This window comes from Methylobacterium sp. Gmos1 (genome assembly GCF_053764715.1).
This window is the reverse complement of sequence record NZ_JBSNCC010000004.1, coordinates 109,330-162,783: the sequence shown is the minus strand read 5'-3', so window position 1 is coordinate 162,783 and position 53,454 is coordinate 109,330. Positions and strand designations below refer to the sequence as shown.

Genomic DNA, 53,454 nt, shown 5'->3' with positions numbered 1-53,454 from the left:
GCTGTTCTCGCGGATGACGAGGCGGCGGTACTCGGGCGAGCCGACCCGCACCCGGCGGCCCTGGATCGTCACGTACTCGACCCGGCCGGCCCGCACGCCGCGGTTCTCGCGCTGCTCGACCACGACGAGGCGGCGGTACTCGGGCGAGCCGTAGAGCACGCGCTGGCCGGCGATCGTCACGTAGCGGCGGCCGCCGACGGTGGTGATCCGGTCCTCACGCGCCTCGCTGCGGAAGCCTGCGCGGCCCTCGCGGCGCTCGAACCGGTCGGCCCGGTCGTCGCGGCGGTCCATCCGGCGGTCGCCGTCGCGGCGCTCGTCCATCGCCCGGCGGGAATCCCGGTCGCCGCCGCGCTCGCCGGCGCGGCTGTTCTCGGCGCGGTCGCGGTCCTTGCGGTCGGCCCGGTCCGCCCGGTCGGTGTCGCCCTTGTTCATGCCGTCGCGGCCGGCGGATTGATTGGTGGTCGGGCGGCCCTGCTCGGCGCGGGCCTGGCCCATCTCGCCCTTGCCGGCGTCGGCCTTGCCCATCTCGCCCCGGCCCGTCTCGCCGCGGGCCTGCTGGCCGGCGCCCATCTGGCCGCCCTGCCCGGCCCTCGCGCCCGACTGGCTCATCTCGCCGCCGCGGCCCGGCGCGCCGCCGGCGCCCGGGGTTCCGGCCGTCTGCGCGTAAGCCGAAGTGCTGAGCAGCAGCGCGGCCAGTCCAACTGTCAATCTGTTCATGGTCGGTTGCCTCCCTGCGCGCCGGGATTGGTGCGGCGGCGCTCCGAAGATGCTTCAAAACGCCGACTTCAACATATCGTTCCGGACTATTCGCGGGTCGTCTGGCGTATCGTGTTACCCAACGGTCGAGCTTCCGGACGAAGACTTGCCGTCACATCGGGCGCGCGCGGGCGGACTGCGCCTTTCCCCCGGCCGGGACCGCCTGCGCGCGTCCGGGCACGGAACTGTTTCCGCAGCGCCAACGTTGCTGGCACCGTAGCCGTTTCGTGCCCCGCCTCGGCGTCGCGGGGCCGGCGGCATCGCGACGAAGGGATGAGCGCGCGGGATGGTGGCGGAGCCGATGACGACGCAGCCGGGGCGGGATTGGCTCGACCTCTCCAGTCCGCCGCCGCCGGAGCATCCGGAGGCCCCTGCTCCCTCCCGCCTCACCGCCGTCCGAAGCGGGTTCTCCGCGGGCTCGCTCCTCGAGCGCTTCGGGGATCGCGTGGCGCTGGTCCGCACCGGCGCCGCCCAGGCCGGGAGCGCCGCCGCCGGGCATCTCCAGCCGGTGCTCGCCGCCGCGGCCGCACCGCTGCGTCGGGCCGCACCCGTCTGGCAGGACGCGACGGAGCGCGTCGGCGCCCACCCTCTCGCGTCCCGCGCGGCCGGCGCCGCGCGGCGGGTCGGGGCGCTGCCCTGGGGGCGCGTGCTGCTGCTCGCGGGCCTGGGGACTCTCGGCGCCGCCTCTCTGTTCGTCCTGTGGTGCGCCGCGACGCTGCCCCCGTTGAGCGGCACCCAGCCTTCGCCCCGCACTCTCACGGTGCAGGCGGAGGACGGCACCTCGATCGCGCGCCGCACCGTCGAGCGGGGGCGGGCGCTCCGCCTCGACGCGGTGTCCCCGGCCATGGCCCAGGCCTTCCTCGCCGCGCAGGATCCGTGGTTCGAGGACGGCTACCGGCTCGACGCGGCGGGCGTCGCCGCGGTGATCGGGCGCGCCTTTCGCGACACGATCAGCGACGGACCCCGCTCCGGCGGCCCGCGCCTGACCCAGCGCCTGGTTCGCCGCGACGTGATCGGGGCTCGGCCGGGCGAGACGCGCAGCCTCGCCGACCGGGCGCGCGAGGCGATCCTGGTGCTGTGGCTCTCGGCTCGCGAGTCCAACGGGCAGATCCTCGCCCGCGCCCTCGACCTCGCCCATTTCGGCCCCGGCCTCACCGGGGTCGACGCGGCGGCCCGGACCCTGTTCGGCAAGGACGCGAACGCCCTCGGCACCGCCGAGGCGGCCTACCTCGCGGGCCTGAGCCTCGCCCCCGACCTCCAGCCCGACCGGGACGTGACGACCGCCCGGGCGCTCGGCCGCACCGTGCTCGACGGCATGGTGATGCGCGGCACGCTCTCTGCGACCGAGGCCGCTGAGGCCGCGCGGGCGCTCGACGGCCTCAGCCCCGCCGGCGCCACGCCGGTGACCCGCAGCGGCTTTCCCGACCTCGTCCTCGCCGAGGCCGCGGGCCGCCTCGGTCCGGGTGCGCCGCACGAGGCGGTCGTGCGCACCACCCTCGACCGCGACCTCCAGGCGATGGCCGAGGCGGCCGCCGAGCGCCGCCTCGATGCCGCCGGTCGCGCCGGCGCCCGGGCCGGCCTCCTGGTGCTGGGCCCCGACGGCGGCGTGCAGGCGGTGGTCGCCGGCGGCGTCCCGCTCCGCGACACGCCGGAGGCCCGGCGCGCGGCGAGCGCCAGCCTGCGCCATCTCGGGCGCGACGGCCGCCCGGTCTACGACCGCCTCGTCGCTGGGCCGATGCCGGCGGCGGAGCGGCGCACGGCGCTGCTCGCGCTGCTTGCCGGCCTGACCCGCCCGCCGGCGGGCGCCGACGATCCGGCGAGCCGGGATGGGCTGTTCGTCGGCCCGGTCGGAGACCTCCTGGTCGGAACCTACCTGTCCGGTACGGCGACCGAGAACGGGGCCGGCGACGGGCCGGAGGCCTTCTTCCAGGATTTCTCGGCCCAGGTCGCGAAGGCCCGCCCGACACCGCAGGCCGCCGAGGCGCGCGAGGGCGCCCGCGAGACCGGCAGCACCACCCGCCCCGCGTCCCGTCCGGCCTGGCAGAATCCCGGCGAGCGCCCGGCCGCGAGTGCCATGTTACGCGGCGTACCGCGGGTGATCGACACCGGCCGCCTGCGCCTCGACGGGCAGAGCGTGCGCCTCGCCGGCGTCGAGGGGCAGGGCGGCGCACCCGCCCGCGAGTTCCGCCAGTACCTGCGCCGGCGCGAGGTGACGTGCCAGCCGGCCGGCGCCGCCGATCTCTACCGCTGCCGCGCCGGCGAGCAGGACCTGTCCGAGGTGGTGCTGTACAACGGCGGCGGGCGCGCCGCGCCGGGAGCGTCGCCGGAGCTGCAGGCGGCGGAGGCGAGCGCGAAGGCGCGCAAGGCCGGGCTGTGGCAGTAGAAGCAGGGTGAGGACGGCCACGCGACGTCCGCCCGGATCGTCGCAACATTGACGAAGCCCGGGATCCCCGCGCCCGCACCTCGCGGCGATCCGGGGGTCTCCCCGAGGGGCGGTGATTGCTGCGGCCGCATCGTCGGCGACAGGCCCGCTCCTCACCCCGCACGCGATGCCGCACCCGCGTCCTTCCCGGGACCCCGCCGCCCGCACGAACGTTTGGTGAGCGATCGCGTCGCGGCCCAAGGGCTGTGCCGGCGCTGGGCGCGCTCTCGCGCCGTCACCTCGTTTTCGGGCCGGGAGGCACCATGGACAAGTCCGATTCCGCGCCGCGGCCGACGCGCCGGAGCGTTCTGGAGAGCGGCGTCGCCGCCGCGGCGGTGCTCGGCTTTGCCGGACCGCTCCGGGCCGCGACCCCGCCGGCGCAGGCGCCCCAGGCCCTCGCCGCCGAGCCGGCGACGCCGCGGATGCCGGTGACCCTCCAGGTCAACGGCCAGGCCCGGCCGCTCGAGGTCGATCCGCGCACCACGCTCCTCGATGCGCTTCGCGAGCGCATCGGGCTCACCGGCTCCAAGAAGGGCTGCGACCACGGCCAATGCGGCGCCTGCACGGTGCTGGTCAACGGACGCCGGATCAATTCCTGCCTGACGCTCGCGGTGATGCACGAGGGCGACGAGATCCAGACCATCGAGGGCCTCGCCGAGGGCGACCAGCTGCACCCGCTCCAGGCCGCCTTCGTCAAGCATGACGGCTTCCAGTGCGGCTACTGCACGCCGGGCCAGATCTGCTCGGCCGCCGGGATGCTGAACGAGGCCAAGGCCGGCTGGCCCTCGACCGTGACGCAGGACCTGACCGCCACGGTCGCCCTGACCGACGCGGAGATCCGCGAGCGGATGAGCGGCAACATCTGCCGCTGCTCGGCCTACCCGAACATCGTCGCGGCGATCCGCGACGCCGGTGGCGCGGCCACGCGGCTCTGAGGGGGATCCCATGAAGGCTTTCACCTACGAGCGCCCCGCCAGCGTGGCGGACGCCGCCAAGGCCGTGGCCGGCCAGCCCAATGCCCGCTTCATCGCCGGGGGCACCAACCTCCTCGACCTGATGAAGCTCCAGATCGAGACGCCGACCCACCTCGTCGACGTCAACCGCCTGCCGCTCGACAGGATCGAGGCGACGTCCGAGGGCGGGTTGCGCATCGGAGCGATGGTGCGCAATTCCGATCTCGCCGCCGACGAGCGGGTGCGGCGCGACTACGGCGTGCTCTCGCGCGCGCTGCTCGCCGGCGCCTCGGGCCAGCTGCGCAACAAGGCGACGACCGCCGGCAACCTGTTGCAGCGCACCCGCTGCCCGTACTTCTACGACACCGCGATGCCGTGCAACAAACGCCAGCCCGGCTCCGGCTGCTCGGCGATCGGGGGGTTCAACCGCATCCTGGCGGTGGTCGGCACCTCCGAGCACTGCATCGCCACCCACCCCTCCGACATGGCGGTCGCCATGCGGGCCCTCGACGCCACGGTCGAGACGGTGACGCCGGAGGGGGCGGAGCGAAAGATTCCGATATCCGACTTGCACCGCCTGCCCGGCGACACGCCGCAGATCGAGACGAACCTCAAGCCCGGCGAGATCATCACCGCCGTGACCCTGCCGGCGCCGGTGCGTGGCCGCCACGTCTACCGCAAGGTGCGCGACCGCGCGTCCTACGCCTTCGCCCTCGTCTCGGTGGCGGCGGTGATCGAGGCCGACGGCAGCGCGATCCGCTCGGCCCGCCTCGCCTTCGGCGGCCTCGCCCACAAGCCCTGGCGGGTGGCGGACGCGGAAGCGGCCCTGGTGCGCGAGGGCGTGGCCGCCGCCGGCGAGGCGGCGCTCAAGGGCGCCCGCGGCTACGGCGCCAACGACTTCAAGATCCCGCTCGCCAAGCGCACCCTCGCGGCCGCGGTCGCGGAAGCGATGCGCGCCTGATCGCCGGACTCGGGAGAACAGCCATGGACATGAGCCAGCCGATCGGCGTCACGCCCCTCGACACCCACGCGAACGGCCCGGTGGGCCAGCCGATCGACCGCGTCGATGGCCCGCTGAAGGTCACCGGCCACGCGACTTATGCCTACGAGAGCCGGGAGATGACAAATCCCGGCTACGGCTTCGTCGTCACCGCGACGATCGCCAAGGGCCGCATCCGCGACATCGACACCGCGGCGGCCGAGCGGATGCCGGGCGTGGTCCACGTGCTGACCCACCGCAACGTGCCGCCGCAGGGCGAGAAGAAGGAGCAGGTCGCTCCCCTTCTCACCGGCACCGACATCAAGCACTGGGGCCAGCCGGTCGCCCTGGTGGTGGCCGAGAGCTTCGAGGAGGCCCGCGCCGCGGCGGCCGCCGTGCGCGTCGCTTACGACCAGGAGAAGGGATCCTACGTGCTCGCCGACGCGCTCGGCGAGGCGAAGAAGCCCGAGAAGGCCAAGACCCCGCCGGATTCGAGCCTCGGCGACTTCGATGCCGGCTTCGCCTCGGCGGCAGTCAAGCTCGACGCGCGCTACACCACCCCGGTGCAGAGCCACGCGATGATGGAGCCGCACGCCACCATCGCCGCCTGGGAGGGTGACAAAGTCACGCTGATCACCGCCAACCAGATGCCGAACCGCGGCCAGGACGCCCTCGCCTCGGTGTTCCGGCTGCCGAAGGACAACGTGCGCCTCATCAGCCGCTTCATCGGCGGCGGCTTCGGCGGCAAGCTCCAGCCGCAGGCGGACGCGATCCTGGCGGCGCTCGCCTCGAAGAACCTGAACGGCCGGCCGGTGAAGATCGCGCTCACCCGCCAGCAGGTCTTCCACGTCACGACCCGGCGCTCGGACACGGTGCAGCGCATCCGCCTCGGCGCCGACCGCGACGGCAAGCTGACGGCGATCGCGCACGAATCCTGGTCCGACACCACGCCGGGCGACAGCTTCTTCGAGACCTCGGCCAACGTCACCCGCTCGCTCTACGCCGCACCGAACCGCCTGACGGCGCACCGGCTGGCCTCGCTCGACCTGCCGCTCGCCTCCTCGATGCGGGCGCCCGGCGAGGCGGTCGGCATGCTGGCCTTCGAATGCGCCATGGACGAACTCGCCGAGGCGCTGAACCTCGATCCGATCGAGCTGCGCATCCGCAACGAGCCGACCCAGGATCCCGAGAAGCACGTGCCCTTCTCGACCCGCCAGCTCGTGCCCTGCCTCAAGGAAGGCGCGCGCCGCTTCGGCTGGGACCGGCGCAATCCCAAGGCCGGCGCGACCCGGGACGGGCAGTGGATGGTGGGCCACGGCGTCTCGGCGGCGGCCCGCCTCAACCCGCTCCAGCCGGCCAAGGCGCGGGTGCGCCTCGACCCCGACGGCACGCTCACCGCCCGGATGGCGATGACCGACATCGGTACCGGCACCTACACCATCCTGAGCCAGATCGCCGCCGAGATGCTCGGCGTGACGATCTCGCAGGTGAAGATGATCCTCGGCGACACCGCCGATCCGATGTCGTCGGGGTCCGGCGGGTCGTTCGGGGCGGCCTCCTCGGGCTCGGCGCTCTACATGGCCTGCGAGGCGCTGCGCTCGCAGCTTCTGGCGAAGGCCGACCTCAATCGTGAGAACGCCGTCTTCGGCGACGGCCGGATCACCTCGGGCAACCGCTCGGTGGCCTTGCGCGACCTGATCGGCTCCGGCCTGGAGGCCGAGGGCGAGATCAAGCCGGGCGAGAACGAGAAGAAGTTCTCGCAATACTCCTACGGCGCGCATTTCGCCGAAGTCGGCGTCGATTCTGACACCGGCGAGATCCGGTTGCGGCGGATGCTCGGCGTGTTCACCGGCGGGCGCATCCTCAACCCGAAGACCGCGCGCTCGCAGGCGATCGGCGGAATGGTGTTCGGCGTCGGCGCGGCCCTGATGGAGGCGATCGAGGTCGATCCCCGCTACGGCAGCTTCGTCAACCACGACCTCGCCGAGTACCACGTGCCGGTCCACGCCGACCTGCCGGAGATCGACGCGGTCTTCCTCCCTGAGCTCGACGACAAGGCGAATCCGCTGAAGAGCAAGGGCCTGGGCGAGCTCGGCATCTGCGGTGCGGGGGCGGCGGTGGCGAACGCGGTCTACAACGCGACGGGCATCCGGATCCGGGACTATCCGCTGACCCTCGACAAGATCCTGGAGGGGTTCACGGCACGGGAGACCGGGCAGCGGCGGGCGTGAAGGGTCTCGCAAAAGCCCGATGTGCTTCGGGTAAACCGAGGTGACGCACTCCACGTCATCCCGGGGCTCGCCGAGAGGCGAGAACCCGGGATCCATAACCGCTGATGGTGCCGAACAAGGCGATCGACGTTCCGCTTTGTCTTGGAATGTCGGCGGCTATGGATCCCGGGTTCCGCTGCGCGGCCCCGGGATGACGCTGCTGGTGTCAGAACTGCCAGCGGGAATCGACCATCTTCGGGTTCGCACCTACGACCGGAAGATCCGCGTGTACTGCGTCTCGTGCCGGAACGAGCCGAGGTCGAGCCGCACCGTCGCGGTCCCGGCCTCGTCGAGGGGTACGCCCCGCACGGCCTCGGCCAGGGCCGCCGCCCGGGGCATCAGCGCGGCCACCACCCGCGTGCCGGCGGTCTGGCCGACGGGAGCGAGGCGCAAGCTCGCCGAGACGAGGTTCTGGAGGAAGGCCGCCAGGTAGGCCGCCAGCATCGTCCCGCGGTCGAGCCCGTGGGCGCCCGCCGCCGCGCCGACCGCGACCGGGTAGGCCACCGGCCCGTCGAGACGGGCCCCGAGTTCCGCGAGGCGCGGCGTATCCCAGGCGGCGCGGGTCGCGTCGAGGAACGAGCGCCCCTGCTGGCTGGTCTCCAGGTGCAATTCTCGCGACGGGCTGAGCGCCAGGGCGAGATCGTTGACGGCGACGAGGGCCTGCGCGTCGCCCGCCGCCGCGGCCTCGTGCGCGTGCGCGGCCAGGATCGCGTCGCTGCGGCCGGCACCGTGCTCCAGCACGTCGGCGAGCCAGTCCCGCAGGGAGGCTTCGTCGCGCACGTCGCCGGCCTCCACCGCCCATTCGAGACCGTGCGAGTAGGCATAGGCCCCGACCGGATAGCCGGGCGAGAGCCAGGCGAGCAGCACCAGGGCGTCCGGGACCCGCTCGGCCAAGGGAACGTCAACCATGGGAATGGTCGTGCGGGTGGTGATGCCCGTGACCGTGGTCGTGCGAATGCTCGTGCGCGTGCCCGCCCGCATAGGCCCCGCCCTCGGGCCGGAACGGCCGCTCGACCGGGATCGCGGTGCCGCCCAGGCCCTCGACCATCGCGGCGAGCACGTGGTCGTAGGCGATCCAGAGCGCGTCGGTGCCGATCTCGGCCGGGATGTGCCGGTTGCCGATGTGCCAGATCAGCCGCTTGAGGGCGTGGTCGGTGGGGGCGCGGATCTCGAGCAGCCGCTCGGGCGCCGCCTCGACCCAGACCAGGCGGCCGTCCTCGAGGCGCAACGCGTCGCCGTCGTCGAGCACCGCCGGTTCGGGCAGGTCGAGCAGGAAGGCGAGGCCGCCGACGCCCCGCATCGCCATGCGGCGCCGGTGCCGGTCGCCGGAATCGAGCACGATGCGGTCGACGATCTCGCCGGGGCCGAGGGCGTCGCGGCGGATGACGCGGGTGGCGCGGATCATCGCGCCGCCTCCCGCCGCCACCAGCCGGCCCCGCGGACCGCGTCGTCGCCGTGGGGGTCCGGCAGGAAGCCGGGCGTCAGGATCTCCTCCTCCGTGAACGGGCAGGACTCCGAAAAGCTGTCGTCGAACAGGGCACTCTCCAGCACGGCGCGGGTCTTGGCCTCGGGATAGACCTCCGCCACGAGCCAGGGAAGCTCCGGCCGCAGGCTCGGGCTGTCGTCGAGGCGGGAGGCGACGATCCGGCGCTGCCGGTCGATCGTGATCGCCCAGCCCTCGCAGCGCAGGTCGACCTCGGCGGCCCAGCGCAGGAGGCCGGTCAGGATCACCCCGAGGCGGTCGCGGATCTCCCGCCGCTCCCGCTCGCCGAGATCGCGGACGATCTCGGCGATGTGGGCGTGATCGATCGCCTCGACCTCGCCGGCGGCAAGCAGGTGGGCCTGCTCCTCGGCCCAGGCGCTCAGGTCGGTCGAGAACAGGTCGCGCCGGTCTCTCTCGCTCACGGCTCGAACTCCGGATCGAGGATCTGGTCGAGCGTGAGGGGCAGGACCGGCGGGAAGAGGCGCGGATCGATCCGGGTCTCGCTGGCGGCATCCCGCAAAGCGTCCCGATAGGTTTCGTCGAGGATCGCCGCGGGAAAGGTGCGCAGGCTCGGGTTGCGGACGATCAGGCGCGCGATCGCCATGCGCTGCGCTTTCAGGGTGTGACGCCAGCTCGGTGTCGCCCGCTGTGGCTGCACCTGGAACTTCAGCAGATGAACGAGAAGCACGCGCAGGTGGGATTCGAGCGCCGTGCGCTGGCTGCGGCCCACGCTCTCCACCTCATCGAGCAGGTTGACGACATCGAGACGTGCGATGTCGCGGCTCGCGAGGGCGGCGGCCTGATCGCGGGTCCAGCGATGGAAATCCGTGTCGTAGGCGGCGCTGATATCCGGCGCCCGCTCGGCGAGCCTAGGCATGACACACGCTCCTGCCCCTCCAGGATAGCCTGGATCGGAGAACGACGCGCCATGATCGTGCGGGCGGTGCAGGTCCGGTCCGCACCATCTCAGACGACATCCGGCTCCTCCGGTCCCGGATAGAACCGCTCGTCGAGGATCTGCGCCAGCGTGTACGGGCAGTCCGGCGGAAAGCTCCGCTCCGGCAGCCCGGTCTCGTCGGCCGTCCGCACCCGGGCGAGGCGATAGGCCTTGCCCAGAACCTCCGCCGGCCAGGCGCGCAGGCTCGGACTCATCGTCACGAGGTCGTCCAGGCTCACGCGCTGCTCGACGATCGTCGCCCGCCAGCGGTACATCCTCTGCTGCGGCTGATGCTCCCACTTCAGCAGGTGGTGCAGCAGGACGGTGAGGCGGCTGCGGATCTCGGATTTCTGCGAGCCGCCCAAGTCGGCGATCTCCTCGGCCAGGGCCTCGCGGTCGAGGGCCGACCAGCGGCCGGCCCGGATCAGCGCGGCCTGCGCTTGCGTCCAGAGGAAGTAGTCGGTCTCGTGCGAGACGTGCATCTCTGGCAGGACGCCGGCATCCGGCGCCCGCCCGGCGAGCTTGGGCATGGAGTCGCTCCTGCTCCCCACACTCCCTCAGAACAGGAAGTAGCGCTGCGCCATCGGCAGCACCTCGGCGGGCTCGCAGACCAGCAATTCGCCGTCGGCGCGCACGTCGTAGGTCTCGGGGTCGACCTCGATCACCGGGGTGGCGTCGTTGTGGATCATGCTCTTCTTCGAGATGCCGCCGCGCACGTTCTCGACCGCGACCATCTCCTTCATCACCCCGAGTTTTTCGCGAAGCCCCGCCTCGATCGCGGCCTTCGACACGAAGGTCAGCGCCGTCGAGGCCGGCACCCGCCCGAAGGCGCCGAACATCGGGCGGTAATGCACCGGCTGCGGCGTCGGGATCGAGGCGTTGGGATCGCCCATCGGGGCTGCCGCGATGGCGCCGCCCTTGATGATGAGGTCGGGCTTCACCCCGAAGAAGGCCGGCGACCACAGCACGAGATCGGCGAGCTTGCCGACCTCGACCGAGCCGATATGGCGCGAGATGCCGTGGGCGATCGCCGGGTTGATCGTGTACTTGGCGACGTAGCGCTTGGCCCGCGCGTTGTCGTTGCCCGACGCATCGCCCGGGAGCGCGCCGCGCTGACGCTTCATCTTGTCGGCGGTCTGCCAGGTGCGGATGATGACCTCGCCGACCCGGCCCATCGCCTGGCTGTCCGACGACATCATCGAGAGCGCGCCGATGTCGTGCAGGATGTCCTCGGCGGCGATCGTCTCCTTGCGGATCCGGCTCTCGGCGAAGGCGAGGTCCTCGGGGATCGACGGGTCGAGGTGGTGGCACACCATCAGCATGTCGAGATGCTCGTCGATGGTGTTGCGGGTGAAGGGCCGCGTCGGGTTGGTGGAGGAGGGCAGCACGTTCGGTAAGCCCGCCACCTTGATGATGTCCGGCGCGTGGCCGCCGCCCGCTCCTTCCGTGTGGAAGGCGTGGATGGTGCGGCCCTTGAACGCCGCGATCGTGTCCTCGACGAAGCCCGATTCGTTGAGCGTGTCGGTGTGGATCATCACCTGGATGTCGTGGGCGTCCGCCACCGACAGGCAGCAATCGATCGCCGCCGGCGTGGTGCCCCAATCCTCGTGCAGCTTGAGCGCGCAGGCGCCGGCCCGGATCATCTCCTCCAGGCTGTCGGGCTTCGAGGCGTTGCCCTTGCCGGCAAACGCCAGGTTCATCGGGAAGGCGTCGGCGGCCTCGATCATCCGGGCGATGTGCCAGGGGCCCGGCGTGCAGGTGGTGGCGAAGGTGCCGTGGGCCGGGCCCGTGCCGCCGCCGAGCATCGTGGTGACGCCGGAATTCAGCGCCTCGTCGATCTGCTGCGGGCAGATGAAGTGGATGTGGCTGTCGAAGCCGCCGGCGGTGAGGATCTTGCCCTCGCCCGCGATCACCTCGGTGCCCGGCCCGACCACGATGGTGACGCCGTCCTGGATGTCCGGGTTGCCGGCCTTGCCGAGCGCCGCGATGCGCCCGCCCTTGAGGCCGACGTCGCACTTCACGATGCCCCAGTGATCGAGCACCACCGCGTTGGTGATGACCGTGTCGACGGCGCCGCCGGCGTTGCTCGCCTGGCTCTGCCCCATCCCGTCGCGAATCACCTTGCCGCCGCCGAACTTCACCTCCTCGCCGTAGCGGGTGTGGTCCTGCTCGACCTCGATGACGAGGGAGGTGTCGGCGAGGCGGATGCGGTCGCCCTTGGTCGGCCCGAACATCGCCGCGTAGGCGGCGCGGGGGAGGCTGGCGGGCTTGGGGGTGTTGGACATGGGCAGGGCGGTCCGGTCAGGCGGGCGTCGTGGGTTCGGATTTCGTGCGCTCATCCTCGGCCAGGAGAATAATCTCCGATCGGGTCCGCGCTGGCGGCTGGCGGGCCGGCCCTGGCGCGGGCGCGGCGGGCGATGCCCCGCAGGGCAAAAAGGGCGTCGGGCTTCGTCGGGCGCGCGCGCCCTTCATCCCCCGTGGCGGGAGAGCCGCGGTCATCCGGCGCGAGTCCAGGGCTCTGATGGGCGTCGGCTGCCAGGGTCACCTGTCCTCCATACCTCGCTTCACACGATCTCCGCCTGATCCGCTCTGGAAGTTATAGAGCGCGGGATCCCCTCTCCCGTGTGGGAGAGGGGTAGGGGTGAGGGTGGAGACGGTGCTGGATGAGACACCGAACGTTCCGATGCCAGCACGACGCTCAGCGTTTCACATTGAAGCGTGTCACCCTCACCCCCGACCCCTCTCCCACACGGGAGAGAGGAGAGGTGCCCTACCTTTATTCGAACGGATCGAGCGGTAATCGTATTGTTCTACCCGCGATCTCAGGATGGGACCGGGGAAAAGCAGGCTCGTGCCGCTCACAAAGCCCCCATCACGTCGCCCCGGAACCCGTACACCGCGCGCCCGCCACCCATCGGGATCAGCACCACCTCCCGGGTCGAGCCCGGCTCGAAGCGGACAGCCGTGCCCGGCGCGATGTCGAGGCGCTGGCCGCGCGCCTTGTCGCGGTCGAAGCGGAGCGCCGGGTTGACCTCGAAGAAGTGGTAGTGGGAGCCGACCTGGATCGGCCGGTCGCCGGTATTGGCGACCTCGATCATCGTGCGGGGTGCGCCCTCGTTGAACACGATCTCGCCGTCCGGCGTCGTCACCGCGCCCGGCACCTCGGCGGCGGGGGTGCCGCGGATCGGGTGGTGGACGGTGACGAGCTTGGTGCCGTCGGGGAAGGTCGCCTCGACCTGGATGTCGTGGATCATCTCCGGCACCCCCTCCATCACCTGGTCGGCGGTGAGGACCTGGGCGCCGAGCCGCATCAGCTCGGCGACGGTGCGGCCGTCGCGGGCGCCCTCGACCACGAAGTCGGTGATCAGCGCCACCGCCTCCGGGTGGTTGAGCTTCACGCCCCGGGACAGGCGGTTGCGGGCCACCATCGCCGCCATGGCGACGAGGAGCTTGTCCTTCTCGCGGGGTGTCAGCAGCACGGGAGAATCCTCTGGGTCAGGGCCGCCGCCATCCTTCACCGAGGCGCGGCCGCGAGGCAAGGTTTCGGCAGGCAAGAACCGAGCCGTGCGCTCACGTCTGCCACACCCGCGGCAGGGGCCGGCCGCGGAAGCCTTCGAGGATCCGCGCGGCGGCGAGGCGCAAAGGCCCGATCTCCGCCCCGAGCAGGCGCATGACCAGCATGCCGTTCCAGGCGCTCGCCCCGGCCTCGACCGACAGCGACTCGCAGCCGGCCGTGGCGATCAGGTCGCGGGCCTGTTCGAGGCGGCCCTCGGCGTCGGGCGCGAGGTGGATGAGCGTTCCCATCGCCCGGGCGCCACCGGCCACCGCCCGGCGCGCGAGCTTTGCCGCGATGTCGCCTTCGAGCCGGAAGGTGTCGGCATAGGTCAGCCGACCGGCGCGGCGCAGCCGCCAGGAATCGGTGAGGAGGCCGCTTCGCATCACCTCGCCCTTCGCGGCTCGGCCGAAGACCAGGGTCTCGAACAGGGTGAGCCGCGCATCCGCCGCCATCTCGGCCGAGAAGCTCCGGGCGAGCCGCGCCCCGTCGAACAGGATCGTCTCCTGCGGCAGCCAGGCCAGGGCGGCCCCGCTCTCCAGGGTGAGATCGACGTCGAGCCGCGTCACCGGCCCGTCCGAGCGGTAGATCTTCTCCGCCGCCGTGGTGGTGAGCACGAGGTCGGCTTGCCGGGCCAGCCGCGCCTCGACGGTGAAGCGGTCGCCGCAGGCGATGCCGCCGGCGCTGTTGAGCAGCACCGCCTCCATCGGGCCGGGCTCGGGCCGCGGCAGGCGCAGGCGCAACGGGCCGGCTTCGAACAGGTCGGCCGTTCGCGTGGCGCCGCCCGGCATCCGGGCGACCGTCAGCGCGACGTGCCCGATCGAGCGCTGGCGGCGGAGGGCATCGGGAACGGGGAAAGCGTGCATCGTAAGCCCGGGACCGGCGCGGGGAAGGCGGGCGCGGACGGCCCTCGCGCCTAAGCTTAGACCGCGCGAGCGACCCCGCAGGCAAGCCCTTGCGCCCATCCGATGATGCCGGATCCGCCGGGCGCCCAGCACAATCTGCCGCGAAGGCTGGGCTCTCCGGCGTCCGCGCGCGGCCGCCCCTGATAGTGTCTGACGGTCAACGGGAGCCCACCATGCCTGCACCTCTCCTCCACATCGACACCACGCCGGACCTGCCGGCCGCCGCCGAGGTGGTGGTGATCGGGGGCGGCGTGGTCGGCACCTTCACGGCCTATTACCTGGCGCGCCGGGGCGTCAGCGTGGCCCTCGTCGAGAAGGGCCGGATCGCGGGCGAGCAGTCGAGCCGCAACTGGGGCTGGTGCCGGCAGCAGAACCGCGACGCCCGCGAACTGCCGATGGCGACGAAGAGCCTCGAATTGTGGGACCGCCTGAAGGCCGAGACCGGCGAGGATCCGGGCTTCCGACGCTGCGGCCTGCTCTACCTCAGCAACGACGAGGCCGAGATCGCCCGCTGGGCGAAGTGGCGCGATTTCGCCGCGGGCGAGGGCGTCGTCACCCACATGCTGAGCGAGGACGAGGCGCGGGCGCGGGGCGGCGCCACCGGGCGGAGCTGGAAGGGCGGGGTGTTCTCACCCACCGACGGCATCGCCGATACCTCGCGGGCGGTGCCGGTGGCGGCGCGCGGCGTGATGAAGGCCGGCGGCAGCGTGCACCAGTTCTGCGCCGCCCGCGGCCTCGAGCTCGAGGGCGGGCGCGTCAGCGGCGTGGTGACCGAGAAGGGCACCATCCGCACCCGCACGGTGGTGATGGCCGGCGGCGCCTGGGCGTCGTCGTTCTGCCGCCAGCTCGGCATCCGCTTCCCGCAATCGGCGGTGCGCTCCTCGATCCTGGCGGTCGGCCCGCACGTCGAGGGCCTGCCGGACGCGCTCCACACCGCCGAGATCTCGGTGACCCGCCGCGGCGAGAGCGGCGGCCACACGCTCGCCATCAGCGGCCGGGCCAACGTCGATCCCACGCCGCAGCAGATCCTGTTCGCGCGTGAATTCGTGCCGATGTTCGCCAAGCGCTGGCGCGTCCTGCGGCCCGGCGGCACCGAGGGCTGGCGCAGCGGCCACGAGACCGCGGCGCGCTGGCGCCTCGACGAAGAGACCCCGATGGAGCGCATGCGCATCCTCGATCCCCGGCCGGACGCGCGGCTGGTGGCCGAGACCCATCGCCGGGCGCTCGAATTGCTCCCCGCCCTGCGCGGCACCGCGATCACCGCCTCCTGGGCCGGCTACATCGACGCGACGCCGGACGGCGTGCCGGGCATCGGCGAGGTCACCGGCGTGCCGGGCCTGATCCTGGCGGCGGGTTTCTCCGGCCACGGCTTCGGCATCGGTCCGGGTGCCGGCCACCTCATCGCCGACATCGCCTCCGGCGCCGAGCCGATCGTCGACCCCAAGCCCTACCATCCGGACCGGTTCACGGCCTCGGCCTGGGGGAAGGTGGCGGATTTCTGAGAACCGCGCTCTGGCCCAAGCAGATTTCGCCGAAGCGGTTGCCGGTTCGGCGCCGAAAACCTGCGGCACAACAAGAACCTCAGCGGACGAAGCGTTGGCTTGCCCACGCAAGTCTGCTTAGACTGTCCTGCGCACCAGCGGAGGATGCGCCATGGACCTGTCGTCGCCGGACACCACCTGCCGGGTCGTGCGCCCGGGCCCCGACTACGTCGGCAAGCAGGCCCTCACCTACGCCCCGGCGGTCTCGGCCGAATCGGTCGGATCGACAGGGCTGCACATGCAGCTCGTCACCCTGCCCCCCGGAGCCCGCGCCAAGGCGCATCGGCACGAGGCGCACGAAACGGCGCTCCACGTCCTCTCCGGTATCGCCGGCATGTGGTACGGCGAGCGCCTGGAGCAGCACCTGTGGAGCCGGGCCGGCGACTTCGTCTACATCCCGGCGGGAGTGCCGCACCTGCCCTATAATGCTAGCCGGACCGAGACCTGCACGGCGGTGATCGCCCGCACCGACCCGAACGAGCAGGAGAGCGTGGTCCTGCTGCCGGAACTCGACGGGTTGCGACCGCCGGAGGCGGACGTGATGGCCTGAGCGGACTCGCGTTGGCAGGCCACGCAAGTCTGCTTGGATTCTTGTTGTGCCGCAGATCTTTGGTGCCGAGCCGGCAACCCCTTTGGCGAAATCCGCTTAGAGCAGGGCCGGATCACATCGCGGCACGGTCCACGACACGGTCTTCTAGCGACGATGCGGCGCGGCGGCGGTCCCTCGCTTGGCCGGTCGGTCTTCGCGGTTCCCCCGTTCCCGGATGACGGGAACGACGTGGAGGAAGATCAGGGAATTGCCGCGAAAAGTCGCGAAGCGTCCGCGTGTCCGCGACGGTGCAGCGTTCGTGCGAGATCCCATCGATGGCTTCGGGCGATCCTTCTGGATCGCTAGCGCGATGCGGATTTCGGTTTCGCAGGGGCGAGCGAAGTCTACGGCTTGACCGCGCGCTGACGGTGCCGTCTTCGCACGTGATCTGCCGGACATGGCATCGGCGGCACGCCGTCCTCGCGGTCCTCGCGAACGGGACTTTTTCGCGAGGACGTGCGCCGACTTGCGCGCCCGGCCGACCAACGCTCTCCGCGGAGGCGGGGCCGGCCCGCCTTCAGGCCGCCGCCCGCAAGCCCGTCTCCTCCGGCCCGACCACCCGCACCGGCTGGCCCGGGCGGGCGAGCAGCGTGCCGCCCTTGGGCACCTCCGCCCAGCCGGCCCGCAGGCCGTCGATCGGCTCGGAGACGACCGCGAGGCCGGTGCCGGTCTCGCGCCAGTACAGGCTCGGCGGGCGGCCGTCGCAGGCCCAGCGATAGGCGGTCAGGCTCTCGCCGTCGGTGAGCACGGCGGTGAAGCGCAGGGGCTCGTCGATGCCGGCCTCGCGCATCAGGCCGCGGGCGGCGGACACGCTCGCCGCCATCGCGCCGACCGGATCCTGGTCGAGGCCGTGCGCCAGGGCGAGCAGGAACAGCGCCTCCGAATCGGTGGTGCCCTGGCGCGCCTCGTAGAGCGCGTCGGGGATCATCGCCTCGAGCCGCCGGCGGATGCGGGCGTAGCCGCCGATCTGGCCGTTATGCATGAACAGGTGACGGCCATGGGCGAAGGGGTGGCAGTTCGCCCGGGTCGTCGCTGTGCCGGTCGCGGCGCGGACATGGGCGAAGAAGGTGCGGGCGCGGATCTGCCGGGAGAGGCTGCGCAGGTTCTCGTCCGACCAGGCCGGTCGCACGTCGCGGTAGAGGCCGGGCTCGGGCCGGTCGCCGTACCAGCCGATGCCGAAACCGTCGCCGTTGGTCTCGGTCTGGGCTTCCGTGGCGTGCAGCGACTGGTGCACGAGCGAGTGGGTCGGCGCGCAGACGAGCTCGTCGAGATAGACCGGGTCGCCGTGGTAGGCGAGGAAGCGGCACATCGGCTCTTCACCTCCCGCGGCGGGTGCCGGTCCCGCTCCGGGCCGTGCCTCGTCCGCCGCCTTCATCGAACGGTAACATTCTGCCTGGGACGGTGAACAGGTCGTTAATGCACCGCACCATGCAAGAAAGTTCCTCATCTGCCCAAGGCTCATGCCCAAGGTGCGGGCAATCGCGCAGGGGGAGGGCGCGACATGCGCGCGGCGCATCGATCGCCCGGGCGAAGGTAGACCTTTTGCCGGGATCAATGTCAGGATTGAGTCGTTGATGCTCACGCGAGCGTGTTCGCGTCGTCGAGTTGCGTCCTCTTCCGGCACGCGTGTCACGCCGCGCTCGGTTTTCCGTCCCCTCGGCTCCGCTCGTTCCCCCGGCATCCGTATCGGGGGATCCCGCGGCGATTCGGCGGGCGGCCGATCGGCTCCGCATCAATCCCGAGCACTCACGGGGACCCGGGAATCAACCAGACTCTCAGAACATAACAGGAGGCTTCATGGGCAGAGCAGCACCCACCGCGCCGATCGCCGTCGTGGTGGAGGACGATGAGTCCGTCCGGGATTTCGCCGCGGCGATCCTGGAGGAGACCGATCTCGCGGTGATCGCGTGCGACAGCGCCGCCGACGCGCTGGCGGTGATGCGCGAGCACGGCTCCGAGGTCGCGCTGCTGTTCACGGAGATGCAGCTCTCCGGCGAGATCGACGGCGCCACCCTGGCGCGCACGGTCGAGCGGGACTGGCCGGACGTGCGGCTCGTCGTGACCTCGCGGCCGGGGGCGGCGCAGGCCGTGCCGGACCACGCCGTCTACATGCAGAAGCCCTGGCGGCCCCTCGACGTCCTGGTCGAGGCCGAGCGGGCGGCGTACGGCGCCGCGGCCTGACCAACGCGAAGAGCCCGCACGCCTCGCGGCGTCGGGCTCGACGGTTCGGGATGTGCCCCGCCGCGGAGGCGGGGCGCAAGCCGTATGCTTTACGCGTTGGCAGCCGGAGCGGCGGCGGGAGCCGGCGCCGACGGGGCCATGCCGGGACGGCGGGGACCGCCGACGCGGGGCTTCGGCTTCGGAGCGGCGATCAGGCCCTCGCGGATGGCGGTCTTGCGGGCCTGCTTGCGGGCGCGGCGGACGGCCTCCGCCTTCTCGCGGGCCTTGCGCACCGACGGCTTCTCGTAGGCCTTGCGCTGCTTCATCTCGCGGAAGATGCCCTCGCGCTGCATCTTCTTCTTGAGGACGCGGAGAGCCTGATCGACGTTGTTGTCCCGAACGAGTACCTGCAAGGGTGTCTATCCTTTTGTCTAAATCCAGAATCGTGGCCGACCTTGCGCGGAACGCGCCCGGATGGCTGCCTGCCCGGCCAACCGAAATGCGCCCCGCGGCCCGGACCTGGTGAGGACCGGGAGGGGCTTGGGTCGCATCGCGGTCGCACCGGAGCCCGGCGCAAGCTGTCGGCGCACGGTATGCGCCTGATCGGGGCCTTACACCACTCCGCCACGACTTCCAACCGGGGAGTGGTCGCCTGACCGAAATTTGAGCGGCTACGGGACTGAAACGCACCGCGTGCCGGATGGCATCGTAGCTAGGCGGACGGCGGCCCGGATCAAGCGTTGGCCTGGATGAAGCTGCGCACCAGCGGGTAGGTCTGGCCCTCCCATTTGCGGCCGGAGAACACCCCGTAATGGCCGACTCCGGGTTGGAGGTGGTGGCGCTTGCGGAAGGGTTTCAGGCCGGTGCAGAGGTCGTGCGCCGCCATCGTCTGGCCGACGGCGCAGATGTCGTCGCGCTCGCCCTCCACCGTCATCAGGGCGGTCTTGCGGATCGCCCGCATGTCGATCGGTGAGCCGCGGAAGGTCAGCTTGTTCCGGGCCAGCGTCGCGTCCTGGAACACGGTCTTGACCGTCTCGAGGTAGAACTCCGCCGCGAGGTCGAGCACTGCGAAGTACTCGTCGTAGAAGGTCTCGATCTGCGCCGCCTTGGCGGTCTCGCCCTCGGCCAGGTGCCAGTACAGGTCGAGATGGCCGTGCATGTGGCGCGCGGCGTTCATCGACATGAAGGCGCCGACCTGCATGAAGCCCGGATAGACGCGCCGCCCGGCCCCGGCATGGCGGCGCGGAACGGTGGCGATCAGATTCTTCTCGAACCACTCGATCGGCTTCGAGGTCGCGAGCTCGTTGACCTTGGTCGGATTGATCCGGGTGTCGACCGGCCCGGCCATCAGGGTCATGCTCGCCGGATGCGCCGCGTTGCGGCTCTCGGCCATCACGGCGGCGGCGGCGAGGGCCTGCACGGCGGGCTGGCACACCGCCACGAGGTGGGCGCCCTCGCCGATCGCCTCCAGGAACTGCACCAGGTGGGCGACGTAGTCGTCGAAGCCGAAGCGGCCGGCGCTCAGCGGCACGTCGCGGGCGTTGTGCCAGTCGGTGATGTAGACGTCGTGGTCGGCAAGCAGCGTGCGCACGGTGCCGCGCAGGAGCGTGCCGAAATGGCCCGACAGCGGCGCCACCACCAGCACCCGGGGCTGCTCGCTGACCATGTCCTTGCGGAAGCGCAGCAGCGTGCCGAAGGGGGTGGAGAGCACCGGCTCCTCGGTCACCGGCACCTCGCGGTTGCCGATCCCCACCGTCTCGATCCCGTAGGAGGGCCGGGCATGGGTGAGGCCGGCGCGCATCATCATCCGGGCGGCGGCCGCGACCCAGGTCGCCGGCGCGCCGTAGCCGGCCCGCATCCAGGGCGCCGTGCCCTCGTGCAGCACCCGTCCCCAGGCGCGCGTCGCGGCGGCGGCGTCCGACTGGACCTCGAAGGCATCGTACAGCATCGGCCCGGGCACTCCCTCACGGACTCGCGCGGGGTGCGGCCCGCCGGCAAGCGTACGGCACGGCTCGTCCCCCCCGCGACCGGACTTTCGGCGGAACGCGGCAGCCATCCCTCAGCGCTCGCGGGATGCGACCCTCGTGCCAGTTTCTTCTCCTGCGCAGTCTAGGCCCGGGTGACTTGTGCGGAGATTGCGTCCCGGCGCGGCCAAGGGGGTCCGGTCGGCACGAGTCTTCGATCGGCATGAGTCTTCGATCGGCACGAGTCTTGGGTCGGCACGAGTCTTGGATCGCGAGGCCGGAAACCCAGGGGCAGACGGGCCGCGCGATGACGGCCCGGGGAGGACGGGATGGCCGAGGCGACGCTGACGATCTCAAGCCGCAACTACTCGTCTTGGTCGCTGCGCGGCTGGCTCCTCTGCCGCATGGCCGGGCTCGACCTCGACGTCGAGGTGCTGTCGGGCGATCCAGCGAGCCGGGCCGAGCTCCTGCACCTCTCGCCCTCGTTCCTGGTGCCGCGGCTGACCCACGGCGCGGTGCGGGTCTGGGACGTGCTGGCCATCGCCCAGTACCTGACGGAGGTGCGCCCCGAGGCCGGGCTCCTGCCCGAGGACCTCGCCACCCGCTCCTGGTCGCGCTCGATCTCGGGCGAGATGCACGGCGGCTTCATCAACCTGCGCTCGGCCCTGCCGATGAACCTGCGGGCGCGCTACGCCGACTTCAAGCTCTGGGGCGGCGCCCGGGCCGACATCGCCCGGGTGGTCGAGATCTGGCAGGAGGCGCTCCGGGCCCACGGGGGTCCCTACCTGTTCGGCGAGCGGCCGGTGGTGGCGGACGCGATGTACGCACCCGTCTGCACCCGCTTCGTCACCTACGGCGTCGACCTGCCGCCGGACTGCGCCGCCTATCGCGACCGGATCATGGACTGGGACCTGATGCGCGACTGGATCGCCGCTGCGGCGGACGAGCCGGAGGAGATCGAGGAACTGGACATGGAGTTCTGATACGATTTCCGATTGATCGCTTCGCGATGCGGAAATCGGTCTCGCTCACGCGCCGCGCGGGCTCGTGATACGAATTCCGAACTGATCGTCCGGAATTCGTATGAGACGGAGCGCCGAGCACGAGCATCCGCGTTCTCGCCGGATGAGCCTCGGCAGGCGGCGGGTTCGCTCACGAAGCGTCACGTCCGGCGTCTTCCCGTCGATCGCTCGACGCCCGGGAATCGAGGAGAGGCCGGCAGGCCCGCGCCTCACCCGGCCGCCCTGTCGCCACCCCCGGAAATACCCGTCACGAACTAAAAAACCCCGCCGGAGCGGGGTTCTTTCATCGTCCGGGCCGGATCCGGTGGTCAGACCGCGATACGACCCTCGTCCTCGGTCGGCTCGCGCAGCACGTAGCCGCGGCCCCACACCGTCTCGATGTAGTTCTTGCCCTGGCTGGCATTCGCCAGCTTCTTGCGCAGCTTGCAGATGAACACGTCGATGATCTTGAGCTCGGGCTCGTCCATGCCGCCGTAGAGATGGTTCAGGAACATCTCCTTGGTCAGCGTGGTGCCCTTGCGTAGGCTGAGGAGCTCCAGCATCTGGTACTCCTTGCCGGTGAGGTGCACCCGCGAGCCCGACACCTCGACCGTCTTCTGGTCGAGGTTCACGATCAGGTCGCCGGTGGTGATCACCGACTGCGCGTGGCCCTTCGACCGGCGCACGATCGCGTGGATTCTCGCGACCAGTTCATCTTTGTGGAAAGGTTTGGTGAGATAATCATCGGCACCGAAGCCGAGGCCCTTCACCTTGTCCTCGATCCCGGCCATGCCGGAGAGGATCAGGATCGGGGTCTTGACCTTCGCCACCCGCAGCGAGCGCAGAACCTCGTAGCCCGACATGTCGGGCAGGTTCAGGTCGAGCAGAATGATGTCGTAGTCGTACAGCTTGCCGAGATCGACACCCTCCTCGCCGAGGTCGGTCGTGTAGGTGTTGAAGTTCTCGGACTTGAGCATCAACTCGATGCTCTGCGCTGTCGCGCTGTCGTCCTCGATCAGAAGTACCCGCATCTCAGGTCCCCAAGCCCTGGCCCTCAAGGGTTAAGGCAAGCCCCCGCCGCCCGTCTCCCACCGGCCCGTGGGGGACGCCCGTTATCTTCCGAACCGCGACGCTATGCCCGAACGGTTAACAAACCCTGTTCCGGTCCCGCAAGCGGTTAGGAAACCGCCGATGGTCCGGACCCTTGCGGGTTGTCGTTCCGTTCCGGCCGAATCGCGGTAGCATATCTGCATCCCGCCACTGCCGGACCGCCTAAATGACTCGCATCATTGAGGCTCGCCCCTGATGTTGCGCCCGCGCCACGCCCCCGGAGAACCTCCGGGCACCCACCGCGGATCCCATCTGCCTCAGTGTTAAGGAGAGGGGTAAATGGATCGTTGATGGAATCCGGCAATGGCGCCATCACGGTTCGGGAAACGGCCTCGTATCAACAGGATGGTGAGATGAGCGCGTCCGCGTCCGGGGGAGGGCGCTTCGATGCCGCCCTTGCCGCGCTGTCCGGCATCGAGGAGGTCGAGACCTTCGGCCGGGTGGTCGCGGTGCGCGGCCTCCTGATCGAGGTCGCCGGCCCGGTGGCGGCGATGCGGCTCGGCGGCCGGCTCGACGTCGTGGTGAACGAATCCGCCGGCACCGCGGTGCCCTGCGAGATCATCGGCTTCTCCGGGCCCCACGCCCTGGCGATGCCGTTCGGCTCGCTCCAGGGCGTGCGGCGCGGCTGCCCGGCCCGGGTGCGGGCGGAGGGCGCCGGCGCGATCCGCCCGAGCCGCGCCTGGCTCGGCCGCGTCGTCGACGCCCTCGGCCGGCCGATCGACGGCAAGGGGCCGCTGCCGCCCGGGCCCGTCGCTTACGGCCTCCAGGCCGATCCGCCGCCGGCCCACGCGCGGCGCCGGGTCGGGCCGCCGCTCGATCTCGGGGTGCGCTGCATCAACACCTTCCTGACGATGTGCGCGGGCCAGCGCATGGGCATCTTCGCCGGCTCCGGCGTCGGCAAGTCGGTGCTGCTGTCGATGCTGGCGCGCTACACCGCCGCCGACGTCGCGGTGATCGGCCTCGTCGGCGAGCGCGGCCGCGAGGTGCAGGAATTCCTCCAGGACGACCTCGGCGAGGAGGGCCTCGCCCGCTCGGTCGTGGTGGTCGCCACCTCCGACGAGCCGGCCTTGATGCGCCGCAACGCCGCCTACGTCACCTTCGCGCTCGCCGAGCATTTTCGCGATTGCGGCGCGCAGGTCCTGTGCATGGTCGACTCGATCACCCGCTTCGCCATGGCCCAGCGCGACATCGGGCTCGCCGCCGGCGAGCCGCCGACCGCCAAGGGCTACACCCCGACGGTGTTCTCCGAGCTGCCGCGGCTCCTTGAGCGGGCCGGGCCCGGGACCGGCGAGGGGGCGATCACCGGCCTGTTCACCGTGCTCGTCGAGGGCGACGACCACAACGAGCCGGTGGCCGATGCGGTGCGGGGCATCCTCGACGGCCACATCGTGATGGAGCGCGCCATCGCCGAGCGCGGGCGCTACCCGGCGATCAATGTGCTGCGCTCGGTGTCGCGCACCATGCCGCGCTCCTGCGACCCGGACTTCCTGCCGGTGGTGCGCCGCGCCCGCCGGGTGCTCTCGACCTACGCCGACATGGAGGAGCTGATTCGGCTGGGCGCCTACCGCCCCGGCAGCTCGCCGGAGGTCGACGAGGCGATCGGGTTGATGCCGGATCTGGAGGCTTTTCTGGGGCAGGGTAAGGAAGAAGCAACCTCCATCCGCGAGGGTTACGAACGCCTCGCCGCGATCGTCGGCGGGCCGTGAGGGCCGGTCGCGCGGTCCGCAGACGCGGCCGCGTGACGGCGCGTGGCGGGCTCGAAGCTCGGCCGCAAGCCGCTGGCGGGAGTAGAGTACCAATGAAGTCGCGGGACACGCTCATCCGGCTGCGCCGCTTCCAGGCCGACGAGAAGCGCCGCAAAGTCGCGCAAATCGAGGCGATGATCGCCGATTTCGCCCGCATGGCCGCCGATCTCGACCGCGAGATCGGCCAGGAGGAGCAGCGGGCCGGGATCTCCGATCCGGCCCACTTCGCCTATCCGACCTACGCCCGCGCGGCCGCGCAGCGCCGCGACAACATCCGCCGCTCGGCCGAGGACCTCGACGTCCAGCTCGCGGAGGCCAAGGCGGCGCTCGCCGAGGCCTTCGAGGAGCTGAAGAAGGTCGAGATCCTCGACGACCGTGAGCGCTCGGGCGAGCGCGCCGCCGAGAACGCCCGCGACCAGGCGAGCATGGACGCGATCGGGCTCGGCCGCGCCCGGGCCTGACGACTCGTACGATTTCCGCTTGATCGCTTCGCGATGCGGAAATCGGCTTCGCTCAGGCGTGTGAAGCCCACGGCTTCACCGCGCGGGCTGGTGATCCGATGTCCGGAAGGAATCTTCCGGGCATCGGATCACCCCGCGAGCAACGGGATCTGCCCGGCAGCGATGCGGGGCAGGTCACCGGTGAGCCGCGGGTCCGGCGCGACCTCGATCGCCCGGGCGTAAGCGCGGAAGCCCGACCGCCGGTAGAACTCGACCGCGCCCGGATGGTCGAGGGTGCAGGTATGCACCCAGAACCGGTCGATCGGGCGCGCGAAGGCGCGGGCCACGGCCTCGTCCATCAGCCGCCGCCCGAGTCCCTGCCCGACCGCCCCCGGCACGAGGCCGAAATAGGCGAGCTGCGCCTCGCCGGGCTGGCGCCAATCGAGCTCGAGGAGGCCGATGTCGCGCCCGTCCGCGACGAGGGCTAGGGCCTCGACGTCCGGATCACCCAGGATCTCGAGCAGCGCGTCGTCGCCGATCCGGGAGCGGCCGAACCACAGCCACGGCGTGCCGATCGCGGCGTAGAGCGCCCGGTAGCGGGGGACGTCAGAGCCGATCGCCGCGACCTGGACAGGCTCGCGCGGTCGCGGGGGAGGGGGCTCGCGCATCTCCAGGTAGGTCACCACGGCGGCGACGTGGGTCGGCGGAACCGGGGTGTAGCCGTCGAGGCACAGGCGCGGTCCGTCGGTCGGTTGGTCGCTCACGGCGCGAATGTCTCCCGTCGGGATGTCGGGTCCCGAAGGGGCCGGGCCGTTTCACTTGTGTCAAGCTTTGTCGTGCCACGCTGTCGCGATTCGGGCGTTCCGCCGTCCGGACGGCTGGGCGAACGGGGCTTGGCCATTAGATGCGTTGGTGGGCCGGCCGCCGGACCGCTGAGAGGCACGAGCATGCACGACGCCCACGCGCGGGACCGGCGCCGCTTCACCGTCGTCACCGAGCCCCGCGCTCAGGTATCGCGCCGCATGATCGAGCGCGGCGACGGCCCGGCGCTCGAATGGATCGAGGCCGAGCCCGCCGGCGAGCCCCGCGGCGCGCCGCTCCTGTTCGTGCACGGCGCCTTCGGCGGCGCCTGGATGTTCGAGGAGATCTTCCTGCCTCACCTCGCCCGGCGCGGGCGCCGCGCGGCGGCGGTGAGCCTGCGCGGCCACGGCCGCAGCCAGGGCGGGCGCGACCTGCGCGCTAGCACGCTCGCCGACTACCTCGCCGACCTGAAGCTCGCGCTCTCGCAATGGGACGAGCCGCCGGTGCTGGTCGGGCACTCGCTCGGCGGGCTGCTGGCGCAGCGCGTCCTCGGCCACGTCCCGCTGCGCGGCCTCGTCCTGATGGCCTCCCTGCCGCCGGAAGGCCTGGGCGTCGTCGGCCCGCGCATCGCGATGACCGATGCGGGCTTCTGGGTCGAGGCGCTGGCGGGCTCGCTGCTGCCCGGCCGCGAGCCGGCGGTGGCGCTCGCCCGGCACTGGCTGTTCTCGGAAGGGCTGCCGCTGGAACGGGCGCAGAACTACGCCGCCCGGATGTCCGCCGAGAGCCCGGTGGCGCTCGCCGAGGCGCACGTGCCGCTCCTGCCGTTCTCGGCGGCCTTCGCGGGCGTGCCGACCCTGGTCCTCGGCGGCGGCGACGACCGCATGATCTGGCCGGCGACGACGTGGCGCACTGCGCTCTACCACGGCGCCCAGCACCGCACCGTGCCGGGCATCGCCCACTTCCTCCAGCTCGATCTCGGCTCGGAGGGCGTCGCGCGCCTGCTCCTCGACTGGCTCGACGCGAGGGGCGCCTGACCCTGCGTCCGGGACCGCGTCTCGCCGCGGGACCGGCACGAAACCGTCACGATCCCATGAAAGGAGGAGTCCGCCGCGACGGGCCATCCTTGCGGTCGCCCGCAGGGTCGGGCAGAAGCGCGCGAGAACTGGGGACGCGACGACCGCGATGAAGAAAGTCAAAGAGTTCATCTGGCCGGTCATCGGCCTCGGGGCCGTCGTGGTCTCGGTCTACCTGCTGTGGCACCTGCTCAAGGGCCTGTCCTTCGCCGACGTGAAGGCGAGCCTGGCGGCGATCCCGCCGCACCGCTACGCGCTCGCGATCCTCTCGACCCTGGTCGCCTACGGCGCGCTCGCCTGGTACGACCGGATCGCGCTGCTGCATCTCGGCGTGAAGGGCATCTCCTGGCTCTTCGTGTCGGTGTGCTCCTTCACCACCTACGCGCTGTCGCACAACATCGGCGCCTCGGTGTTCTCCGGCGCCGTGGTGCGCTACCGCGCCTACACGTCGAAGGGCCTCACGCCGGCGCAGGTGGCGGTGCTGGTGGCACTGTGCTCCTTCACCTTCGGCCTCGGCACGGCCTTCCTCGGCGGCTTGGTGCTGGTGCTGGAGCCCGAGCTCCTGCAGCGCGTCGCGAGCCTGCTGCCGCCGGTGCTCGCGAGCCCGACCACCGCCCGCCTCGTCGGCTTCGGGCTCCTCGGCTTCGTCGCCCTCTACGCCATCGGCTCGATCCTGCACTTCCGGCCGCTGCACATCCGCTCGTTCAAGATCGAGTATCCGCGCCCCAACATCATGGCCCGCCAGCTGATCGCGGCGCCGCTCGAGCTGCTGGGTGCGGCCGGCATCATCTACTTCGCCCTGCCGGAGGCCGGCAATCCGGGCTTCCTCGTGGTCCTCGCGGTGTTCCTCGCCTCGTTCTCGGTGGCGCTGGTCTCCAACGCGCCGGGCGGCATCGGGGTGTTCGAGCTCGTCTTCATCACGGCGATGCCGGACCTGCCGAAGACCGACGTGCTCGCCGCCGTGCTGATCTTCCGCCTGTTCTACCTGCTCGTCCCCTTCGCCCTGGCGATCGGCGTGGTGCTGCTGTTCGAGCGCGGCCGCCTCGCCGAGGCCCTGCGCAGCAAGGCGAAGTCGCCCGCCGCCGTGCCGCCGCCGCCCGTCGACGGCCCCGGCATCACCCCGGACCTGCGCGACATGACGGTGCGCAAGGCCGGATGAGCCGCCTGCGCCGCGCCGGGCTCGGTCTTCGCACCCTGCTCGGCCTGCCGGCGGGCGGCTTCCTGATCCCGTACCGGCACGCCGGTGCGGCGCGGGCGGAGGGCTACCCGGCCCTCCGCCCGATCTTGTCCGGGGCCGAGCCCGCATTCCGGGCGGTCCTGGCGGCGATCGAAGCGCACGCCCCCGATCTCGACCGGATCGCGGCGGGCGGGCCGGGCCTCGTCGGCGAGCGGCCGGCGCGCTTCACCCAGGACTGGTTCCCGCGCCTCGACGCCGCTGCCGCCTACGCGCTGGTGCGCCGCGAGCGGCCCCGCCGCATCGTCGAGATCGGCTCGGGCCATTCCACCCGCTTCCTCGCGCAGGCTGTCCGGGACGGCGATCTGTCGACCGCGATCACCTGCATCGACCCGGCGCCCCGCGCGCCCCTCGCCGGCCTCGGCCTGCGCCACGAGGCGCGCCTGTTCGGGCCCGCGGACGCGCAGGAGGCGGCGTCCCTCGGGCCCGGCGACGTGCTGTTCATCGATTCGAGCCACGTCGCGATGCCGGGCACCGACGTCGACCGGCTCTTCCTCGACGTGCTGCCGCGCCTCGCCTCCGGGGTCATCGTGCACCTGCACGACGTGTTCCTGCCGGACGCCTACCCGCCGGAATGGGCCTGGCGCGGCTACAACGAGCAACTGCTCGCCGGCGCGCTGCTTCAGGGCGGCGCCTACGCTCCGCTCTTTGCCAGCCGCTACGTCGCGGTCCGGACCGGGTGGCCGCTCGACGGCGTGCTCGCGCGGCTGCCCCTGCCGCCGGGCGCCTTCGAGACCAGTTTGTGGCTGCGCAAGGCGTGAGATTTTCCGGGCGAATCGCTCGAATGCCACCGATCGGGTGCGATGCCGGATTAACGCCGGAGGGCCATCATCATCCCCGGATCTGGCCGCCGCTCGCGGCCGCGAGGGGAAGACGGATATGCGTACGGGTCTGATGCTCGGTCTGGTCGCCGTCGGGATCGTGGCGGCCGTGCCCGCCGAGGCGCGGGGCCGGCGCGGCGGCGGCGGCGTGTTCTTCGTCTCGAGCCGCAGCCACGCCGCCCCGGCCGAGACCTCGCCGGCCCGGGCGCCTGCCGCCGAGCCGCGGACCTACGTGGCGGCGGCCGATGCGGGCGGGTCGGAGCCGATGACCACCGGCGCCACGGTGGCGGCCGTGCGGCCCGCGGCGGCCCCGGCGCCCGTTCGCGCCCCGGTGCCGGTGCGCCCCTGGTGCACCGGCCGGGTGTTCGGCTCCGGCGCGGGCTTCTGCGCCATCAACTAGCGCGATGAATGTCGGCGTTCCCGCGCGACCGGTCGCGCGGGATCGATGCCGGGTCCCTCAGTGGCCGCTGGTGCCGGCCGGAGCGGACAGGCGCTCGACGTTGTTGCGGACGTGCTCGCGGTAGCGGTCGATCACCGCCTCCGGCGTGCCGCCGCCGAGCAGGGTGCCGGTCGCCTCCAGGGCCGCGCCGATCTTCTCGCTCACCATCCTCTGCGCCTCGACCTGTCCGGCCAGGCCGCCCCAGGCGAGCTTGACCATGCGCAGTTCGATGACCCGCTGGGATTCCATGGCGAGCATCGCGGTCGCGTACCAAGCATCCAACATCCTGGTTTCCTTTGCGTTTTGCAAATCGCAGGGAGCCGGGCCGGCATCCGTGGACGGAGTCCGGCCCGGATCGGATCAGGCGGCGCGGGCGCGGGCGCGGGGCACCTTGAACGCCGGGAAGCGCCCCATCCGGCGGGCGAGGTCCTGCCAGCAGGCGAGCGCCGCATCGACGGCCCGGCTCATCTCGGCGGCCTGGAGCTGCGCGAGGTCGCCCGGGGTGCGGACCGCGAGCGCGGCCTTCCAGAAGGCGAGGGCCGCTTGGCTCTCGCCCTGGAAGAAGGCCACCAGCCGGCCGTTGATCTCGATGAGACCCTGCATCGCCGCGAGCGGGACCTCGTCCCGGTCCTTGGCGCCGGGACCGTCCGACGCGTCGGCGGTCGCCTCGGTAACGGGCGGTTCAGCCGTCGCCGGAGCGGTATCCTGAGGGGCCGGGTCCTGTGCCGGATCCTGGGCCGGGTCCTGCTCGGTCTCGGAGGCAGCGGCTTCCGCCGCGGGCGCCTGAGCGACGGATCCGTCCTGAGCCACAGCCTCCGCGGCGACCGGCTCCTCGGCGGCGGGCGCCTCGACTGGAGCGTCGTCCGACGACGCGTCGGCCTTGGTCTCGGCCTCGTCGGCGGGCGCCTCGGCAGGCTCTGCGGTCGCCTGCTCCGGCTCGGCGACGGGCCCCTTCGGCGCGTCCTCGGCCGCGGCGGTCGGGGCGGTGCCGGGCTGTTCGGCCCCCGCTTGCTCCAGCTCGGCGGAGGTCTCGTCGCTCATCGCCTCGTCGGACGTCGTCTCGGCCGCGGTCATCTCGCTGGCCGTCGGCTTGCTCGACTTGGCATGATCGTCCGCGCGTGCCGCCGTCCGGACAGGGGGGCGGCGGGGTGGCTTGCGGTTTCTGTCGCCGCGGCGCGTCGTGGTCATGGCTCGGCCTCCTCGGAGTAGCGGGCGCCGCGTCCCTGGCGCGTCGCCCGGCGGGCGGCCGCCCTCGCCCGATGCGGGGGCGGACGCGCGAAGCCGGCGCGCCGGCAGGCTCGTCCGGGGCACCGGCAGGTCGGCGCGGACGAGGCCGCGCGGCCGATCGACGGCGCAACGACGCGCGCCGCCGGTCACATTCTCCCGTCCGCGGGCGGTCGGCGGATCGCGGGTCTCTCGCCCGCGCCGCGACGGCCGGCCCGGTCTTCCGGTGCGGGGCGAAGCCTCGCCCGCGACGAAATCCGGGCCTCGGCCGGGTTACGCCTTGGCCTGGGCCTTGTTCAGGTCGGCCTTGATCGACTCGGACAGGGTGGCGAACTCCTTCGCCTGGCTCTGGAGCGCGCTCATCTGGTTGCGCATGTACTCGCCCTGGAGTTCCAGCGCTTCCTTGACGTCACGGCTGCGGACCAGCTTCTCGGCGAGGTCGAAGGTCGCGGTGGCGTGCTGCTCGGTGTAGTCGAAGCCGCGGGTCACGGCGGCGCCCATGCCGGTCTGCGAGGTCTGGGTCGAGGACTGCACGGTCTCGGCGAGCTTGCGGGCGGAGCCCAGGAAGGTGCCGAACGCCGTGCGGGCGTTCTGGACGCCCTTCTCGGCGAAGTCGCGCATCTCGGACGGGATCTCGAAGGGCTTCTGGGTGCTGCTCATGGGCGTTGCCTCTGGCTCTCGCTACGCGCGCCGCCCGTGAGGATTTGTGCGACGCAGCAATCACGATGCTGCAACGCAGCGCAAGTGTCAACGGGGCGCATGTGATGCAGGCCTTGCGGAGCGGCGAGGGGGCGCGACCGCTGGAATGCCCCAGCACCTCGTCCCGGACGCCGGATCCGGCCGGCAAGTCGAGGGACTATCACCGGGGCTCGGATCAATCGGTTAACCGCCGTCCCGTTGCCGGGCCCGTCACCTGATGGCGATCTATGCTCTAACAATTCGGCGAAGATGCGGCCTTGGACGGGTTATCCGCCCGGATCCGGCCACGCGATCCGGCTCGTCACGTTTCGTTAAGGTTTTCGGCGACGAATCGCGGCAAGCTGGCGTTAACGAAGCCGGGTCATACTGCGGGACAGTCGTGATCCCGGGTTCGGGACATCCTCGGCTGCCGCTGGCAGCCCTACGAGTACCTGACGAGGACTGCCGATGCGTACCCTGCGGTTCCGCCCTCATCCCGCCATCCTCGCCGCCGGCATCCTCGGCCTCGGCACCCTGTCGGGCTGGGGCGCCTACGGCGTCTCCTCCTCGGGCAAGAGCGCGCTGCGGGCCCAGCTGGCGGAGACCGAAGGCCAGCGCGACGCGCTCGCCGCCCGCTTCAAGCAGTTCCAGGACGTCGAGGCCGAGCTGCGCGACCGCCAGGCCAAGATCGCCGCGGCGCGCGACGAGATCGCCCAGCTCGGCGCGACCCGCGACAAGGCCAAGGCGCAGCTCGCCGCCACCCAGCGCGACCTCGCCTCGCTGACCAAGCGCCTCGACGCGGCAAAGGACAAGGTGACCCAGACCGGCAGCATCACGCCGCCGGCCGCCGAGGCGGCCAAGAAGCCGGCACGGTAGGTCGGGACTGGCGGAGGACGCCGCATAGCTCCGGGCCCGGTCGGGCCGGATGATAGAATCGCCATTCTCGACGTCATTCCAGGGCCGCGAAAGCGGAGCCCGGGAACCATGGCCGCTGACGATGCAGGCCGAGGCGGAACGCGATCCGCTTCCTCCCGCGTCGGCGGTCATGGATTCCGGGTTCTCGCCTGTCGGCGAGCCCCGGGATGACGCAGGGAGTTGTCGATGTGGGCGCCAGATCGATTGGCTGGCCGATAAAACGGAGTGTCGCCTGGGACGAAGCCGAGACGCCAGAACTCAGGCCGGCACGAGTTCCGCCGCCTGCCGCGGGGATTGCAGCACCGTCTCGGCCTCGCGGCGCGACAGGCTCTCGACCAGGGCGGCCCAGCGCATGCCGACCTCGTGCCCGAGGGTGAGGCGGCCGGCCTCGTCGTAGCGGCGCCAGCCGCAGCGCGGCGCCCCGTCGGCCCCGACCTCGTCGTAGGTCTCGTATCGGGCCACCAGGCGGTCGTCGCCGTCGTATTCCTGGTGGAACCAGCACATCCCGAACACCCGGCCGCCGCGGCCGAGCATGCCGGCGCTCTCGAGCCGGTGCTCGCCGGGGATGCGGAAGATGGTCTCGAAGGCGGGAGGCGCGCAGCGCATGGGCATCTCCGTCGCAAGATCGATCGAGGGAGCGGCGCCGGCACGGACGGGGCGCCAAGTCGAGCCCGGTGGTGCCGGGCGGGCGGCTCCGGGAGCGCCCCCGGAGATCGCGCGTTAATTGTTCCTCAACAATTTGTGCGCCGCAACCACCCGGGCGTCAAGCCCGGATGACTCGCCCCGCGGGCGCGTGAATTACTGGCCCTTGGCGGCGATCGCCTCGGCCCAGGCCACCGAGCGGCGGGCCATCGGGATGTGCTGGCGCTCGAACATGCGGCCGTTGATCTGGATCGCGCCGCGCTTGGCGTTCTCGGGCCGCTCGTAGATCTCGATCACCGTGCGGGCGACCGCGACCTCCTCCTCGGTCGGCGCGAAGGCGGCGTTGGCGAGCGGCACCTGGTTCGGATGGATCAGGGTCTTGCCGTCGAAGCCGAGGATGCGGGCCTGCTCGCATTCCTCGCGGCAGCCCTCGACGTCGGAGAAGTTGTTGTAGACGCCGTCGAGGATGACCAGGCCCTCGGCGCGGGCGCCGGCGAGGGCCGTCATCAGCCAGGGCATCATCGGGGCGCGACCGGGCACGATCTGCGTCCAGGTGTCCTTGGCGAGGTCGTTGGTGCCGAGCACGAAGCAGGTGAGGCGGGTGCCGGGGTTGCGCCGCGCCGCGGCGATCGCCTGGATGTTGAGGATCGAGGCCGGAGTCTCGATCATCGCCCAGATCTTGATCTCCGGCGGGGCGTCCAGGGCCTCCAGCCGGTCGGCGATGCTCTCGAGCACCGCCGGGGACGAGACCTTCGGCATCAGGATCGCGTCGGGCCTGGCCTCGATCGCGGCGCGGAGATCCGCCTCGCCCCAGGGGGTCTGGGGGGCGTTGACCCGGATGATCAGCTCGCGCTCGCCGTAGCCGCCCTGGCGCACCGCGGCGCAGACCTGCTCGCGCGCCGTCTCCTTGGCCTCGGGCGCCACCGCGTCCTCGAGGTCGAGGATCAGGGCGTCGGCGGCCAGCGTGCGCGCCTTCTCCAGCGCGCGCTGGTTGGAGCCCGGCATGTAGAGCACGCTGCGGCGGAGGCGGAGGTCGATCATGGCGGGCGTTCCCTTGCGGTCGCCCCTGCTTTATGTCAGCGCGCGATTGCGTTGCAACACGCCAGGCATGCCCCGCGCCGCGCGCTCTACTCGGCGGCGATGCGGCGGGGCGCGAGGTCGAGGGAGGCGTGGCCGAGGGTCTCCGCCACCGCCGTCAGGGTCCGCGACAGGGCGTCGAAGCCGGGGCGCGGCACGAGCTTGCGCTCGTCCATGTAGAGGGCGCGGTTGACCTCGATCTGGAGGGCGTGGCGGCCGAGTGCCGGCTCGCCGTAATGCTCGGTGATGAAGGCGCCCGCATAGGGCTTGTTGCGCACCACCCTGAGCCCGTGCCTGCGGAAGGCGGCCTCGGCGCAGTCGACGAGGTCCGGCGCGCAGCTCGTGCCGAAGCGGTCGCCGAGCACCACGTCGACGGCGGGCCCCTCGTCGCGGGCGAGGCTGGTCGAGGGCATCGAGTGGCAGTCGATCAGCACCGCGTGGCCGAAGCTGCGGGCGGTGCGCGCCACCAGTTCCTTCAGGGTGCGGTGGTAGGGCTTGTACAGATCCTCGATCCGCGCCATCGCCTCCTCGACCGGCAGGCGGGCGCGGTAGATCTCCTGGCCGTCCGCCACCACCCGCGGCACCGTGCCGAGGCCGCCGGCCACCCGCATCGAGCGCACGTTGACGAAGGGCGGCAGCCGCCCGTCGAACATCCGCGGGTCGAGCTCGTAGGGCTCGCGGTTGACGTCGAGATAGGCCCGCGGGAAGGCGGCCTGCATCAGCGGCGCCCCCAGGGACACGACGGGCGCGTAGAGCCGGTCGACGAAGGCGTCCTCCGAGCGGCGCAAGGCCACAGCGTCGAGCCGCGAGGCGGCGACGAAGGAGGCCGGGTAGACCGCCCCCGAATGCCCGGTGTTGAAGACGAACGGCAGGGTCTGCCGCTCCGGCTCGTCCACCCGGAAGGGCGGCGTGAACAGGCTGGCGGGGGAGACCCGGCTCATCCGGCCGTCCGGCAGAGCGGGGTGGGACGTGTTCGCACCTTCATCCGGCTAATCTGGCGTCCCTTCGCCGGCCTGTCCACTGCTGCGAGGAAGCGACGGCGCGTTCAGAATCCGCCGGGGGAAACCGGCGCGGCGGGCCCGGCGTCAACACTCTGTTTACCACGCGGCCGCTTTATGGAATGAACGCACCGAATCGGTATCCGGGACTTTCGTTCATGAAGATCCTCCTCGCGGAAGACGACAACGACATGCGTCGCTTCCTCGCCAAGGCGCTCCAGAACGCGGGCTACGACGTGGCCTCGTTCGACAACGGGCTCTCGGCCTACAATCGCCTGCGCGAGGAGCCGTTCGAGCTCCTGCTCACCGACATCGTGATGCCCGAGATGGACGGCATCGAGCTGGCGCGCCGTGCCACCGAGCTCGACCCCGACATCAAGGTGATGTTCATCACCGGCTTCGCGGCGGTCGCGCTCAACCCCGATTCGAAGGCCCCGAAGGACGCCAAGGTCCTGTCGAAGCCGTTCCACCTGCGCGAGCTGGTGACCGAAGTCGAGAAGCTGATGGCGGCCTGACGCCGCCGCTGGCGCGGCCGTGCCCGGGCTCCTATATCGGGGGCCTTGCCAGCAGCGCGCGAGCCGACGGATGCAGCCGGTCACGATCTACACCACCAGCTGGTGCCCCTATTGCGCGGCGGCCAAGTCGCTGCTGCAGGAGAAGGGCGCCGCCTTCACCGAGATCGACGTCGAGGCCAAGGCGGGCGCCCGGCGCGAGATGATCGACAAGGCCGGCGGCCGCACCAGCGTGCCGCAGATCTTCGTCGGCCCGACCCATGTCGGCGGCTGCGACGACCTCTACGCCCTCGACCGCTCCGGCCGCCTCGATCCGCTGCTCGCCGGCTGACCCTCTGGCAGGGTCCGGCCGCCCGTCGTAAGCTGGCCGGGCCTTCCCGGAGTTCCAGCCCATGACCGCTCCCCGCTTCGTCGCCGCCTGCGTGCAGATGCGCTCCGGCCGCGACCCCGCGCAGAACCGCGACGCCGCGGTGGCGGGCATCCGCGAGGCGGCGGAGCGCGGGGCGCACTACGTCCAGACGCCCGAGATGACCTCGCTCCTCGAGCGCGACCGGGCGAGCCTGTTCCAGAAGATCCGCGCGCCGGAGGACGATGCGACGCTGGGCGCGCTGCGCGACGTCGCCCGCGAGCGGGGCGTCGTGGTCCATGTCGGCTCGCTGGCGGTGAAGAACGGCGACAAGGTCGCCAACCGCGCCTTCGTGATCGACCGCGAGGGCGCGATCGCGGCGGCCTACGACAAGCTCCACCTCTACGACGTCGACCTGCCGAACGGCGAGAGCTACCGCGAGTCCGCGACCTATACCGGCGGCGCCCGGGCGGTCGTCACCGACCTGCCCTGGGGCCGGCTCGGGGTCGCGATCTGCTACGACGTGCGCTTCCCCGCCCTGTACCGGGCGCTCGCCGAAGCCGGGGCCGAGATCCTGTCGGCGCCCGCCGCCTTCACCCGCCAGACCGGCGAGGCGCATTGGCACGTGCTCCAGCGCGCCCGGGCGATCGAGACCGGCTCGTTCATGATCTCGGCCGCGCAGGGCGGCCGGCACGAGGACGGGCGCGAGACCTACGGCCACTCGCTCATCGTCGACCCCTGGGGCCGGGTGCTCGCCGAGGCCGACGGCAACGAGCCCGGGGTGATCGTGGCCGAGATCGACATGGCCCTCGTGACGGATGCCCGCGCCCGCATCCCGGCCCTGCGCCACGCCCGGCCGGTGGTGGTCGAGGCCGCCCGCGCCTGACGGGCGCCACCTTCCGAGAGGGCATTTCCCTTGGCGCCGGATTTCCGCCACAAGGGGTGCCTCAAGCGTCGCAGGCCCTCGCAGCCGCGCGCCCGCCCCCCGATATTCCGGTCATGATCCGCTACGCCCTGTCCTGTGATTCCGGCCACAGCTTCGAGAGCTGGTTCCCGTCGAGCGATTCCTACGACGAGCAGGCGCGGGCCGGCTTCGTGACCTGCCCGTTCTGCAACAGCCCGAAGGTGGCCAAGCAGATCATGGCGCCGTCGCTCGGCCGCGCGGCGAATCTGCCGGCCCCCGTCGAGGCGCCGCCGAGCGCGCCCGCGGCGCCGGCCCCGGCCGAGGCGCCGGTCAGCCTGGTCTCCGAGCCCGAGCGGCAGCTGCGCGCGATGATTCGCGCCGTGCACGAGCACGTCGCCCGCACCGCCGACCACGTCGGCGAGAATTTCGCCGCGGAAGCCCGGCGGATGCATTACGGCGAGACCGAGCAGCGGGCGATCTACGGCGAGGCCAGCCTCACCGAGGCACGCTCGCTCCTGGAGGAGGGAATCGCGGTGCAGCCGCTGCCGTCGCTGCCGGACGACCGGAACTGAGGGCGGCTGCGGATCAGCTCGCCAGGAACAGCACCGAGCGGTCCGAGGCCTCCAGCACCGTCTCGGCCAGCGGCCCGAAGGCGGCGCCGTCACCGGCGCGGCGGGTGACGCCCATCACGATCAGGTCGTGGTCGCCGGCGCGAGCCCGGCGCAGGATCTCGCGCTCCGGCGTCCGCGTGGCGCGCACCTCAGCCCGCGCCCGCAGGCCCGCCCGCTCGGCGAGGTCGAGCACGTCGCGCAGGGCCGATGAATCGCTCTCTCCCAGGCCGGTGAGGCGCCGGCGCGCGCCGGCGGCCTGCGACAGGAACAGCACCGTCAGCGGCGCGCCCGCGCCGCGGGCGAGCGTCACGGCGATCTCGGCCCCGCGTCGGGCGGCCCGGGTACCGTCGATCACCGCCAGGATCGACAGGGCGGCGCGCCCCGGATCGTCGCGGTGGGCGCCGCGCGCCGCCGCGATGGCGAGGGGACCGTCGAACCGCTCGGCCGCGCCGGCGACGGCGTCGGCAAGCCCGCCCTGTGGCGCCACGGTCGGGTCGATGCCGACGATCAGGAGGTCGTAGCCGTTGGCGGCCTCCTCGGCCACCGCCTCGGCGGCGGGCTCGGCCCGGACGAGCTCCGTCACCTCGACCGCGCCGGTCTCCTCGTCGCGCGCGCCGTGCGCGGCGTCCGCCACGGCGCCGGCCAGGATCGCACGGTCCCCCTCCGGTCCGAGCCGCACCACCGTCACCGGCATGCCGCGCGCCCCCGCGACGAGGCCGGCGATCCGGGCGGCGAATCGTCCCTTCGGGCCGTCGTCGGCGGCGACGAGCAGGCGCTCGAGATTGGCGACGAAGCCGCGTTCCTCCGCCGCCTCGCGCTCCAGCCGCGCCTTCTCTTCGCCCTTCAGCGGCAGGCGGTGGAGCGCCCAGCGCAGGGTCGGCGGCATCGCGAGCGTGGTGAGCAGCGCCATGGCGACGATCATCGTGAACAGGTCCTGGCTCAGCGCGCCCATGCCCAGCCCGATCGAGGCGACGATCACCTCGGTCGAGCCGCGGGCGTTCATGCCGCAGGCGAGCGCGAGCGATTCCGGCCGCCTCAAGCCCCCGAGCAGCCCGCCCGCGAAGGCGCCGGCGAACTTGCCGAGGCTCGCGATGGCGATGAGCCCGAGGGTGAGGAGCAGCAGGCGCGGGTCGCGCAGGATGGTGAGGTCGGCGCTCAGGCCCGCGAGCCCGAAGAAGATCGGCGCGAACAGCGCGGTCACGACGCCGCGCAGCTGCTCGTCGATGCGCCGCGTCAGGATCGGCGACTGGCCGACGAGGAGGCCGGCGACGAAGGCGCCGAGCACGGTGTGCACGCCGATCGCTTGCGTGATGAGCGCCAGCACGCCCATCAGCACCAGGATCGCGGTGATCACCGCGGCCTCGCTCCGCAACGAATCGTTCGCCCAGCGGATCAGCAGGAAGACGAGGCGGCGCCCGACCGTGAGGCTGAGGCCGAGGAAGACCAGGGTGCCGGCGAGGCTGCGGCCGACCTCCCACGGATCGATGGTGCCGGCCCGCGCCAGGCTGAAGATCACCGCGATGATGACCCAGCCGATCGTGTCGTCGATGATCGCCGAAGCGACGATGACCTGGCCGACGTTGCGGCGCAGGAAGTCCATCTCGCGCACCACCATGGCGACGATCTTGACCGACGAGATCGCCAGCGCCGTGCCCAGGAAGAGCGCGGTGACGAGGCGCAGCTCCGGGCGCGGCAGCATCGCCTCGGGCAGGAACCACCCGAGGAGGAAGCCGCAGCCGAACGGCACCGCGACGCCGGTGACCGAGACGCTGAGCGCCGCGCGCCGGACCTTGCGCACCAGGGCGAGGTCGGTCTCCATCCCGGTCATCAGCAGGAGGAGCAGGATCCCGAGCTGGGCGATGCCGTCGAGGAGCGCCTTCTGGTCGTGGCCCGGCGGAAACAGCCAGTGTTGCGCCTCCGGCCACAGCGCCCCGAGGCAGGAGGGGCCGAGCAGGATGCCGGCGAGCAGCTGGCCCATCACCGCCGGCTGACCGACGCGCAGCATCGCCTCGCCGAGCAGGCGCCCGACGGTGAGGAGCAGCACGATCTGGACGATCAGCACGACCTCGGACGGCCCACCGCCCGAGCCGATGCCGGCGGCCTGCGCGGCGCCGGCGGCGAGGAGCGACACGGCCGTGAGGAGGAGCGCTGGCCTCACGCGGCGGGCCCGGCGGGCGGAGACGAGGGGAGGGCGGAGGGGCGCCTGGTCTCTCGCACGCGGATCTCTCGTGTCCTCTCGCTTCGAGCGAGCGTCAACCGGGGGCCGCTTGGCCGGTTCCGCGCGGCGGGGGCGGCGTCGAAGCCGGCCAGCGGAGTATCGCTCGAAGTGCAGCACGCCCCCCACCCCGCGCGGATGGTCGGGCTCGCTCGATGTGGCTTTGCGAAGCCCCGTGCCCGCCTCGGCTCGGCGGGCCGTCGGTTCGGACGCAGCCACCGTCTCGGTGCTGCCGCTCGATGCCGGCCGTTCGCTCGTGCGCATCACGTCGGGAGCCCGACCGACGAGAGAAGCCCCGCCGTGGCGGGGCCGGGCGGGGCGTGAAGTCGAGGTCCAGAGATCGGCAAGGTAGCGCCGGTCACGGGGCCGGCGCATCCTCCATTTGCGGGAGCAATCAGGCGTGCGGGCGGGCCCGGCGCCGCGGCATCGCCCGCGCCGTCGCGGCCGGGGCGCAGCGCTGCCAGCCCCAGTGCTCGTAGGCCGTCGCGGCGCGCGATTCGCACCAGCCCTGGCGGCGCAGAGCCGCGGCGTAGCGGTCGCGGTTCTCGCAGGCCTGGTTGGCCAGCGGCGAGGCCGGCAGGGCGCAGGCCGCGTCGGCCTGCTGCCAGCGCGCCACCGCGTCGTCGGCGGCGAGGGCGGGGGCGGGGAGCAGCAGAGCTAGGACGAGGAGCGAACGCAGGGACGGCATCACGCGGACCTTCGGTGGAGTGCAGGACGATCGACGCGGGGTGACGGATGACGATCGATCATGGCGGTGTTCGGGTGGTTTCGCACAGTGGGGTCAAGAAGAAACCGCACCCTGCCATCAGGCTTAATCCTTTCGGTCGGGTTCTTCCGCGGATCCGGACTGCACCTCCACACGCCGCCGCGGGGCGTCGGACCCGACATCCCGTCGATGCATCTGCCGTTGCCGGCGCCTCCGGGCCTGTGCCGCCGACGCCCTCGCCAGCGCCGCAATCCTGTGCTCAAAGACCCCGGACCGTATCCCGAACCTCCTGCCAAGACGGGCTCTCCCAGACCCATGCTGCGCCGCCTCTACGAGTGGATCCTCGCGCTCGCCGCGCGCCCGTCGGCTCCCTACGCCCTCGGCGCGGTGTCCTTCGCCGAGAGCTCGTTCTTCCCGATCCCGCCGGACGTGATGCTGGTGCCGATGGCGGTGACCCGGCCCGAGAAGGCCTGGACCTACGCGCTGATCGCGACGCTGACCTCGGTCGTCGGCGGGGTTGCCGGCTACGCCATCGGGGCGCTGCTCTACGATTCTCTCGGCGCCTGGCTCTTCCACCTCTACGGGCTCGACAAGGGCGCCGACGCCTTCCGGGAGGCCTACGCCCATTACGGTCACTGGGTGATCCTACTCAAGGGCCTCACCCCGATCCCCTACAAGCTCGTCACCATCACCTCGGGCTTCGCCGGCTACGACCTGTTCTGGTTCATCGTGCTGTCGCTCGTCACGCGCGGCGCGCGGTTCTTCATCCTGGCGGGCCTCGTCGGCCGCTACGGCGTCGGCATCCGCACGGTCCTCGACCGGCACCTGAACGCGGTGGCGGCGGTGTTCGTGGCCGTCGGGGTGCTCGGCTTCGTCGGCTTCCGCTACCTGTTCTGAAGGCACCACGCGCAAGGGTCACGCTTCCAAGGATCACGCTGCCATGGCTCAGGCTTTCACGGTCCAGGCTCTCACCGCGCCCCGGCCGGCGGCGCTGCTGGTGCTCGCCGGCGCCGCCGCGACGGTCGGCGGCGCGCTGGTCTTCCAGCACGGGCTCGGCTACGTGCCGTGCAAGCTGTGCCTGACCGAGCGCCAGCCCTACTACCTCGCCCTGCCGCTGCTGGCCGCCGCCCTGCTGCTGCCGCGCCGGCTCTCGGCCTGGCTGCTGGCGCTGGTGGCGCTGATCTTCCTCGTCGGCGCCGGGCTCGGCGCCTACCATGCCGGGGCCGAGTGGGGCTTCTGGCCCGGCCCGAGCGATTGCGGCGGCGGCGCCGGCCCGGCGCCGGCGGGCGTCAACGACTTCCTCAAGACCCTCGAGACCACCCGCCCGGTGGATTGCACCGCGGCGGCCTGGCGCTTCCTCGGGATCTCGCTCGCCGGCTACAATGCCCTGATCGCCCTCGGGCTGGCGGCGCTCGCTGGCACCGCCGCCTCGCGGGCCCTGCGCCGCGGCTGAGTTTTTTCTAGCGCTTCGGCTTCATCACCGTCGGCTCGGCCAGCAAAGCGGCGAGGCGCTCGGAATCGAGGGCCGGCTCGGCCTTCGGCCTGGCGTCCTTCTTCGGCTCCGGCTTCGGCTCGGTCTTCGCCAGCCGGGCCACCTTGGCGGCGGCCGGCGTCGGCACGATCGAGCCGGTGGTGACCGGCTCGTCGAGCGGCACGGCCTTCACGGCGGCGACGAGCTGGGGCGGGCGCGGCGGCTCGCGGTCGAGCTGCGCCGAGCAGACGGCGCAGATGGTGGAAAAGCCGAGGCCGGCGATCGCCACGAGGGTGAGGTTGGTACGCAGGGACACGGTCGGGCACTCAACAACGGTTGACCATCCGCGAGCCTAGGCGCCGAGCCTTAACGATCCCCTGGAGTCCCGCTCCCCCGGACGTCCGATGGCCGTTCGGGATGCGCAGGCCGCGACGGCGAGCCTGTCGGCGTGACCACGCGGCAGGCGGCAAGCAAAGCTCGACCGTTCTGCTGCGCGGACGAAGAGTCGCCCCGCTCACCCTGCGTTGTTCTTGCGGTTCCTTGCTCGATGCTCTTGGCGGCGCGGTCCGGGCGGCCTATGCATCGCCCCCATGGAACTCCAAGCTCCCGCCCATTCCTCCCCGGTCCCCGCGCGTTCCGTGGCCCCGTTGCGTTGCCAGTCGCCGCCCGCCGGCAAGGCGGCGCCGTTCCTGCCGATGAGCCGCGCCGAGATGGCCGCGCTCGGCTGGGACGCCTGCGACGTCGTGCTGGTGACGGGCGACGCCTATGTCGATCATCCGAGCTTCGGCATGGCGATCATCGGCCGGCTCCTGGAATCGCAGGGGTTCCGGGTCGGCATCATCGCGCAGCCCTACTGGCAATCGGCCGAGCCGTTCCGGGCGCTCGGCAAGCCGCGGCTGTTCTTCGGCGTCACCGGCGGCAACCTCGATTCGATGGTGAACCGCTACACCGCGGATCGTCGCCTGCGCCACGACGACGCCTACACGGCGGGCGGGGAGGGCGGGAAGCGCCCGGACCGCTCCACCATCGTCTACACGCAGCGCTGCCGCGAGGCCTACAAGGACGTGCCGATCATCCTCGGCGGCATCGAGGCGTCGCTGCGGCGCATCGCGCACTACGATTACTGGTCCGACAAGGTGCGCCGCTCGATCCTGGCGGACGCCAAGGCCGACCTCCTGATCTACGGCAACGCCGAGCGCGCCGTGGTCGAGGTGGCGAACCGCATGGCCGCCGGCGAGGCGCCGCACGAGCTCGACTCGATCCGCGGCGTCGCGCTGTTCCGGCGCGTGCCCGAGCATTTTTCGGAGTTGCCCGCCGACGACCTCGATTCCGCCGACGAGGCCGCGACCCGCAAACCCGGCGACACCGTGATCCGGCTGCCGGCCTACGACGAGGTCAAGGACGACAAGGAGGCCTATGCCCGGGCCTCGCGCGTGCTGCACCGGGAGGCCAATCCGGGCAACGCGCGCCCGCTCGTCCAGCGCCACGGCGACCGCGACCTGTGGCTGAACCCGCCGCCGATCCCGCTCACCAGCGAGGAGATGGATGCGGTCTACGACCTGCCCTATGCGCGGGCTCCCCACCCGTCCTACGGCGACGCCAAGATCCCCGCCTGGGACATGATCAAGTTCTCGGTGACGATCATGCGCGGCTGCTTCGGCGGCTGCACCTTCTGCTCGATCACCGAGCACGAGGGCCGGGTCATCCAGAACCGCTCGGAGGGCTCGATCCTGCGCGAGATCGAGCGGATCCGCGATAAGACCCCGGGCTTCACCGGCGTGATCTCGGATGTCGGCGGACCGACCGCCAACATGTACCGGATGGCCTGCAAGGACCCGAAGATCGAGGCTGCGTGCCGGCTGCCGTCCTGCGTCTTCCCGGATATCTGCCCCAACCTCAACACCTCGCACGACGACCTGATCCGGCTCTACCGCAAGGTCCGCGAGGTGAAAGGCGTCAAGAAGGTGATGGTGGCGTCCGGCGTGCGCTACGACCTCGCGGTCCGCAGCCCGGAATACGTCAAGGAGCTCGTCACCCACCACGTCGGCGGCCGCCTGAAGATCGCGCCCGAGCACACCGAGCGCGGCCCGCTCGACAAGATGATGAAGCCGGGGATCGGCACCTACGACCGCTTCAAGGAGATGTTCGACGCCGCCGCCAAGGAGGCGGGCAAGAAGTACTACCTGATCCCGTACTTCATCGCGGCGCATCCGGGCACGACCGACGAGGACATGATGCACCTCGCGCTCTGGCTCAAGAAGAACAACTACCGCGCCGACCAGGTGCAGACCTTCCTGCCGTCGCCGATGGCGACCGCCACCGCGATGTACCACACCGAGATCAATCCCTTGCGGGGCGTGCGGCGCGGCGGCAGCGAGCCGGTCGAGGCGATCAAGGGCCTGCGGCAGCGCCGGCTGCACAAGGCCTTCCTGCGCTACCACGATCCCGAGAACTGGCCGCTCCTGCGCGAGGCGCTGCGGGAGATGGGTCGCGCCGATCTCATCGGGCCGCGGCCCGACCAGCTCGTGCCGTTCTCGCAGCCGCCGGGAACGGGCCTGGGCGCCGGCAAGGGCCGGGGCCCGCAGCGGCCGGTGCGTCCCCCGGCGGGCGGGCAGCGGTTCACCACGAAGGGCGTGCCGCTGCGCAAGTGACGGCGAGGGCCGCCTTCGACGGCCCTCGCCCTCAATCCTCCGGGATCTCGCCCGGCGGCAGCAGGCCCGGCGCCGCCTCCCGCCGCGGCGCGGCCGGGACGACCGGTGCGGGGCGGGCGACCGGCGCAGGGCGCGCCGCCGCCGCCGGCGCGGGCGCGCGGTCGACGATGTCCTCGGGTGCGGCCAGCTCGACCATCCGGGAGGCCGCGGCTGGCACGCGGTAGCCGAGCGAGGTGGCCGTGCCGCGCAAGTCCCGCACCGCCTGCCTGGCGACGTCCGGGCCGTGGCAGATGGCGAAGTACATCGCCACGAAGTTGGCGTTCTTGCGGATCGTCTCGGGGCTGTCCTCGCTGGCGAAGGGCGCCAGCAGGAAGGCCGCCGTGCGGGTCTTGCCCTGCGCCATCACGGCGGGCTTCGTCGGCGAGCAGTAGACGTAGCCGCCCTCCGCCTCGCGCTCGCTGCGGCCGGCATGGCTCGCGTGGAACGTCTTCACCTGCGTGCGCTTGAGGCTGCCGGTGGTGCCGGTCAGCATCGGCTCGACCCGAAGGACCTGGAACTCGTCGCAGCCGTCCTTGTGGCAGAGGCCGCGCACCACGTCGGCGCGGTTGTAGTCCTGCGCGAGGGCGGGACCGGCGAGGAGCAGGAGGAGCGCAACTGTACGGACGAGCATCGGCGATCGGCTGGCTGTGGACGGGAGGCGGGATACGTAGCACCGGTTCCTGGCGTGAGCGTGGCCGCCTTGCGTGCGCCCGTCACCGCGTCCCGGCCATCTCCCGCCGCAGCCACTCCGCCACGAGGCGCAGGTCGGGGCGGTGGCGCAGGTGCCCGGCGCTCCAGAGCTGCATCTCGTGCGGGCCCGGCACGAAGCCGAGCGGCGCGACGAGGTGGCCGGCGGCGATCTCGTCCTCGACGAGCAGGCGCGGCGCGAGCGCGAAGCCGAGGCCGCAGGCCGCCGCCTGGATCACCAGGTAGAAGTGCCCGAAGACCTCGTCGGGAGACATCGCGAGATCGGGCCGCCCGATCGCCCGGGCCCATTCGGACCAAGCATCCGGCCGCGTCGCGGTGCCGAGGATGCGGGCCCGCGCCGCCAGTTCGTCCGGCCCGTCGATCGTCATCCGGTGGGCGTAGGCGGGGTGGCAGACCGGCCCGATCTCCTCGTGGATCAGGGTCTCGGCGAGCGCGCTCGCGGGCGCCCGGACCATGCTGTTGCGGATCGCGAGCCCGATCTCGTCGCGGATGAAGTCGACCTCGCCGGTGCTGACGGTGAGCCGCAGCTCGATCGACGGGTGGGCCCGCTTGAACCGCTCCAGCCGCGGGATCAGCCAGCGCATCATCACGGTGGCCGAGCACGACAGGGTCAGGGGACCGGGCTGCACGCGGGCCACCGCCGCCTGCATCATCGCGAAGCCCTCCGCCAGCTCGGCGGCGAGCCGCGCCCCAACCGGCGTCGGCGCGACGGCGCGCGCGCCGCGTTCGAGGAGCGGCAGCCCGAGCTGCGCCTCCAGGGCGCGAACCTGCCGGCTCACCGCCCCGTGGGTGACACCGAGCTCGACCGCCGCGGCGCTCATGCTGCCGAGGCGGGCGGCGGCTTCGAAGGCGCGCAGCGCGTTGAGGGGCAGGCGCGGCTTCGCCATGAAGGCTCCCGGATGAGCTGGGAGTTTTTCTCACAGGTTGCGGCGCCGAACTCAAGTTCTCTCGCGAAAAACCCTTCGCTAGGCTCCCGCGCCAACGCCGCGTTTGCCGGAGCCGAGTGCATGAGCCAGAGCCAAGCCGCGCGCCCGATCCGGATCGAGGCCGACTACCTGCTCGAGACCGCGAGCGATCCCCGCAAGGTGGCCGACACGATGGCCGGCGAGCAATCGAGCGGCACCTTCGTGCCGGTGCCGGGCGAGACGCCGGAGCTGAAGGCCCGCTCCGCCGCCCGGGTCGAGCGGTTGGAGCTGCTGGACGATGCCGTCACGGCGCCGTCCCTGCCGACGACCGCGGCCGTGGACCCCGGCAAGCTCCGCCGCGCCCACGTCACCCTGTCCTGGCCGATCGAGAATCTCGGGCCCTCGCTGCCGAACCTGCTGGCCACCGTCGCCGGCAACCTGTTCGAGCTGCGCCCGATCACCGGCCTGCGCCTCCTCGACATCCGCCTGCCGCAGGCGTTCGCCGACGCCTATCCGGGCCCGCGCTTCGGGATCGCGGGCACGCGCCGACTCGCCGGCGTCGAGGCGCGCCCGATCATCGGCACCATCATCAAGCCGAGCGTCGGCTTCGGGCCCGAGGAGACCGCCGCCCTGGTCCGCACCCTGTGCGACGGCGGCATCGACTTCATCAAGGACGACGAGTTGCAGGCCGACGGGCCGCATTGCCCGTTCGAGGCCCGGGCGCGCGCCGTGATGCGGGTCGTCAACGACCACGCCGAGCGCACGGGCAGGAAGGTGATGGTCGCCTTCAACCTCACCGGCGAGATCGACGAGATGCGCCGGCGCCACGACCTGGTGCGCGATCTCGGCGGCACCTGCGTGATGGCGAGCCTCAACTCGGTCGGCCTCGTCGGGATGATCGCGCTCGCGCGGACGAGCGAATTGCCGATCCACGCCCACCGCAACGGCTGGGGATACCTCACCCGTCACCCGCTGCTCGGCTGGTCCTACGTCGCCTGGCAGAAGATCTGGCGGCTCGCCGGCGCCGACCACATGCACGTCAACGGCCTCGACAACAAGTTCTCGGAGGACGACGACAGCGTCGTCGCCTCGGCGCGCACCTGCCTGACCCCGCTGTTTCCCGACAAGCCGTGCCTGGCGATGCCGGTCTTCTCCTCGGGCCAGACGGTGCGCCAGGCGCCCGGCACCTTCGCGGCGCTCGGCTCGACCGACCTCATCGTGACGGCGGGCGGGGGCATCGTCGCCCATCCGGGCGGGCCTGGCGAGGGGGTGGCGGCCCTGCGCCAGGCCTGGGAGGCGGCGGTGGCGGGCATCCCCCTCGACCACCACGCCCGCACCCACCCGGCGCTCGCCCAGGCGCTGGAGGGGGCGGCGTGAGCGCGCGCCCGCTCCCCGACGGCCCCCTCGTCACCTTCTACGGCGACGACTTCACCGGCTCCTCGGCGGCGATGGAGGTGCTGGCCTTCGCCGGGCTCGAGACGGTGCTGTTCCTCTCGGTCCCCGAGCCCGGGCGCCTGCGAGCCTTCGCGGGCGCCCGCGCGATCGGCATCGCCGGGGTGGCACGCTCGCAGCCGCCGGCCTGGATGGACCGGGAGCTGCCGCCCGCCTTCCGGCTCCTCGCCTCGCTCGGCGCGCCGGTCACGCATTACAAGGTCTGCTCGACCTTCGATTCGGCGCCGCAGGTCGGCTCGATCGGGCGGGCAGCCGAGATCGGCCGGAGCATCGTCTCCGACGACTGGACCCCGATGGTCGTCGCCGATCCGGGGATGGGCCGCTACCAGAGCTTCGGCCACCTGTTCGCGATGGCGAACGGCCGCGGCCACCGCCTCGACCGCCACCCGACCATGGCCCGCCACCCGGTCACGCCGATGGACGAGGCCGATCTCGGTCGTCATCTCGCCCGCCAGACCGACCTGCCGGTCGGCCTCGTCGATTTCGTGGCGATGAAGCGGGGCGAGGGCGACGCGGCGCTCGCCCGGGCCATCGCCGAGGGCGCGAGGATCGTCTCCCTCGACGTGCTCGATGCCGAGACCCTGGCCGAGGCCGGACGCCTCATCTGGGAGCGCGGCGGACGCCCGGTCTTCGCCATCGGCTCGCAGGGGGTCGAGGCCGCCCTCGTCGCCCATTGGCGCGCCGCCTGCCTGCTGCCGCCCGAGCCGCCTGCTTCCCGATGCGCGCCGGTGGAGCGGATCGCGGCCGTGTCCGGCTCGGTCTCGCCGACGACGGCGGGCCAGATCGCCCACGCCCTCGATCACGGCTTTGCCGGCATCCGGCTCGACGCGCGGCGCCTCGTCGACGAGCAGGCCTTCGCGCGGGAGATCGGCCGGGTGGTCGAGGCGGCGCGGCACGCCCTCGGCGAGGGCCGCTCGCCCCTCGTCTACAGCGCCGCCGGCCCGGACGACCCGGCGGTCGCGTCCTTCCGCGAGGCGGTGGCGGCGGCCGGCCTCGACCCGGTCCTGGCGAGCGAGCGGCTCGGGGCGGGCCTCGGGCGGGCCTTGCGCGAGATCGTGCTCGGCGCCGGCCTGACCCGGGCGGTGATCGCCGGCGGCGACACCTCGGGCCACGCCGCGCTGCAACTCGGGATCGACGCGCTGACGGCGCGCGCGCCCCTCGATCCCGGCTCGCCGATCTGCCGCGCCCACGGCGCCGACACGCCCCTCGACGGGCTCGAACTGGCGCTCAAAGGGGGCCAGGTCGGCCGGCCCGACTTCTTTTGCGCCGTCAGGCAGGGCGGCCGCGATTCCGCGTGAGGAGATGGACATGACCCAGCGGCTGGCAGGCAAGGTCGCCCTGGTGACCGGGGCGGCACGGGGGATCGGCTTCGCCGTCGCGACCGCTTTCGTGCGCGAGGGGGCGAACGTCGTCGTCGCCGACCTGAACCGGGAGGGCGCGGCGCACGCCGCCGCCACCCTGGGCGAGGCGGTGATGCCGGTCGCCGTCGACGTGGCGGAGGCCGAATCCGTCGCCGCGATGATGGCGGCGATCCTCGCCGGTCACGGCCGCGTCGACATCCTGGTCAACAATGCGGGGATCGGCGGCAACACGCCGTTCCTGGAGACCAGCCTCTCCGAGTGGAACCGCATCATCGGCGTCAACCTCACCGGCGCCTTCATGGTGGCGCAGGCCTGCGCCCGCGAGATGGTGCGGGTCGGCGGCGGCAAGATCGTCAACATCGCCTCGCTGTCGGGCCAGCGCGGCGGCAACGGGCGCGCCGCCTACGGCTCGGCCAAGGCGGGGCTCGAACTGCTGACCAAGGTGATGGCGGTGGAACTCGCCCGACACAACATCAACGTCAACAACATTGCGCCGGGCGCGATCGAGACCGAGATCGCCAAGGCGATGCACGACCGGGCGACCCGGGCCGCCTACGCCGCCCGGATCCCGATGACCCGCTACGGCACCCCGGAGGAGATCGCCGACGCCGCGGTGTTCCTGTGCTCCGACGAGGCCCGCTACGTCCACGGCCACACCCTCAACGTCGACGGGGGCTTTCGCGAGGCGGGGCTGATGTTCGAGCGTGATACGGGGTGACCGCCGGGGAGGTATGATTATCCTGCGCCGGCCGTGCGCGGCACCGTCGCCGATCCTCTTGGCCTGAACGCGGAACGGGATGGAGGCGAGCCTTGAGGGCGCTGGCGCCCGCGGGCTCGCGGCCCTCACACCCACTGCCCCGCCGCGCCCTCCGCCGCCCGGCGGATCGCCGCGATGTTGCCGGCATAGGCCTCGCGCCCGCCCTTGAAGGTGGCCGAGCCCGCAACCAGCGCGTTCGCCCCGGCCCGCACGACGGCCGGCGCCGTCTCCGGCGTCACGCCGCCATCGACCTCGATGTCGATGTCGCGTCCCGCGGTCATGGCGCGCACGCGCGAGACCGTCTCGCAGACCGAGCCGATGAAGCTCTGGCCGCCGAAGCCCGGGTTGACGGTCATGCACAGCACGAGGTCGACCATGTCGAGCACCGGCTCGACCAGGCTCGCCGGCGAGCCCGGGTTGATCGCCACGCCCGCCTTCTTGCCGAGCGCCCGGATGGTCTGGAGCGAGCGGTGCAGGTGGGGACCCGCCTCGGCATGGACCGTGATGATGTCGGCGCCCGCTTCCGCGAAGGCCGCGAGGTACGGGTCGGCGGGCGCGATCATCAGGTGGACGTCGAACACGGCGTCCGTGTGCGGACGCAGCGCCTTCACCACGACGGGACCGAAGGTGAGGTTCGGGACGAAGTGGCCGTCCATCACGTCGATATGGACCCAGTCGGCCCCGGCCGCGACCACGTCGCGGACCTCCTCGCCGAGCCGGGCGAAGTCGGCCGAGAGGATCGAGGGAGCGATCACCAGGGGACGAGTCATGGCAGGCCTCGCAGAATCAGGGGCGCAGACGCGCAAAAGGCCAGGGTTCTCACCCCAGCCCCGCGCAGACACAGGTCTTGGTTGGACGGATCAGCGCCGGCGGAACTGGCTGCCGCCGCGGAACGGCGGGCGCGGGCCCGAGGAACGCTCGTCCTTGTGACGGAACACCAGCCGGCCCTTCTCCAGGTCGTAGGGCGACATCTCGACGGTGACGCGGTCGCCGGCCAGAGTCTTGATGCGGTTCTTCTTCATCTTGCCGGCCGTGTAGGCCACGATCTCGTGGCCCTGGTCGAGCTGCACGCGGTAACGCGCGTCCGGCAGGATCTCGAGCACGAGACCGTCGAACTGCATCAACTCTTCTTTCGCCATTCACACTCTCCACCCGGGTCGCCGTCGCGGTCGGCGCCGCCGGGAGCACATTGTCGAAATTCGGTCGCGACGCGGCCGGCCGTACGGGTGCTCGGCCGAGGTGCCGGGCGCGCTGATGGCCTTGTAACGCTCGCTGTGCATGTAAGGTGAGGCGAAGGGACGCGCAAGCCGCGCGTGTGACGCACGCACGGCTTCGTCAACGGAAAAAGGCCCGGCGCGCGGTGGCGCGCCGGGCCGGTCCGGAAGCTTCGCCCGTTACTGGGTCAGCTCGTTGCCGGTGTAGTCGATGCGGCCGTCGCCGCCCTTCTTCCACATGTACATCACGTAGTCGGGGCGGGTGATGTCACCCTTCTTGTCGTACGAGATGTCGCCGATCACGGTCTTGAACGGCTTGCCTTCGGCCATGTAGGCCGCGACCTTCTTGCCGTCGGTCGACTTGGTGGCCTCCATCGCGGCCTTCAGGATCTGCACGGCGGCGTAGGAGTACAGGGTGTAGGCCTCGGGATCGATGTTGCGGGCCTTGAAGGCCGCGACCACGTCCTTGGCGTTGGGGTTCTTGCGGGCGTCCGGCGAGAAGGTCATCAGCGTGCCGTCGGCGCCCGGGCCGGCGATCTGGGCGAACTCCTTGTCGGTGATGCCGTCGCCGCTCATCAGCGGGGCGTTGAGGCCCTGGTCGCGCATCTGGCGCACGATCAGGCCGGCCTCGGTGTGCAGGCCGCCGTAATAGACCACGTCGGCCTTGGCCTGCTTGAGCTTCGAGACCAGTGCCGAGTAGTCCTTCTCGCCCGGGTTGATGCCCTCGAACAGCACGTCCTTGCCGCCCTTGGACTTCAGGGTCTTCAGGGTCTCGTCGGCGAGACCACGGCCGTAGGGGGTCTTGTCGTGCACGAAGGCGATGTTCTTGCCCTTGAACTTCTCGGCGAGCCAGGTGCCGGCCACCGCGCCCTGCTGGTCGTCGCGGCCGCAGGTGCGGAAGGTGTTCCACAGCTTGCGGTCGGTGTATTTCGGGTTGGTCGAGGCCGGGGTGATCTCGACGATGCCGGACTCGGCGTAGACGTCGGAGGCCGGGATCGAGACGCCCGAGTTGAAGTGGCCGACCACGGCCTTCACGCCCTCGGCGGCGAACTTGTTGGCGACCGAGACGCCCTGCTTCGGGTCGGAGGCATCGTCGCCGATCACCAGGACGATCTTCTGGCCGTTGATGCCGCCGGCCTTGTTGATGTCGGTGACGGCCTGCTCGGCGCCGTTCTTGAGCTGGGCGCCGAAGGCGGCGTTGGCGCCGGTGATCGGGCCGGCGACGCCGAGCTTGATCTGGGCCTGCGCCGATCCGGCAAAGGCGAATGTGGCCGCGAGGGCGAAGCCGGCCAGTAGCGTGCGCTTCATCTCAATACTCCTCTGGAACGACGGTAGCGTCGGGCTCGCGGGCCCTTTCGGCCGGGAGACCGGGGCGTGGGGACCCCGGATCGGTGGTGACCCCGCGGACGGCGCAGGGCAGGGGGCGTCAGGCTCTCAAGCCTTCGCCCGCCAGGTGAGCGGGCCGCTGCGCTCGTAGAGCCAGCGGTACTGGGTCGTCATCTGCCGGGCGCGGGTGGCGCGGTAGCCGGCCGAGCCGATGACGAGCAGCACGATCGTATCGACGACGTAGTAGTGCGGCGACACAAACGTGCCCTCGAACAGGGCGTGGTGGATGAAGCGCACGGCGATGCCGAGCAGCAGGAGCGAGAGGATCGCCTGCCAGTACGGCTTCCAGCCGAGCGCGATGCCGCGCCCGATCATCCAGGCCATCCAGCCGCCCATCACCACGGTGACGAGCAGGAAGAGCCAGATCGTGCTCTCCTCGTAGAGGATCCCCTGCATCAGTGCCGTCCTCCCTCGAGATAGGCGGCCTTCACCGACGGGTCGTCGAGGAGCTGCTTGCCGGTGCCCGACATGGTGATGGTGCCCGTCACCATGACGTAGCCGCGATGGGCGAGCTTGAGGGCGTGGTAGGCGTTCTGCTCGACGAGGAACACCGTCATGCCGTCGCGCTCGTTGAGCTCCTTGATGGCGGAGAAGATCTGCTTGACGATGAGCGGGGCGAGGCCGAGCGACGGCTCGTCGAGCATCAGGAGGCGGGGCCGGCTCATCAGCGCGCGGGCGATCGCCAGCATCTGCTGCTCGCCGCCCGACATCGTGCCGCCGCGCTGGTACAGCCGCTCCTTGAGCCGCGGGAACATCACGCAGACCCGCTCCAGGTCCTGCTCGAAATGGGCGCCGCCGTTGACGGCCGCCCCCATCTGCAGGTTCTCGTAGACGGTCATCCGCGGAAAGATCCGCCGCCCCTCCGGCGATTGCGCCAGGTTGAGACGGGCGATCTCGTGGGTCGGCATCTTGGTGATGTCCCGGCCCGCATAGGTGATGGTGCCCTCGCGCGCCCGGGGCGAGCCGAAGATCGTCATCATCAAGGTCGACTTGCCGGCCCCGTTGGCCCCGATCAAGGTGACGATCTCGCCCTCGTTGACGTCGAGATCGACCCCTTTGAGCGCGATGATGTTGCCGTAATAGGTCTTGACCCCGCGCACCGTGAGGAGCGGCGCCCGGGAGCCGGCTTCCCCGGCGCGGGTCACGTCCACCAGGACGTTGATGCCGGCCACGCACATACCCCCACCTCCGCCACGACCTGCTCCACCTCGTCGTCCTCGACGCCGAGATAGGCCGCGATCACGCTCTGGTCGCTCTGGATCTCCGCCGGCGTGCCGTCGGCGATCTTGGTGCCGTAATCGAGCACCACGACGTGGTCGGAGATCTCCATCACCACCGACATGTCGTGCTCGATCAGGAGCACCGAGGTGTCGTGGTCGTCGCGGATCGCCCGCAGGAGGTCGTTGAGCAGCAGCGATTCGCGCGGGTTCAAGCCCGCCGCCGGCTCGTCGAGGCAGAGCAGGACCGGGTCGGTGCACATCGCCCGGGCGATCTCGAGCCGGCGCT

At 71.8% G+C, this 53,454-nt stretch carries 56 protein-coding genes (2 of these 56 cut by a window edge); 25 read left to right on the top strand and 31 right to left on the bottom strand.

Features of this window, described 5'->3' with window-relative positions; genetic code table 11:
* Window positions 1-717 carry the 5' portion of a hypothetical protein gene (locus ACS5PV_RS09905; RefSeq protein WP_455395173.1) on the bottom strand. 597 nt of this gene lie to the left of the window's left edge, so 717 of the gene's 1,314 nt are visible here — the first part of the coding sequence; the start codon lies at window positions 715-717; its stop codon lies off the left edge, out of view.
* A gap of 340 nt (window positions 718-1,057) precedes the next feature.
* On the opposite strand from ACS5PV_RS09905, the gene ACS5PV_RS09900 reads away from it, so the two are divergent.
* From ACS5PV_RS09900 to ACS5PV_RS09885, 4 genes are all read left to right on the top strand, one after another.
* Window positions 1,058-3,139, top strand: a complete 2,082-nt coding sequence (locus ACS5PV_RS09900; RefSeq protein WP_455395172.1) for a transglycosylase domain-containing protein — start codon at window positions 1,058-1,060, stop codon at window positions 3,137-3,139.
* Window positions 3,140-3,441: 302 nt separating this feature from the next.
* Window positions 3,442-4,113 carry a 2Fe-2S iron-sulfur cluster-binding protein gene (locus ACS5PV_RS09895; protein ID WP_455395171.1) on the top strand — a complete coding sequence of 224 codons (672 nt, stop codon included), beginning with the start codon at window positions 3,442-3,444 and terminating at the stop codon, window positions 4,111-4,113.
* Between the two features lie 10 nt (window positions 4,114-4,123).
* A complete protein-coding gene (locus tag ACS5PV_RS09890; protein WP_455395170.1) occupies window positions 4,124-5,092 on the top strand; it encodes an FAD binding domain-containing protein in 969 nt (322 codons plus the stop codon).
* Window positions 5,093-5,115: 23 nt separating this feature from the next.
* Complete coding sequence (locus ACS5PV_RS09885) at window positions 5,116-7,341, top strand: molybdopterin cofactor-binding domain-containing protein (RefSeq protein ID WP_455395169.1); 2,226 nt, start codon at window positions 5,116-5,118, stop codon at window positions 7,339-7,341.
* A gap of 246 nt (window positions 7,342-7,587) precedes the next feature.
* Here ACS5PV_RS09885 and ACS5PV_RS09880 read toward each other — a convergent pair whose 3' ends face one another.
* The 8 genes from ACS5PV_RS09880 to ACS5PV_RS09845 all read right to left on the bottom strand — a co-directional run bounded on the left by ACS5PV_RS09880 (window position 7,588) and on the right by ACS5PV_RS09845 (window position 14,219).
* Window positions 7,588-8,289, bottom strand: a complete 702-nt coding sequence (locus ACS5PV_RS09880; protein ID WP_455395168.1) for an urease accessory protein UreF — start codon at window positions 8,287-8,289, stop codon at window positions 7,588-7,590.
* The gene (locus tag ACS5PV_RS09875) at window positions 8,282-8,785 is read right to left on the bottom strand and encodes an urease accessory protein UreE (RefSeq protein WP_455395167.1); all 504 of its coding nucleotides are present in this window, start codon (window positions 8,783-8,785) and stop codon (window positions 8,282-8,284) included. Before ACS5PV_RS09875 ends, ACS5PV_RS09880 begins: the two co-directional genes overlap by 8 nt.
* The gene (locus tag ACS5PV_RS09870) at window positions 8,782-9,285 is read right to left on the bottom strand and encodes a DUF29 domain-containing protein (RefSeq protein ID WP_455395166.1); all 504 of its coding nucleotides are present in this window, start codon (window positions 9,283-9,285) and stop codon (window positions 8,782-8,784) included. The genes ACS5PV_RS09875 and ACS5PV_RS09870 overlap by 4 nt, the downstream gene beginning before the upstream one ends.
* On the bottom strand, window positions 9,282-9,740 hold the full coding sequence (locus tag ACS5PV_RS09865; RefSeq protein WP_455395165.1) for a DUF29 domain-containing protein: 459 nt from the start codon (window positions 9,738-9,740) through the stop codon (window positions 9,282-9,284). Before ACS5PV_RS09865 ends, ACS5PV_RS09870 begins: the two co-directional genes overlap by 4 nt.
* Before the next feature lie 89 nt (window positions 9,741-9,829).
* Complete coding sequence (locus ACS5PV_RS09860; protein ID WP_455395164.1) at window positions 9,830-10,330, bottom strand: DUF29 domain-containing protein; 501 nt, start codon at window positions 10,328-10,330, stop codon at window positions 9,830-9,832.
* Window positions 10,331-10,357: 27 nt separating this feature from the next.
* Entirely contained in the window at window positions 10,358-12,085 is a 1,728-nt protein-coding gene (gene ureC, locus ACS5PV_RS09855) for an urease subunit alpha (RefSeq protein WP_455395163.1), read from the bottom strand.
* 573 nt (window positions 12,086-12,658) lie between these two features.
* Window positions 12,659-13,279, bottom strand: a complete 621-nt coding sequence (locus tag ACS5PV_RS09850) for an urease subunit gamma (protein WP_455395162.1) — start codon at window positions 13,277-13,279, stop codon at window positions 12,659-12,661.
* A gap of 91 nt (window positions 13,280-13,370) precedes the next feature.
* Entirely contained in the window at window positions 13,371-14,219 is an 849-nt protein-coding gene (locus tag ACS5PV_RS09845; RefSeq protein WP_455395161.1) for an urease accessory protein UreD, read from the bottom strand.
* A gap of 212 nt (window positions 14,220-14,431) precedes the next feature.
* Here ACS5PV_RS09845 and ACS5PV_RS09840 point away from each other — a divergent pair, with 212 nt between their 5' ends.
* Together ACS5PV_RS09840 and ACS5PV_RS09835 are read left to right on the top strand one after the other, a co-directional pair.
* Complete coding sequence (locus ACS5PV_RS09840) at window positions 14,432-15,760, top strand: NAD(P)/FAD-dependent oxidoreductase (RefSeq protein ID WP_455395160.1); 1,329 nt, start codon at window positions 14,432-14,434, stop codon at window positions 15,758-15,760.
* 151 nt (window positions 15,761-15,911) lie between these two features.
* Entirely contained in the window at window positions 15,912-16,349 is a 438-nt protein-coding gene (locus ACS5PV_RS09835) for a cupin domain-containing protein (RefSeq protein ID WP_455395159.1), read from the top strand.
* 556 nt (window positions 16,350-16,905) lie between these two features.
* On the opposite strand, the gene ACS5PV_RS09830 is transcribed toward ACS5PV_RS09835, so the two are convergent.
* Window positions 16,906-17,697, bottom strand: a complete 792-nt coding sequence (locus ACS5PV_RS09830; RefSeq protein ID WP_455395158.1) for a class II glutamine amidotransferase — start codon at window positions 17,695-17,697, stop codon at window positions 16,906-16,908.
* 488 nt (window positions 17,698-18,185) lie between these two features.
* Here ACS5PV_RS09830 and ACS5PV_RS09825 point away from each other — a divergent pair, with 488 nt between their 5' ends.
* Window positions 18,186-18,569: a response regulator gene (locus ACS5PV_RS09825; protein ID WP_455395157.1), complete on the top strand. Its 384-nt coding sequence runs from the start codon at window positions 18,186-18,188 to the stop codon at window positions 18,567-18,569.
* 89 nt (window positions 18,570-18,658) lie between these two features.
* Here ACS5PV_RS09825 and rpsU read toward each other — a convergent pair whose 3' ends face one another.
* Window positions 18,659-18,961, bottom strand: a complete 303-nt coding sequence (gene rpsU, locus ACS5PV_RS09820; protein WP_455395156.1) for a 30S ribosomal protein S21 — start codon at window positions 18,959-18,961, stop codon at window positions 18,659-18,661.
* A 320-nt stretch (window positions 18,962-19,281) separates the two neighbouring features.
* Window positions 19,282-20,496, bottom strand: a complete 1,215-nt coding sequence (locus tag ACS5PV_RS09815) for a polyhydroxyalkanoate depolymerase (protein WP_455395155.1) — start codon at window positions 20,494-20,496, stop codon at window positions 19,282-19,284.
* Between the two features lie 345 nt (window positions 20,497-20,841).
* Here ACS5PV_RS09815 and ACS5PV_RS09810 point away from each other — a divergent pair, with 345 nt between their 5' ends.
* Entirely contained in the window at window positions 20,842-21,495 is a 654-nt protein-coding gene (locus tag ACS5PV_RS09810; protein ID WP_455395154.1) for a glutathione S-transferase family protein, read from the top strand.
* A gap of 347 nt (window positions 21,496-21,842) precedes the next feature.
* Here ACS5PV_RS09810 and ctrA read toward each other — a convergent pair whose 3' ends face one another.
* Complete coding sequence (gene ctrA / locus ACS5PV_RS09805; protein ID WP_455395153.1) at window positions 21,843-22,544, bottom strand: response regulator transcription factor CtrA; 702 nt, start codon at window positions 22,542-22,544, stop codon at window positions 21,843-21,845.
* Window positions 22,545-22,976: 432 nt separating this feature from the next.
* Between ctrA and fliI the strand changes: the two genes are divergently transcribed.
* Both fliI and fliJ read left to right on the top strand, forming a co-directional pair.
* Window positions 22,977-24,329, top strand: coding sequence for a flagellar protein export ATPase FliI (fliI, locus tag ACS5PV_RS09800; protein WP_455395152.1), 1,353 nt, complete (start codon window positions 22,977-22,979; stop codon window positions 24,327-24,329).
* Window positions 24,330-24,421: 92 nt separating this feature from the next.
* Complete coding sequence (gene fliJ, locus ACS5PV_RS09795) at window positions 24,422-24,829, top strand: flagellar export protein FliJ (RefSeq protein ID WP_455395151.1); 408 nt, start codon at window positions 24,422-24,424, stop codon at window positions 24,827-24,829.
* 128 nt (window positions 24,830-24,957) lie between these two features.
* Here the strand turns inward: fliJ and ACS5PV_RS09790 are convergent, their stop codons facing one another.
* On the bottom strand, window positions 24,958-25,572 hold the full coding sequence (locus tag ACS5PV_RS09790) for a GNAT family N-acetyltransferase (RefSeq protein ID WP_455395150.1): 615 nt from the start codon (window positions 25,570-25,572) through the stop codon (window positions 24,958-24,960).
* Window positions 25,573-25,755: 183 nt separating this feature from the next.
* On the opposite strand from ACS5PV_RS09790, the gene ACS5PV_RS09785 reads away from it, so the two are divergent.
* The 4 genes from ACS5PV_RS09785 (at window position 25,756) to ACS5PV_RS09770 (ending at window position 29,137) form a co-directional block, all read left to right on the top strand.
* Window positions 25,756-26,643, top strand: coding sequence for an alpha/beta hydrolase (locus tag ACS5PV_RS09785; RefSeq protein WP_455395149.1), 888 nt, complete (start codon window positions 25,756-25,758; stop codon window positions 26,641-26,643).
* A 148-nt stretch (window positions 26,644-26,791) separates the two neighbouring features.
* Window positions 26,792-27,841 carry a lysylphosphatidylglycerol synthase domain-containing protein gene (locus ACS5PV_RS09780; RefSeq protein WP_455395148.1) on the top strand — a complete coding sequence of 350 codons (1,050 nt, stop codon included), beginning with the start codon at window positions 26,792-26,794 and terminating at the stop codon, window positions 27,839-27,841.
* Window positions 27,838-28,677: a class I SAM-dependent methyltransferase gene (locus ACS5PV_RS09775; protein WP_455395147.1), complete on the top strand. Its 840-nt coding sequence runs from the start codon at window positions 27,838-27,840 to the stop codon at window positions 28,675-28,677. The genes ACS5PV_RS09780 and ACS5PV_RS09775 overlap by 4 nt, the downstream gene beginning before the upstream one ends.
* 118 nt (window positions 28,678-28,795) lie before the next feature.
* Entirely contained in the window at window positions 28,796-29,137 is a 342-nt protein-coding gene (locus tag ACS5PV_RS09770; protein WP_455395146.1) for a hypothetical protein, read from the top strand.
* Between the two features lie 57 nt (window positions 29,138-29,194).
* Here the strand turns inward: ACS5PV_RS09770 and ACS5PV_RS09765 are convergent, their stop codons facing one another.
* From ACS5PV_RS09765 to ACS5PV_RS09755, 3 genes are all read right to left on the bottom strand, one after another.
* The gene (locus tag ACS5PV_RS09765) at window positions 29,195-29,461 is read right to left on the bottom strand and encodes a hypothetical protein (protein WP_455395145.1); all 267 of its coding nucleotides are present in this window, start codon (window positions 29,459-29,461) and stop codon (window positions 29,195-29,197) included.
* Window positions 29,462-29,536: 75 nt separating this feature from the next.
* Window positions 29,537-30,364 carry a phasin family protein gene (locus ACS5PV_RS09760; protein WP_455395144.1) on the bottom strand — a complete coding sequence of 276 codons (828 nt, stop codon included), beginning with the start codon at window positions 30,362-30,364 and terminating at the stop codon, window positions 29,537-29,539.
* Between the two features lie 309 nt (window positions 30,365-30,673).
* Window positions 30,674-31,060 carry a phasin gene (locus tag ACS5PV_RS09755; protein ID WP_455395143.1) on the bottom strand — a complete coding sequence of 129 codons (387 nt, stop codon included), beginning with the start codon at window positions 31,058-31,060 and terminating at the stop codon, window positions 30,674-30,676.
* A gap of 486 nt (window positions 31,061-31,546) precedes the next feature.
* Here ACS5PV_RS09755 and ACS5PV_RS09750 point away from each other — a divergent pair, with 486 nt between their 5' ends.
* Window positions 31,547-31,954, top strand: a complete 408-nt coding sequence (locus tag ACS5PV_RS09750; protein WP_455395142.1) for a hypothetical protein — start codon at window positions 31,547-31,549, stop codon at window positions 31,952-31,954.
* A 297-nt stretch (window positions 31,955-32,251) separates the two neighbouring features.
* Here ACS5PV_RS09750 and ACS5PV_RS09745 read toward each other — a convergent pair whose 3' ends face one another.
* From ACS5PV_RS09745 to ACS5PV_RS09735, 3 genes are all read right to left on the bottom strand, one after another.
* A complete protein-coding gene (locus ACS5PV_RS09745) occupies window positions 32,252-32,599 on the bottom strand; it encodes a hypothetical protein (RefSeq protein WP_455395141.1) in 348 nt (115 codons plus the stop codon).
* A 192-nt stretch (window positions 32,600-32,791) separates the two neighbouring features.
* Entirely contained in the window at window positions 32,792-33,676 is an 885-nt protein-coding gene (locus tag ACS5PV_RS09740) for an HpcH/HpaI aldolase/citrate lyase family protein (RefSeq protein ID WP_455395140.1), read from the bottom strand.
* A gap of 86 nt (window positions 33,677-33,762) precedes the next feature.
* Entirely contained in the window at window positions 33,763-34,653 is an 891-nt protein-coding gene (locus tag ACS5PV_RS09735) for an N-formylglutamate amidohydrolase (protein ID WP_455395139.1), read from the bottom strand.
* Between the two features lie 215 nt (window positions 34,654-34,868).
* On the opposite strand from ACS5PV_RS09735, the gene cpdR reads away from it, so the two are divergent.
* The 4 genes from cpdR to ACS5PV_RS09715 all read left to right on the top strand — a co-directional run bounded on the left by cpdR (window position 34,869) and on the right by ACS5PV_RS09715 (window position 37,044).
* Window positions 34,869-35,225, top strand: a complete 357-nt coding sequence (gene cpdR, locus ACS5PV_RS09730; RefSeq protein ID WP_048427828.1) for a cell cycle two-component system response regulator CpdR — start codon at window positions 34,869-34,871, stop codon at window positions 35,223-35,225.
* A 70-nt stretch (window positions 35,226-35,295) separates the two neighbouring features.
* Complete coding sequence (grxC, locus tag ACS5PV_RS09725; protein ID WP_455395138.1) at window positions 35,296-35,553, top strand: glutaredoxin 3; 258 nt, start codon at window positions 35,296-35,298, stop codon at window positions 35,551-35,553.
* 61 nt (window positions 35,554-35,614) lie between these two features.
* The gene (locus ACS5PV_RS09720; protein ID WP_455395137.1) at window positions 35,615-36,454 is read left to right on the top strand and encodes a carbon-nitrogen hydrolase family protein; all 840 of its coding nucleotides are present in this window, start codon (window positions 35,615-35,617) and stop codon (window positions 36,452-36,454) included.
* A 113-nt stretch (window positions 36,455-36,567) separates the two neighbouring features.
* Window positions 36,568-37,044, top strand: coding sequence for a DUF1178 family protein (locus ACS5PV_RS09715; protein ID WP_455395136.1), 477 nt, complete (start codon window positions 36,568-36,570; stop codon window positions 37,042-37,044).
* Between the two features lie 13 nt (window positions 37,045-37,057).
* Here the strand turns inward: ACS5PV_RS09715 and ACS5PV_RS09710 are convergent, their stop codons facing one another.
* Both ACS5PV_RS09710 and ACS5PV_RS09705 read right to left on the bottom strand, forming a co-directional pair.
* Window positions 37,058-39,241 (bottom strand): cation:proton antiporter domain-containing protein, encoded by a 2,184-nt coding sequence (locus ACS5PV_RS09710; protein WP_455395135.1) that lies wholly within the window; start codon window positions 39,239-39,241, stop codon window positions 37,058-37,060.
* A 451-nt stretch (window positions 39,242-39,692) separates the two neighbouring features.
* Window positions 39,693-39,986 (bottom strand): hypothetical protein, encoded by a 294-nt coding sequence (locus tag ACS5PV_RS09705; RefSeq protein ID WP_455395134.1) that lies wholly within the window; start codon window positions 39,984-39,986, stop codon window positions 39,693-39,695.
* A 333-nt stretch (window positions 39,987-40,319) separates the two neighbouring features.
* On the opposite strand from ACS5PV_RS09705, the gene ACS5PV_RS09700 reads away from it, so the two are divergent.
* Together ACS5PV_RS09700 and ACS5PV_RS09695 are read left to right on the top strand one after the other, a co-directional pair.
* Window positions 40,320-40,901, top strand: a complete 582-nt coding sequence (locus ACS5PV_RS09700) for a YqaA family protein (protein WP_455395133.1) — start codon at window positions 40,320-40,322, stop codon at window positions 40,899-40,901.
* 43 nt (window positions 40,902-40,944) lie between these two features.
* Complete coding sequence (locus ACS5PV_RS09695; RefSeq protein WP_455395132.1) at window positions 40,945-41,457, top strand: disulfide bond formation protein B; 513 nt, start codon at window positions 40,945-40,947, stop codon at window positions 41,455-41,457.
* Between the two features lie 7 nt (window positions 41,458-41,464).
* Here ACS5PV_RS09695 and ACS5PV_RS09690 read toward each other — a convergent pair whose 3' ends face one another.
* The gene (locus ACS5PV_RS09690) at window positions 41,465-41,791 is read right to left on the bottom strand and encodes a hypothetical protein (RefSeq protein ID WP_455395131.1); all 327 of its coding nucleotides are present in this window, start codon (window positions 41,789-41,791) and stop codon (window positions 41,465-41,467) included.
* Between the two features lie 274 nt (window positions 41,792-42,065).
* On the opposite strand from ACS5PV_RS09690, the gene ACS5PV_RS09685 reads away from it, so the two are divergent.
* The gene (locus ACS5PV_RS09685; RefSeq protein ID WP_455395130.1) at window positions 42,066-44,126 is read left to right on the top strand and encodes a YgiQ family radical SAM protein; all 2,061 of its coding nucleotides are present in this window, start codon (window positions 42,066-42,068) and stop codon (window positions 44,124-44,126) included.
* Between the two features lie 31 nt (window positions 44,127-44,157).
* Here the strand turns inward: ACS5PV_RS09685 and ACS5PV_RS09680 are convergent, their stop codons facing one another.
* Window positions 44,158-44,796 carry a hypothetical protein gene (locus tag ACS5PV_RS09680; RefSeq protein WP_455395129.1) on the bottom strand — a complete coding sequence of 213 codons (639 nt, stop codon included), beginning with the start codon at window positions 44,794-44,796 and terminating at the stop codon, window positions 44,158-44,160.
* Window positions 44,797-44,878: 82 nt separating this feature from the next.
* A complete protein-coding gene (locus ACS5PV_RS09675) occupies window positions 44,879-45,760 on the bottom strand; it encodes a LysR substrate-binding domain-containing protein (RefSeq protein WP_455395128.1) in 882 nt (293 codons plus the stop codon).
* A 120-nt stretch (window positions 45,761-45,880) separates the two neighbouring features.
* Between ACS5PV_RS09675 and ACS5PV_RS09670 the strand changes: the two genes are divergently transcribed.
* The 3 genes from ACS5PV_RS09670 to ACS5PV_RS09660 are packed head-to-tail and all read left to right on the top strand — an operon-like array spanning window position 45,881 to window position 49,309.
* Window positions 45,881-47,155, top strand: a complete 1,275-nt coding sequence (locus ACS5PV_RS09670; RefSeq protein ID WP_455395127.1) for a ribulose-bisphosphate carboxylase large subunit family protein — start codon at window positions 45,881-45,883, stop codon at window positions 47,153-47,155.
* Window positions 47,152-48,528 (top strand): four-carbon acid sugar kinase family protein, encoded by a 1,377-nt coding sequence (locus tag ACS5PV_RS09665; protein ID WP_455395126.1) that lies wholly within the window; start codon window positions 47,152-47,154, stop codon window positions 48,526-48,528. Before ACS5PV_RS09670 ends, ACS5PV_RS09665 begins: the two co-directional genes overlap by 4 nt.
* Window positions 48,529-48,538: 10 nt before the next feature.
* The gene (locus ACS5PV_RS09660; protein ID WP_455395125.1) at window positions 48,539-49,309 is read left to right on the top strand and encodes an SDR family NAD(P)-dependent oxidoreductase; all 771 of its coding nucleotides are present in this window, start codon (window positions 48,539-48,541) and stop codon (window positions 49,307-49,309) included.
* Window positions 49,310-49,434: 125 nt separating this feature from the next.
* On the opposite strand, the gene rpe is transcribed toward ACS5PV_RS09660, so the two are convergent.
* The 6 genes from rpe to ACS5PV_RS09630 form a co-directional block, all read right to left on the bottom strand.
* On the bottom strand, window positions 49,435-50,118 hold the full coding sequence (gene rpe / locus ACS5PV_RS09655) for a ribulose-phosphate 3-epimerase (protein WP_455395124.1): 684 nt from the start codon (window positions 50,116-50,118) through the stop codon (window positions 49,435-49,437).
* A gap of 90 nt (window positions 50,119-50,208) precedes the next feature.
* Window positions 50,209-50,487 (bottom strand): translation initiation factor IF-1, encoded by a 279-nt coding sequence (gene infA / locus ACS5PV_RS09650; RefSeq protein WP_048429304.1) that lies wholly within the window; start codon window positions 50,485-50,487, stop codon window positions 50,209-50,211.
* Window positions 50,488-50,742: 255 nt separating this feature from the next.
* Window positions 50,743-51,870, bottom strand: coding sequence for a branched-chain amino acid ABC transporter substrate-binding protein (locus ACS5PV_RS09645; RefSeq protein WP_455395123.1), 1,128 nt, complete (start codon window positions 51,868-51,870; stop codon window positions 50,743-50,745).
* A gap of 126 nt (window positions 51,871-51,996) precedes the next feature.
* Window positions 51,997-52,344, bottom strand: a complete 348-nt coding sequence (locus tag ACS5PV_RS09640) for a DUF6867 family protein (protein ID WP_455395122.1) — start codon at window positions 52,342-52,344, stop codon at window positions 51,997-51,999.
* On the bottom strand, window positions 52,344-53,126 hold the full coding sequence (locus tag ACS5PV_RS09635; protein WP_455395121.1) for an ABC transporter ATP-binding protein: 783 nt from the start codon (window positions 53,124-53,126) through the stop codon (window positions 52,344-52,346). The genes ACS5PV_RS09640 and ACS5PV_RS09635 overlap by 1 nt, the downstream gene beginning before the upstream one ends.
* Window positions 53,090-53,454, bottom strand: the 3' portion of a protein-coding gene (locus ACS5PV_RS09630; RefSeq protein ID WP_455395120.1) for an ABC transporter ATP-binding protein. It continues 529 nt past the right edge of the window; the window shows 365 of its 894 coding nt (coding positions 530-894); its start codon lies beyond the right edge, outside the window — the gene reads right to left on this strand; it ends in the stop codon at window positions 53,090-53,092. The genes ACS5PV_RS09635 and ACS5PV_RS09630 overlap by 37 nt, the downstream gene beginning before the upstream one ends.

What these genes read in the sequence shown, in the direction of transcription:
- rpe (WP_455395124.1), bottom strand. Translation starts at nt 50,118, where the DNA reads ATGACTCGTCCCCTGGTGATCGCTCCCTCGATCCTCTCGGCCGACTTC.
- ACS5PV_RS09765 (WP_455395145.1), bottom strand. Translation starts at nt 29,461, where the DNA reads ATGTTGGATGCTTGGTACGCGACCGCGATGCTCGCCATGGAATCCCAG.
- ACS5PV_RS09835 (WP_455395159.1), top strand. Translation starts at nt 15,912, where the DNA reads ATGGACCTGTCGTCGCCGGACACCACCTGCCGGGTCGTGCGCCCGGGC.
- ACS5PV_RS09775 (WP_455395147.1), top strand. Translation starts at nt 27,838, where the DNA reads ATGAGCCGCCTGCGCCGCGCCGGGCTCGGTCTTCGCACCCTGCTCGGC.
- ACS5PV_RS09645 (WP_455395123.1), bottom strand. Translation starts at nt 51,870, where the DNA reads ATGAAGCGCACGCTACTGGCCGGCTTCGCCCTCGCGGCCACATTCGCC.
- infA (WP_048429304.1), bottom strand. Translation starts at nt 50,487, where the DNA reads ATGGCGAAAGAAGAGTTGATGCAGTTCGACGGTCTCGTGCTCGAGATC.
- ACS5PV_RS09750 (WP_455395142.1), top strand. Translation starts at nt 31,547, where the DNA reads ATGCGTACCCTGCGGTTCCGCCCTCATCCCGCCATCCTCGCCGCCGGC.
- ACS5PV_RS09875 (WP_455395167.1), bottom strand. Translation starts at nt 8,785, where the DNA reads ATGATCCGCGCCACCCGCGTCATCCGCCGCGACGCCCTCGGCCCCGGC.
- ACS5PV_RS09640 (WP_455395122.1), bottom strand. Translation starts at nt 52,344, where the DNA reads ATGCAGGGGATCCTCTACGAGGAGAGCACGATCTGGCTCTTCCTGCTC.
- ACS5PV_RS09865 (WP_455395165.1), bottom strand. Translation starts at nt 9,740, where the DNA reads ATGCCTAGGCTCGCCGAGCGGGCGCCGGATATCAGCGCCGCCTACGAC.
- ACS5PV_RS09900 (WP_455395172.1), top strand. Translation starts at nt 1,058, where the DNA reads ATGACGACGCAGCCGGGGCGGGATTGGCTCGACCTCTCCAGTCCGCCG.
- fliJ (WP_455395151.1), top strand. Translation starts at nt 24,422, where the DNA reads ATGAAGTCGCGGGACACGCTCATCCGGCTGCGCCGCTTCCAGGCCGAC.
- ACS5PV_RS09885 (WP_455395169.1), top strand. Translation starts at nt 5,116, where the DNA reads ATGGACATGAGCCAGCCGATCGGCGTCACGCCCCTCGACACCCACGCG.
- ACS5PV_RS09840 (WP_455395160.1), top strand. Translation starts at nt 14,432, where the DNA reads ATGCCTGCACCTCTCCTCCACATCGACACCACGCCGGACCTGCCGGCC.
- ctrA (WP_455395153.1), bottom strand. Translation starts at nt 22,544, where the DNA reads ATGCGGGTACTTCTGATCGAGGACGACAGCGCGACAGCGCAGAGCATC.
- ACS5PV_RS09810 (WP_455395154.1), top strand. Translation starts at nt 20,842, where the DNA reads ATGGCCGAGGCGACGCTGACGATCTCAAGCCGCAACTACTCGTCTTGG.
- ACS5PV_RS09770 (WP_455395146.1), top strand. Translation starts at nt 28,796, where the DNA reads ATGCGTACGGGTCTGATGCTCGGTCTGGTCGCCGTCGGGATCGTGGCG.
- ACS5PV_RS09895 (WP_455395171.1), top strand. Translation starts at nt 3,442, where the DNA reads ATGGACAAGTCCGATTCCGCGCCGCGGCCGACGCGCCGGAGCGTTCTG.
- ACS5PV_RS09785 (WP_455395149.1), top strand. Translation starts at nt 25,756, where the DNA reads ATGCACGACGCCCACGCGCGGGACCGGCGCCGCTTCACCGTCGTCACC.
- ACS5PV_RS09660 (WP_455395125.1), top strand. Translation starts at nt 48,539, where the DNA reads ATGACCCAGCGGCTGGCAGGCAAGGTCGCCCTGGTGACCGGGGCGGCA.
- ACS5PV_RS09720 (WP_455395137.1), top strand. Translation starts at nt 35,615, where the DNA reads ATGACCGCTCCCCGCTTCGTCGCCGCCTGCGTGCAGATGCGCTCCGGC.
- ACS5PV_RS09755 (WP_455395143.1), bottom strand. Translation starts at nt 31,060, where the DNA reads ATGAGCAGCACCCAGAAGCCCTTCGAGATCCCGTCCGAGATGCGCGAC.
- ACS5PV_RS09670 (WP_455395127.1), top strand. Translation starts at nt 45,881, where the DNA reads ATGAGCCAGAGCCAAGCCGCGCGCCCGATCCGGATCGAGGCCGACTAC.
- ACS5PV_RS09635 (WP_455395121.1), bottom strand. Translation starts at nt 53,126, where the DNA reads ATGTGCGTGGCCGGCATCAACGTCCTGGTGGACGTGACCCGCGCCGGG.
- cpdR (WP_048427828.1), top strand. Translation starts at nt 34,869, where the DNA reads ATGAAGATCCTCCTCGCGGAAGACGACAACGACATGCGTCGCTTCCTC.
- ACS5PV_RS09700 (WP_455395133.1), top strand. Translation starts at nt 40,320, where the DNA reads ATGCTGCGCCGCCTCTACGAGTGGATCCTCGCGCTCGCCGCGCGCCCG.
- ACS5PV_RS09825 (WP_455395157.1), top strand. Translation starts at nt 18,186, where the DNA reads ATGGGCAGAGCAGCACCCACCGCGCCGATCGCCGTCGTGGTGGAGGAC.
- ACS5PV_RS09705 (WP_455395134.1), bottom strand. Translation starts at nt 39,986, where the DNA reads ATGCCGTCCCTGCGTTCGCTCCTCGTCCTAGCTCTGCTGCTCCCCGCC.
- ACS5PV_RS09695 (WP_455395132.1), top strand. Translation starts at nt 40,945, where the DNA reads ATGGCTCAGGCTTTCACGGTCCAGGCTCTCACCGCGCCCCGGCCGGCG.
- ACS5PV_RS09815 (WP_455395155.1), bottom strand. Translation starts at nt 20,496, where the DNA reads ATGCTGTACGATGCCTTCGAGGTCCAGTCGGACGCCGCCGCCGCGACG.
- ACS5PV_RS09685 (WP_455395130.1), top strand. Translation starts at nt 42,066, where the DNA reads ATGGAACTCCAAGCTCCCGCCCATTCCTCCCCGGTCCCCGCGCGTTCC.
- ACS5PV_RS09680 (WP_455395129.1), bottom strand. Translation starts at nt 44,796, where the DNA reads ATGCTCGTCCGTACAGTTGCGCTCCTCCTGCTCCTCGCCGGTCCCGCC.
- ACS5PV_RS09890 (WP_455395170.1), top strand. Translation starts at nt 4,124, where the DNA reads ATGAAGGCTTTCACCTACGAGCGCCCCGCCAGCGTGGCGGACGCCGCC.
- grxC (WP_455395138.1), top strand. Translation starts at nt 35,296, where the DNA reads ATGCAGCCGGTCACGATCTACACCACCAGCTGGTGCCCCTATTGCGCG.
- ACS5PV_RS09780 (WP_455395148.1), top strand. Translation starts at nt 26,792, where the DNA reads ATGAAGAAAGTCAAAGAGTTCATCTGGCCGGTCATCGGCCTCGGGGCC.
- ACS5PV_RS09715 (WP_455395136.1), top strand. Translation starts at nt 36,568, where the DNA reads ATGATCCGCTACGCCCTGTCCTGTGATTCCGGCCACAGCTTCGAGAGC.
- ACS5PV_RS09830 (WP_455395158.1), bottom strand. Translation starts at nt 17,697, where the DNA reads ATGTGCCGCTTCCTCGCCTACCACGGCGACCCGGTCTATCTCGACGAG.
- ureC (WP_455395163.1), bottom strand. Translation starts at nt 12,085, where the DNA reads ATGTCCAACACCCCCAAGCCCGCCAGCCTCCCCCGCGCCGCCTACGCG.
- ACS5PV_RS09735 (WP_455395139.1), bottom strand. Translation starts at nt 34,653, where the DNA reads ATGAGCCGGGTCTCCCCCGCCAGCCTGTTCACGCCGCCCTTCCGGGTG.
- ACS5PV_RS09845 (WP_455395161.1), bottom strand. Translation starts at nt 14,219, where the DNA reads ATGCACGCTTTCCCCGTTCCCGATGCCCTCCGCCGCCAGCGCTCGATC.
- ACS5PV_RS09745 (WP_455395141.1), bottom strand. Translation starts at nt 32,599, where the DNA reads ATGCGCTGCGCGCCTCCCGCCTTCGAGACCATCTTCCGCATCCCCGGC.
- ACS5PV_RS09675 (WP_455395128.1), bottom strand. Translation starts at nt 45,760, where the DNA reads ATGGCGAAGCCGCGCCTGCCCCTCAACGCGCTGCGCGCCTTCGAAGCC.
- ACS5PV_RS09860 (WP_455395164.1), bottom strand. Translation starts at nt 10,330, where the DNA reads ATGCCCAAGCTCGCCGGGCGGGCGCCGGATGCCGGCGTCCTGCCAGAG.
- ACS5PV_RS09760 (WP_455395144.1), bottom strand. Translation starts at nt 30,364, where the DNA reads ATGACCACGACGCGCCGCGGCGACAGAAACCGCAAGCCACCCCGCCGC.
- ACS5PV_RS09740 (WP_455395140.1), bottom strand. Translation starts at nt 33,676, where the DNA reads ATGATCGACCTCCGCCTCCGCCGCAGCGTGCTCTACATGCCGGGCTCC.
- ACS5PV_RS09880 (WP_455395168.1), bottom strand. Translation starts at nt 8,289, where the DNA reads ATGGTTGACGTTCCCTTGGCCGAGCGGGTCCCGGACGCCCTGGTGCTG.
- fliI (WP_455395152.1), top strand. Translation starts at nt 22,977, where the DNA reads ATGAGCGCGTCCGCGTCCGGGGGAGGGCGCTTCGATGCCGCCCTTGCC.